We start from the raw sequence: 55,631 nt of genomic DNA, 5'->3' as shown, positions 1-55,631 counted from the left end.
TGCGCCTGGGCGAGCTGCTCGGGCTCGATCTCGCGCCCTACGATCCCGACGGCCCGGTCCCGCTCGACGCCGTGCCCACGGTGGCCGAGTACCGCGGCGCGGTCAGCCGCTTCGTCCGGCTCCGCACGATCGTCGAGCGCGAGCGGCCCACGATCCGGGCACTGGCCGAGCGCGCCGAACGCAGTATGAACAACGTCCACTGGACGGTCGCCGGCACCGGCACGCAGATTGCCGACCAGCTCGAACACTGGTGGCGGGCGGGCGCTGCGGACGGGTTCAACCTCCTGGTCCCACTGCACCCGGCCGGCCTCACGGCCTTCACCGAACAGGTCGTGCCCGAGCTGCGGCGCCGCGGCCTGGTCCGCGACCGCTACACCACCTCGACCCTGCGCGGGCATCTCGGACTCCGGGTCCCGCAGCCGGTCCCGGCCTGAGGAGAGATCCATGTACCTCGAAGTCGTCCCCGTCGGGACGGAGACCCTCCCCGACCTCGTCGCCTACGCCCGCGTCGCCGAGGACGCCGGCCTCGACGCAGTCGGTTTCCCGCTCGGCGGGGCCCTCGAGCCGACCACGGTGCTGTCCGCGCTCGCCGTCACCACGAGCCGGGTCGGGCTGGTCGCGGACGTCAGCCCGGCCTATGCGGCGCCCTACAACGTGGCCCGCTACCTCGCCGCGCTCGACCACCTCTCGCGCGGCCGGGCCGGGTGGCGGCTCGTCGCCACCGACCCCGCGGCACTCGCGGACCTGCACGGGGTGGAGCCGCCCGCGGCCGAGCGCCGGGCGCGGCGCGCCGCGGAGTACGCCGAGCTGCTCCCGCGCCTGTGGGACAGCTGGGACGACGATGCGATCCCGGCCGACAAGGAGCGCGGAGTCTACGTGGACGAGGCGAAGATCCGGGAGACCCGCTGGGAGGGAACGGAGTTCCGTGTCCACGGCCCGCTCAGCACCCCGCGGTCTCCTCAGGGCCATCCCGTCCTGTCCGTCGAGGTCGCCGACGCCCCTTCGCGGGCGCTCGCGGCGGAGCACGCGGAGATCGTGACGATCGGGGCCGACCTGAGCCGTGCTGCGGACATCCTCGCGGGGCTCGGTGGGCGCGCGTCGCTCGCGCTCCTCGCGCTGCCCACGGGCATCCGCCCGACAGCCGCGCTGGCCGTCGAGGCCGAGCGGGCGGGGTTCGGCGGGTTCCGCCTCGAGCTCGACCGGCCCGCGTTTGACCGGCTCGTCGGAGAGACCCTGCCGGTCCTCGGCGACCGCTCCGTTCCCGCCGGGCGCACGTTCCGGGAGCGGCTGGGCCTGCCCCGGCCCGCCGACCGATCGCACGAGGGGGTCGCCGCGTGATGCACCTCAACCTCAACCTGCGCGAGGTGGGCTTCCACCGCGCCGGGTGGCGGCACCCGTCGTCCACACCAGACCGGATCCTCGACGCGGACTACTTCGCCGACATCGCGCAGACCGCGGAGCGCGGGCTGTTCGACGCGGTCTTCCTCGCCGACAGCCCGGTGGTGTTCGGCAACCGGGAACCGCTCGTCCAGTCCCTCGAGCCGCTCACCCAGCTCAGCGCGCTCGCCGCCCGGACCTCGCACATCGGGCTGATCGGGACGGTGACCACCACCTACCACGAGCCCTACGAGGTCGCGGAGCGCTTCGCCTCGCTGGACCAGCTCTCCGGCGGCCGGGCCGGGATCAACGTCGTGACCTCCGCCGGAGACGCCATCGCCCGCAACTTCGGCCACGACTCCCACCCGCAGCCCGAGCAGCGCTACGAACGGGCCTCGGAGTTCGTCGACACCCTCTACGCCCTGTGGGCGGGGGACCGGTTCACCAACAGTCGCTTCTCGGTGGACGCCCCGTCGCCCTGGCACCCGTCCCCGCAGGGCCGGCCCGTGATCGTGCAGGCCGGTGCCTCGCCGTCCGGGCGACACATGGCCGCCACCCACGCCGAAGCCGTCTACACTGGCTCGTCGACGATCCCGAACGGCATCGAGTTCCTCCGCGACGTCAAGGCCCGGGCGGTCGCGCTCGGCCGCTCGCCGGACTCGATCAAGATCCTCCCCGGGATCGTCCCCTACATCGGCGCCACCGAGGCCGAGGGCAAGGCCCTCGAAGCCGAGCTCGAGGAGCTCGCCCGCCGCGAGCAGGACCCGATTGCCCGGCTCGGCGTCGAGCTCGGGGCGGACCTCTCCGGGTTCGACCCGGACCGCCCGCTGCCGTTCGACGAGCTGCCCGAGCGCAAGGCCGGCACCAGCCGGACCATCCGGCTCCGCACCTGGACCGAGCAGGAGAACCTCTCCCTGCGCCAGCTCGCCGAGGTCCTCGTCCGCAGCCTCGGTGTCATCCACTGGACCGTCGCCGGCACCGGCGAGCAGATCGCCGACGAGCTGGAGGCCTGGTACCGCGCCGGTGCCGCCGACGGCTTCAACGTCCTCGTGCCGCTGCACCCCCGCGGCGTCCGCGACTTCGTCGACCAGGTCGTCCCGGTGCTCCAGCGCCGCGGCCTGTTCCGCACCGAGTACGAGGGCGCCACCCTGCGCGACCACCTCGGACTCGCGAACCCCGCCCTCGCCCGCACCGCCTGAAGGAGACCACCATGGCCCTCGACGCCCGCGCCACCCTGCTCAGCCCCGCCGAAGCCGCCGCCCTCGTCGACCGTGGCGAGGCCTACTTGATCGACATCCGCGGGGACGCCTCCCGCGACGAGCACGGGTCCGTCCCGGACGCCACCGTCGTCGACCGCACGAAGCTCGACCGCACTTTCGGCCACGAATCCGCCGAACGGCTGCCCGTCACCAGCGACCCGGAGATGCGGGTGATCGTCTTCTGCACCTCCGAGCGCGGCTCGGGCCCGATCGCCGAACGCATCGCCCGCCTCGGGTACCCGAACGTCTCCCACATCGACGGCGGGTTCACCGCTTGGAAGTCCGCCGCGCTCCCGACGGACCGGCGATGACCCTCGCGCGCACCCGGACCTTGGCAGACCTGAAGGCTGTCGCGCCGGCGGTGCTGGCCAGGATCGCTCAGGGGGCCGCGGAGCGCGAGGCCACCCGGACCATGCCCCACGCCCAGGTCCGGGAGTTCGCCGCCGCGGGCCTCGGGACCTGGCGGGTACCGGCCGCGGACGGCGGCCCGGACGCCGGCATGGTCGACGTGATCCGGTTCCTGATCGACCTGGCCGAGGCCGATCCCAATGTGACGCAGGGGGTCCGCTCACACCTCGCCTTCGTCGAGCGGCTCCGGCGGCTGCCCGACCCCGAGCTGCGGGACCGGTGGTTCCCTAGGGTGCTCGCCGGCGACCTCGTCGGTGCCGCGGGCGGCGAGCTCGGGGCCCCGCAGGGTGTGATGCGCAGCCGGATCTTCCGGCGCGACGGCATCTGGCGGGTCACCGGCGACAAGTTCTACTCGACCGGGACCCTGTTCTCGGAATGGGTGGCGGTCACAGCGCTCGACGAGAACGGCGAGCACGTCTCCGCCGTCGTCCCGACCGACCGTCCGGGCGTCGAGCTGGTCGACGACTGGGACGGGATCGGGCAACGGCTGACCGCGAGCGGATCGACGCTGTTCCGGGACGTAGAGATCCTCCCCGACGAGTTCCTGCCCTCGCACAAGACCGAGGGCACGAGACCACCGATCTCCCCGTTCTTCCAGCTGTTCCTCGCCTCGGTCCAGGTCGGCATCGCCCGCAACGCAGTCGCGGACGCCGTCGGCTACGCGCAGCGCAAGGCCCGGCCCATCAAGCACTCCGGGGTCGCGTCGTCGCTGGAGGATCCGTACGTGCGGCATGCGGTGGGGGACATGGCCGCCCGCACCTACGGCGCCGAAGCCGCGGTCCTCCGCGCGGCCGAGGCGATCGCCGCCACGGACGGCGTACCTGGCCACGAGGACCAGGACCTGGTCCGCACGGCGAGTCTGGAGGTGTCCCAGGCCCACCTGGTGGCCACCGAGGCCGCGCTCGCAGTGTCGCAGGCCTTGTTCGAAGTGGGCGGCGCCTCCACCGCCCAGCGCGTCCACAACCTCGACCGCCACTGGCGCAACTCCCGCACCGTCGCCAACCACAACCCGCGAGCCCACAAGGCCGCTGTGGTCGGAGCCTGGCTACTCTCGGGTGAAGAGCCCCCCACGACGGGGTTCTTCTGACCGACGTTCGATGACGAGCACGGTCATGCGGTCCGCGGACTCCGGTGCTGTCCGGTGCGCGGATGGCGGAGCGCCGGGCCGGTGAGACCCGGCGCCCACCGTGTCAGACGACCTCGTTGAGCTTCCCGGTGGCGACGTCGAAGACGAAGCCTCGCACCGAGTCCTTGTTCGGGACGAAGGGGTTGGCCTTGATCCGGGCGATGGACTGGCGGACGTCCTCGTCGAGGTCCGGGAAGGCCTCGGCCGACCACTGGGGCTTGATGCCGGTGTCGTCCTGATGGACTTCTTGAAGCCGTCGTCGGTGAAGGTGAGCATCCCGCAGTCCGTGTGGTGGATCAGGATGATCTCTTGCGTCCCGAGCAGGCGCTGGCTGATGGCGAGCGAGCGGATCTCGTCGTCCGTGACCACGCCGCCGGCGTTGCGGATGACGTGGGCTTCGGACGGGAAGGTCAGGGGCGAGTTGACACTCACGCTGCGCGTCGGTCTTGCGGCGTTCGGTCGCTGCGCGCCGGTCCCTCGATGAAGCTCGTGCCGATGACGAGGGCCCGCGGTCGCCATGATCGTCAGGGAGCGCCGTGACGTCGGTCGTGAATTCCGCGCCGGGTCCTCACGCTGGGCTGGATGGACCGGGCGATCACAGCGGACCGGTTGGGCCGCAACGGGGTTGGGGAGCACAGCGTCCGCGCGGACCTCATGGACGTAGTGTGTGAGCTCGCGAGAAAGCGTATTCGCGACGTGGCGCCGATTCTGGCCGCGCTCACTGCGACCGGCGCGGCCGCAGTGATGGTTGGCCGCCGTCGATGGTGGTCCCTGGTACTTGTCCGTTCATGCTCTTGACACGTGATCGGGCGCCGGGTTGAGTTCGGAGCGTCCATCCAGAGCGGCCGAGAGTCCCGGCTCGTCGACGCCGCAGCAACCCGCACAGGCGCAGGGTGCTTCCGCCGGGTTCGATGGGAGCGCCGCCTCGATGTCCCTGATCCCCACGCCGCGCACCCCTGTGCCCGCGCTGCCACCCGCGGTCGAGATCGTCGTGGTCGGCGGTGGGGTGATGGGAGCGGCCACCGCCTGGCAGCTGGCCCGGCGCGGGCACGAGGTGCTTCTCCTGGAGCAGTTCGGGCCGGGTCACGATCGCGGTGCCTCGCACGGTACGTCGCGCATCTACCGGCTGACCTATTCGGACCCCCGCTATGTCCGGCTGGCGGCGGAGGCCCTGGAGCTGTGGCGGGAGCTGGAACACGAGACCGGCGCCGGGTTGCTCACGTTCACCGGCGGTGTCGACCACGGGGATCCGGACTCCACTGGGCCGCTGGCGGCGAGCCTGGCCGCGCACGGCATCGCCTACGAGTGGCTGGACCCGCAGGAGGCGGCTGAGCGCTGGCCGGGGCGGGTGTTCGAGGGTCGGGTGCTCCACCAGCCGGACCGCTCCGGCAGGGTGCACGCCGACCAGGCCGTCGCGGCGTTCGGCGCCGCTGCGGTCGGGTGGGGCGCGGTGGTCCGCCACCGCGTCGCCGTCGAGGCCTTGGAGATCGGTGGGGACGACCGGGTCGACGTCCGGACCACCGCGGGGACGGTGCGGGCGCGCCGGGTCGTCGTGACCGCCGGCGCGTGGTCGGCCGGGCTCACGGCGGGGTTGATCCCGTTGCCTGCGTTGCGGGTGACGCAGGAGCGGCCGGTGCACGTCGTCCGCCGTCCGGGAGTTCCGTCGGGACCGACCTTCATCCATCACGTCACGGACGGCTGGCCGAGTTCGGTGTACGGGCTGGCGGCGCCGGACGGGCGGGTGAAGCTCGGTTTCCACGGTGTCGGAAGGCTCCGGGACCCGGATGCGGCCCCGCCTCCTGCCGACGCTCGCACCGCCCGGCTCCTGCTCGACTACATCGACCGCTATCTGCCCGGGCTCGACGGGTCCACCGCGGAGACGGTGGAGTGCACGTACACCTCGACCCCGGACGCGGAGTTCGCCCTCGTTGCGCAAGGGCCGCTGACCGTCGGGGCGGGGTTCTCCGGTCACGGCTTCAAGTTCGCCCCCGCGATCGGCCGGGTCCTGGCCGACATGGCCACCGACGCCACCGCGGTTTCCCCCGTGGGACCCCGGTGACTCGGCTCCTCATGCTCTGCTGCGAACCTCGGCCCACCGTCCCGGCCTGATCGCGCTCAGGGCTCGCCCGTGATGCCGAGCTCATGGGCGAGCGCACGCTCGGCCCAGTTCTCCGCACCTACGGACCTTGTCCGGACGTTTCCGCTGGTCGGGACATCGGTGAGCGGACACCCGGTGCGCTTGACACCGGATCGGGCGGCGAGGTTCAGTGGAGGGGGAATCCATCCAGAGCGGCCGAGAGTCCCGGCTCGAGGACGCCGCAGCAACCCGCAGATCACTGCCGGGTGCTCCTGCCGGGGACGATGGGAGAAGGCCGTGCGTGTCCCGTGCTCCACTGAGGGTCTCGTGTCCCGCACGCGGCGTCGGCACGTGGACTTCTGCCGCACCGGCGCCGCGCTCTGTCGGTGACGTCGTCCGAGACCGCGAGCACCTGACTCCGCGGTCTCACCGCCGTCCTGTTCCTGCGTGTCGTCGGAGTGCCGCCGTGCCTGTCCCGCCCTTCCCCGTCGTCGCCACCAGACGGACCGACCTCGCTGATCGTCTCCTCGCGTCCCTCGAACGGCTCGTCGAGCATCACGACGTCCGATCCACGGGGGACGGTGACGCCGATCGTGCACTCGAGGCAGCCGAAGCTGAGTACCGCAGGACCGCAGGCAGTCGTACCGGAGCTGGAGCGGCTCGTGTCCTTGATGGCATGTCGCTTACGTGACGGCACCGGGCCTCAAGGAGGACCTCCACGGCTACCTGCGGACGGCACGGGAGGCCGTCGTCTGGAAGCTGGAGGGTCTGTCCGGCTACGACGTCCGGCGACCGCTCGTCCCCACGGGCACCACTCTGCTCGGGATCGTCAAGCACCTCGCCACCGTGGAGTGGGGCCATTTCGGTGCGGCCTTCGGTCGTCCCGATCCGCCGTCCCTGCCCTGGACCGCGGAGAATTCCGAGCCCGACGCCGACATGTGGGCAACCGAGGACGAGAGCCGCTCCGACCTGATCGAGCTGTACCGGCGAGTGTGTGCGGCCTCCGACCTCGTGATCGTCGGCAATGACCTGGACGCCGTCGGCGAGGTGCCGTGGTGGCCGGCGCCGATGAGGACGGTCACGCTGCAGCACATGCTGATCCACACCATCGCCGAGGTGAACCGTCATGCCGGGCACGCCGACATCGTCCGGGAGCTCGTCGACGGGGCGGTGGGTTACCGGGACGGGCTGTCCCTGATCACCCGTGAGGGAGAGGCCGCGCGGCGTCGGCATCGGGAGCGGCTCGAGGCGATCGCCCGCACGAGTCCTCCGCCGTCCGTAGGCAAACCGATCGACGCTCTGTCCGTCGACTGTGCAGGATCGCCTGCATGGCCGACGAGCGCGACGCCGACATCCCCGACGTGATCGCATCCGAGCTCCGGCTCCTGGAGCACGAGGTCCGGGCCTCGCCCGCCGCGCTCCGGGAGCTCTTGGATCCGGAGTTCCACGAGTTCGGGGCCTCCGGCCGGGTATGGGACCTGGGTTCGATCCTCACGTTCATGGGGAGCCCCGACGACCACAAGGAGCCCCCGGAGATCGACCGGATCCGAGGTGTCCGACTGGCCGACGACGTCGTGCTCCTGACCTATCGCAGCCGACGACGGGATCTGACCGTGCTGCGAAGCTCGGTCTGGCGGCGTCGTGACGGTGGCTGGCGGGTGTTCTTCCACCAGGGCACCGTCCAGCCACTCCACCTATCCGAGTCCTGAGAACACGGGCCGTCTCGGTTGCTGAGGCCGCGGAGACTGTGGCGGTTGGGTGTCTCTCCACGCCCGGGGTGCCCTACGCCTGCCCGGCGAGGGCCCCGGCGGGGATGCGGAGCTGGACGAAGCGGGTCTGCTTGCGGAGCCGGAAGCCCAGGGACAGGTAGAGCCGGATCGCGGTGGTGTTGGAGGCGGCCGCGTGCATGAACGGGGTCTCGCCCCGGTCTCGGATGCCCGCGGCCACGGCGTGCACCAGGCGGGTCGCGAGGCCCTGCCCCCGGTGGGCTGCATCCGTGCAGACCGCGCTGATCTCGGTCCAGCCCGGCGGGTGCAGGCGCTCCCCGGCCATCGCGATCAGCTCGCCGTTCCGCCGGATTCCCAGGTAGGTCCCGAGCTCGACGGTGCGGGGCAGGAAGGGGCCCGGCCTGGTCCGGGCCACGAGGGCCAGCATCTCCGGGACGTCCGCGGCACCGAGCGGGACCGCCTCGGCGTCCGGGGCCGCGGCGATGCCGTCGTCCACGAGCTGGACTCCCGTGCCGTCCATGACGATGTCCCAGCCCGGCGGCGTCGCGCCGCGCAGGCCGGAGAGCGCGACCTCCGCACCGGGGCCGAAGAACTCGGCCAGATCGCGCCAGGTGCCGTCGTCCGGGGCGTCGGGCAGGCTGACGAACGGCGACATGTCCCGCGGGTAGCGCAGCACCTGCCCGTGCCGCTCGGCGAAGTGCGCGTGCGGCCCGAGGAGGGCGGCGCGGGCGGGGTTGTCCAAGACGTCCTCGGACATGGTCCTCATTCCTGGTGTGCCGGCACCGGGCGCCGAGACCGTCCCGGCGCCCGATGCCGTGTGGATCAGCTGTTGGTGATGGGCAGGCCGGGCGGGTTGACCTCGGCCTTGGCCACCGACTCGTTGCCCAGGCCCCAGGCGTCGATCCAGGCCTTGTACTGGCCGTTCTGGATCAGGTAGTTGATCGCCTCGGCCACCGGCTCCGCGAGGCCGCTGTCCTTCTTGGTGGTGGCGGCGATCAGGCCCTGCAGGCTCGCGCCGGCGCCGGAGAAGGTGCCCGCGTTGCGCAGCGGGCTCGGGGTCTTCGCGGTCTGGGCGACCTGGTAGGCGACCGCCGGGTTCGGGGTGAAGTAGGCGTCGATCTTCCCCGAGCTGACGGCGAGGTTCGCGCTGGCGTTGTCCGCGTAAGTCTTGACGTCGAGGACCTGCCCCTCGGCCTTCAGCTTGTTCTGCCACTCCAGGAGGATCTTCTCCTGGTTGGTGCCCGAGCCGACGGCGATCGTCTTGCCGGCGAGGACGTGGTAGTCGCCGGTGAAGTTCCAGGTGCTGGTGCCGAGCGCCTCGAAGCCGAGGTTGTCCTCGCGGTAGCTCGCGAAGTCGTACTTGAGCTTGCGCTGCTCGGTCACCGTGATGTTCGAGAAGCCGATGTCGTTCTTGGAGCTGTCCAGCCCGACGAAGAGGTTCTCCCACGTCGAGTTGTTGAACTTCGGCTGCAGCCCGAGCACCCCGGCGACGAGGCGGGCCAGGTCCGGCTCGGATCCGGTGAGCGTCTGCTGGTCGGTGCCGACATAGCCGATCGGCGGGGAACCGGCGGGCAGCAGGCCCAGTCCCACGGTCAGGGATCCGGAGTCCCGGACCGCCTGGGGCAGCTTGGCCCGGATCGAGTCGACGACCGGCACCGTGATGGGGGTCTCCTTGGCGATGCCGTTCGACACCGCCCCGACGGTGATGGTGGCCGGTCCGCCGTCGCCGCTGCCGCCCGCGGCGGTGGACGCGCCGCCACCGCAGGCCGCGAGCAGCGCGCCCGAGGTGAGGAGGGCGATGCCGGCGGCGGCGGCCCTGGCGATCCGGTAGCGGGATCTGGACATGGTTCTCTCCTGGTGGGATGGGTGGTGCGAGAAGCTCGGGGTCCTCAGAGGACCTTGCTGAGGAAGTCCTTGGTGCGGGGGTGGGTCGGGTGGTCGAGGACCTCCGCGGGGGTGCCCTGTTCCACGATCCGGCCGGCGTCGAGGAACACGACGAGGTCGGCGACCTCGCGGGCGAACCCGATCTCGTGGGTGACGACGACGAGCGTCGTCCCGGTGCTGGCGAGGTCCTTGATGACGGACAGCACCTCGCCGACGAGCTCGGGGTCCAGTGCGGAGGTGGGCTCGTCGAAGAGGATCACGCCGGGTTCGAGCGCGAGGGCCCGCGCGATGGCGACCCGCTGCTGCTGGCCTCCGGAGAGCTGGCGAGGATAGGCGTCCGCCTTGTCCTCGAGGCCCACGCTGGCCAGCAGCTCGAGACCGCGTTCCCGTGCCGCGGCGCGGGAGAGCCGGCCGGCCGCGACGGGCCCGACGGCGACGTTGTCCAGCACGGTGAGGTGCGGGAACAGGTTGAAGTTCTGGAAGACGAAGCCGATCCGGGTGCGCTGGGCGAGGATCGCCTTCTCGCTGAGCTCCTTGAGCCGGTCGCCCTGGTGCCGCACGCCGATCGGCTCGCCGGCCACGCTGACGTAGCCGTGGTCGAGCGTCTCGAGGTGGTTGATCGCGCGCAGCAGCGTCGACTTCCCCGAGCCGGACGGGCCGAGGATCACCGCCACCTGGCCGGGAGCGATGGTGAGGTCGATGCCGGCGAGCACATGGTTCGCGCCGTAGGACTTGTGCGCCCCGTGGATCTGCACGGCTGCGGGTTTGGCGCTGTCCCCGCCCACGGCGGTCACCCCGGTTCCCTGTTCGGTTTCCTGCTCGGCGGCCTCGCGGTCGGTCCCCAGGCTCATCGGAACGCTCCTTCCCGGAAGCGCGCCGGGAGATCCCGGACGGCGCCGCGCAGCTTCTGCAGGGGTGTCGGCGGCAGGGTGCGCAGGGCGCCGCGCGAGTAGTGCCGCTCGACGTAGAACTGCACAACCGAGACGATGCTGGTGAGGATGACGTACCAGACCGTCGCCACGAGCAGCAGCGGCACGATGTCCCCGGAATAGGTGCTGCCGAGGTTCTGCGCCGTGCCAAAGAGATCCAGCAGGGAGACGTAGAAGACCAGCGACGTGCTCTTGATCAGCCCGATGACCAGGTTGACGTAGGAGGGCACGATGGCGCGCAGTGCCTGCGGGAAGACGATCCGCCGGAACTGGTACCCCCGCGGGATCCCGAGCGCCGACGCGGCCTCGTGCTGCCCCTGGTCGACCGACAGGATCCCGGACCGGACGACCTCCGCGGAGTACGCCGACTCGTTGAGGGTCAGCCCGACGATCGCGATCACCATGTCCGTTCCGAGCGTGGTCACCCCGAAGGTGAGGAATGCCGGTCCGAACGGGATGCCGAGGCTCAGCGACTTGTACAGCGCGGAGAAGTTGTAGAGGAACAGCAGCACCACGATCAGCGGGACCGAGCGGAACAGCCAGATGTACGCCCAGCTCACCGCCTGCAGCACCGGGTTGCGCGACAGCCGCATCAGGGCGAGGACGATCCCGCCGAGCAGGCCGAGCACGGCGCTCCAGGCGGCCACTTCGAGCGTGACCAGCAGCCCCTGCAGGATGACCGGCCGGAAGAACCAGTACTGGAACCGGTCCCACTGGTAGAAGGGGTTCGTGACCAGCCCGTGCACGACCTGGGCGAGCACCACCAGCACGACGACGGTGATGATCCATCTGCCGGGCCGGCGCAGCGGGATCACGCGTTGTGCGGCACCGGGCCCGGGGCCCGCCGCAGGCGCGGCGGAGGTGGGCGGCTGGGGGCCCTGCTGCGTGGTCGTCGGCGTTCTCCCTGTGGGGGACACGGTGCGGCTCCAGCGGTGGGTTCGGGCACACGGAACGACCCCGGATCGGGGGACGATCGAGGGCGGACCGGGCCGATCGGCGGGGAAGGACGACGAGGGCCGGGAAAGGTGTTCTCGGTGGGCGCGGCTCAGAGCCGACAGAGGGCGCTGTTGACGCGCTGCAGGTCGATGTGCCGACGGCTCGATGCGAGGGGACGGCCGTACCGGCGCCAGTCCACCATCGATCGAGCCGTGTGCATCGCCTGTCACCGTTCCGCCCCGAAGGGCCTCGCGCCTTACCGGTTCCGCGACGGGCGCAGCTCCGGTCGGGTCGTCACCTGGGGCACCCCACCGCGGCGCGAGGGTTGCCGGTCAGCAAGCCAGGGCTTGTCGCTGACACTCATGACCTGTCGCGACGGACGCTACGTCGCACGATCGTGAAATGTCAACGAAATGTGACCGGCAGGGAATGCGGCAGCCGGTGTCCGGACAATTGGGTGCGATTCCCGGAAATGCGCCTCGTATTCGTGTGCGTGCGTGGGGGCCTGGGCGGGTGAGAAATTCCCCACCGCCGATCGGCGGCGCCGATCAGCCCCCCGTGGTGAGCGAGCCCGCCAGCTCCCAGGTCCGGCGCCGGTCCTCGGGACCGTGGAGGTCGGTCTGGGTCAGCACGATCTCGTCCACCCCGGCGTCGCGGTAGCGGCGCAGCCCCGCCGCCACGGCAGCCGCATCTCCGATCAGGGCGAGATCCGCGGCGCGGGAGGCGCCCTCCTCGGCGACGACCTTCGCGTAGGAGGGCACGTTGTCGTAGAACCCCATCTGGTCCGCGGCGGCGCCGCGCACGGCGTCGGGATCCTCGGTGACGACGGCGGCGACCAGGGCCACGACCCGCGGCGCCGGCCGGCCCGCGGCCCGGGCGGCGCCGGCGAGCGCCGGGATGATCCGGTTCTCCAACGTCCGGGGCCCGGCGAGGAAGGGGAGGATGCCGTCGGCGAGCTCGCCGCTGGCCCGCAGCGCTTGAGGACCCATGGCCGCGACCAGCACCGGCACCGGCGCGGCGCCGGGCAGCGGGCCACCGCGTTCGGGCGTGACGGCCGTGACCAGCTCACCGCGGAAGTCCGTGCGTCCGGTCGCGACGGCGGGCCCGATCGCGGCGAGGAACTCGCGCAGCCGGGCGACCGGACGTTCGAACGCCACCCCGAACGGCTCCTCGATCAGGAACTTGGCGCCGATCGCGAGGCCGAGGCGGAACCGGCCCTCGGTGGCGGCCTGCGCGGTCACCGCGTTCGCACCGAGCACCAGCGGGTGCCGGCCGAAGACGGGGACGGCGCTGGTGCCCACGGCGAGCCCGGGGACCTCGCGGCCGACCAGGGCCGCGAGGGTCACCGCGTCGTAGTCGAACCGCTGGCCGAACCACGCCGAGCGCAGTCCCGCCGCGGCGGCGTCGCGTGCCTGGTCGACGACGGCGTCGACGTAGTTGGCGGTCCGGGCCGGATCCGTGCTCGCCGCGAGGGCGACTCCGATGTCCATCGTCGTTCAGCCCGTCGCCGCGGGCAGCGCGCCCTGGTCACGGCCCGGGTTGCGGGGCAGGGCGGGCAGGCCGAGGTTGTCCCGCAACGTGGTCCCGGTGTAGTCCTCGCGCAGCGATCCGCGCTCCTGCAGGAGCGGTACGACCTTGTCGACGAACTCGTCGAGGCCCGTCGGGACCAGGTGCGAGCCGATGATCAGGCCGTCGGAGCCGTCGTTCTGCACGAAGGAGTCGATCTGCTCGGCGACCTGTGCCGGGGTGCCGACCAACGGCCCGCGCTCGAACTGGTCCACGACGAGCTCGCGCAGAGTCAGCTTCTTCGCCTCGGCGATCTCGCGCCACGCGGCGACCGTGGCGAACCGGTCCTGGTGCACGAGTGCGCGGCCCTGGATGAACGGCGGGGCGTCCGGGTCCGGGTCGATGTCGGGCAGCGGGCCCTCGGGATCGTAGGCGGAGAGGTCGCGGTTCCAGATCTGCTCGAGCAGGATCAGCGCCGTCTTGCCGTTGACCTGCTGGTTGCGGACCTCGCGGTACAGCTCCTGCGCCTCAGCCTCGGTGTCGCCGAGCACGAAGCTGGCGGACGGGAGGATCTTGATGTCGTCCGGGTGGCGGCCGAACTTCACCGCTCGGGACTTCACGTCCTTATAGAACTCGGCGGCCTCGGGCAGCGACCCGTACGGCGAGAAGATCGCGTCCGAGCGGGACGCGGCGAAGTCGCGGCCCTCCGGGGACACACCGGCCTGCAGGATCACCGGCCGCCCCTGGGGGCTGCGCGGCACGGTGAAGCGGCCGTGGATGTCGAGCTGGTTGCCCTGCACGCGGAACGCTCCCGCGTCCGGCCGGGTCAGGAACCGACCCGTGGCCGGGTCCGCGGCGATGTCCGCGTCGTCCCAGGAGTCCCAGAGCGTGCGGAGGGCGTCGATCACCTCGGCGGCGCGCTCGTAGCGCTCGGAGCGCTGCAGGAACCCACCCCGGCGGAAGTTCCGGCCGGTGAAGGCGTCGAACGAGGTCACGACGTTCCATGCCGCGCGGCCACCGGAGAGGTGGTCGAGGCTCGCGAGCTGGCGGGCCAGCTCGTAGGGCTCGTTGAAGGTGGCGTTGATCGTTCCGGCGAGCCCGAGGTGGGTGGTGACGGCGGCGAGCGAAGCGAGGACGGGCAGGGTGTCCGGCCGCCCGACGATGTCCTGGTCGAACACCTTGCCGGCGCGCTCGCGCAGCGCGAGGCCCTCGGCGAGGAAGAAGAAGTCGAACTTGCCCCGTTCCGCGGTGCGGGCGGTGTGCTCGAAGGACGAGAAGTCGATCTGGCTGCCGGCCTCGGGGTGCCACCAGGCGGTGTGGTGGTTCACCCCGCCGAGGTAGGCGCCGAGGATGACCTGCTTCTTGCGCGTCATGACGGGTGCCCTCTCAGACGGCCGCGTAGCGGTTCGGGACGGTGGTGGGCAGGCCCAGGCGTTCGCGCAGGGTGGCGCCCGCGGACTCCCGGTGGAGGCCGCGCCTCGTGAGCTCGGGGACGAGGTCGTCGACGATCGCGGTGAGGTCGTCCGTCGCGACGGCCGGGCGCAGCCGCACCCCGTGGTAGCCCAGCTCGGCCCAGGACCCGATCAGGTCGGCGGCCTCGGCGGCGGAGCCCGCGAACACCGTGGTGTCCGATGTGTACGCCTCGCCCGCGACCCCCTCCAGCCGGCTGCGCCGCTCCTGCCCGGTCTCGCCGCCCGCGTCGAGGAAGACGACGAGATCGGCGTAGACCTGAAGCGGCTCACCGGTTCTGCCCACGTCGGACGACGCCTGCGCGATGTCGGTGAGGATCTCCGCGGCGGTCCCGGCGAACCCGGGGGTGACGAACACGAGATCGGCGCCCCGCGCCGCCAGCAGGTACGGCTCGCGCCGGTGTGCCAGCGCGGTCACGAGGGGCTGGCCCTGGGGTGGCCGCGGCACGATCGACGGGCCGCGGACGCTGAAGAAGCGGCCCTCGAAGTCGACGGTGTGCACCTTGTCGCGGTCGATGAACCGCCTGGTCTCGACGTCGCGGATCTCGGCGTCGTCCTCCCAGCTGTCCCAGAGCCGCCGGACGACGTCGACCACGTCCGCGGCCTCGTCGAACAGGTCGGCGAAGGCGGCGGGCAGGCCGTCGGTGAGGTCCGCGGCGGCGACCGGCGCGATCTGCCGGCGCCCGAAGTGTTCGGCCTCCAGGGCCCGGCCGGACACCTTGACCTGCCAGCCGGCCCGGCCGAGCGAGGTGTGGTCCAGGGTCGCGACCGCCTTCGACACGTGGAAGGGCTCGGTGTGGGTCACCGTCACCGTCGGGACCAGGCCGATGCGGTGGGTCAGCGGGGCGAGCAGCGAGGCGACGAGGAGCGCGTCGAGCCGGCCGCGGACCTCGTCGAGCCGCTCGTCGGCGTGGAACGGGTCGTGGGACTGCAGGGCCAGGCTGTCCTCGACGGTCAGCAGGTCGAGCCCGCCTTGCTCGGCGGTGCGGGCCAGGTCGGCCCAGTAGCGCGGGGTGAACAGCTCCCGCGGGTGGGAGCCCGGCTCGCGCCAGGCGGCGGGGTGCCAGCCGGCACCGTCGAGCGCGACGGCGAGGTGCAAATTCTCGGGCATGCTCGGCCCCCTCAGGACGCGACGCGCTCGGACCAGGCCGGCCGGCGCGCGGTGAACGTGGCGAAGTCGGTGGTGGCGGTGAACGCCGGCAGCTCGTGGAGATCGCGGGCGTACGCACGGACGGCCGGGTGCCCCTCGAGCCCGGGGGCGTGGCGGGCCAGGTGTACCCAGAGCCGCACGTCCGCCTCGGTGAGCTGCTCGCCCACCAGGAACCGCCGGCCGGTGAGCCGGGCCTCCAGCCGGTCGAGCAGCTCGGTGGGGAGTCCCTGGCCGAGGGTGGGCACGAGGTCCCCGTCGAGCTCCTCGATCTCGGCGCGGAGCTCCTCGGGGTAGGTGTCGGTGCCGTTGTCCCACTGGCGGAACCGGGTCGCGAGGTCGATCCCGATCGTCGGGTAGTCGTTGCTGACGACCCGGCCGGTCTCGCGGTCCCACAGGGTCGGCACCGAGATGTGGCCGTCGAAACCGGGCTCGGTGGCCTCGTACGCCTCGCGGAGCAGGGTGAAGCCGTTGACGGGATCAGGGCCGTGGGTCTCGCGGAAGGCCCAGCCTCGTCCGTCCCGAGAGTCATCCACATAGGACACCGAGACGACGTCCTCCAGGCCGTGTAGCGCATGCTCCAGCGTGACCCGCTGCGACCAGGGGCAGAACCAGCCGGCGTAGAGGTGGTAGCGGCCGGGCTCGGCGCGGAAGCCGCTCGAGCCGTCCTCGGTGATCCGGCCGGTGAAGCGGTAGAGCGGGCGGTCGTCGCCGGGACGGCGGACGATGCGGTACTCGCCGTGGACCGTGGGATCGGCGGGCGAGGCGTAGCGGGGTGCGGTCATGGGTGTCCCTCTGTGACGTGCGGAGGCGCTCGCGGGTTCGGGCAGAGCTCACCCGGGAAGAGGGCGGGGAGCCGGCGTCAGGGTCGACAGAAGCCGGGAGGGGAGCCGAGCCCGTCCAGCCAGCGTCGCGCGACGAGCACGCGTGCCGGACCGGGCATCTCTCACTCCTCCTGGGGCGAACCTCCACCCACACAACCAGACCGGCACCGGACCGGCCAGCGTGAACCACAGCACAGCGAGCGCGGGAATAGGGGAGTCGTTGGTTGCCCGGCGCTCCGGAGCGGGCCGACTCGTATGCGTTCGCTCCGAGGGGTCGGCGGGACCGGGAACCTCAGAGTGACAGCGCCTCGAGCAGGGCGGCGGGCCGGTCGAGCGGCACGATGTGGCCGCAGTCCGGCACGACGAGACCGGTGAGGTCCTCGCACAACGGCCGGAGCTGCTGTTCGAGGGCCCGGCCGACGGGAGCGGCACCGATGGCGGTGGTCGGCACCGTCAGCCGGGTCCGGCTCGCCGCCTCGGCGAGCTGGGATCCGGTGCGGGGCAGGGCACGGTAGAACCCCAGGGTGCGGCCCAGCGCGCCGGGCCGGGCGTAGGCGCGGCCGAAGGCCTCCCGGACGTCGGGGCGAACACCCCGCCCCCGGGTCCCTTGGTCGTAGAACCAGCCGACGTACTCGGCCTCGTGGCCGGCCAGCACGGTCTCGGCGAGGCCGGGGACGGCATGGAAGCCGAACCACCACGGGGGACCACCCGCGAGGAAGTCCTCGGCGCCGGGGAGCGTGCCGAGCGTGCCCTCGACCAGCACGAGCCTGCGCACGAGGTCCGGGCGACGAAGGGCGAGCAGGAAGGCGACCGGCACGCCCGCGTCGAGCGCGACCACGGTGGCGGACTCGCCGCCGAGCAGGCCCTCGATGTCGGTGGCGAGGGTCCCGGCGTCGAGGCCCTCGCCCGACGCCTCGCTGTCCCCGAAGCCGCGCAGGTCCGGGGCCAGGACGCGATGGCCACCGGACAGCGGGCCGATGATCTCCGACCACACCCGCCAGGTGTGCGGGAAGCCGTGCAGGAGAACGACCGGCGGCCCGGCGCCCGCGGTGGCGACGTTCAGCTCGATCCCGTTCGTCCGCGTCCTTACCTGCTCGGTCACTGTTCCTCCCCTGGTCACGAATAGTGACCGGTGGGACGCTAGGCGGATGTCGGAGCTCGCGGAAGACGGCACCTCGACGTCAGGTGGTGAGGCCGGGGTAACCCGTGGCGGCCGCCGGGGCGACCTGTTCGATCCCACCTGCGCGACCCGGAAGCTGCTGGACCGCATCGGGACCAAGTGGACGTCGATGGTGGTCAAGGTCCTGGCCGCAGCCGGCGAGCTGCGGTTCACGGAGCTGCGCGGCCGGATCCCGGGCGTCTCGCAGAAGATGCTGTCCACGACGTTGCAGAACCTCGTGGCCGACGGTCTCGTCGCGCGCCGGGTCGAACACACCGTCCCGCCGCGGGTGTTCTACCGGCTCACCCCGCTCGGGGACTCGCTGGAGGTGCCGCTGGCGGCGCTGCGGGAGTGGGCCGAACGGCACATGCCGGAGGTCGACGCCGCCCGGGCGGACGTGAGGCGTGCGGCGGAGTCTTGACGGCGGGCCGCCCGCGCGACGTAGAGTCGGGGCACGGCCTTCGGGCCACCATCCAGAGCGGCCGAGAGACCTGGCTCAGTGACGCCGCAGCAACCCGCCGCCTCGCGGTGCGGGTGCTCATGCCGGGAGCGATGGGGGCGGGGATGAGGGTCGGCGCAGGGTCCGCGGCAGGGTGCTCCGTGGAGGGATTCGTCGGAGCACAGCGGCGCCATGTCGACCTGCTGCGCGTCGCCAGTGCCTGCTGTCCGGGCTGAGTCCCCGACCGCCTTTCCCCTTTCCTCGCGCGGCCCGCGTGCGCCCTCCTGTGCCCGGGCCCCTCTCCCGGAGGTCCCGCCGTGCCCGCAGTCCGTCCGCCGCTGTCCGTCCTCGATCTCTCCCCGGTGCCCGCCGGCGGGACGGCCGGGGACGGGCTGCGCAACTCGATCGATCTCGCGCAGGTCGCGGAGCGCGCCGGCTACCACCGGTACTGGGTGGCCGAGCACCACCTCAATCCCGGTGTGGCGTCGTCGTCCACGCCGGTGCTGGTGGCGTTGATCGCCGCGGCGACGGGTCGGATCCGGGTCGGATCCGGTGCGGTGCAGCTGCCGAACACGGCCCCGCTGTCGGTCGCCGAACAGTTCGGGACGGTGGGTGCGGTGTACCCGGGGCGGATCGACGTCGGGCTGGGCCGGTTCGACCTGCACAAGCTGCTCACGTTGATCCGTCAGGGACAGGCCGCCCCCGGAGCGGCGGCGCCGCCCCCGGCACCGCCCGCCCGCGTGGTCGACGGGTTGCTGATCCCGCCACCCGCCCGGTTCGTCGGGGATCTGTCGCTGTTCGGGACGTTCGGGGAGCTGCTGGGCTTCAGCGCGGACGACCTCCCGCCGGACTACCGCGCCCAGGTCCGGGACATCCTGTCCTACTTCGACGGCACCTCGACCCGTCCGGACGGGCGGCCGCTCGAGGTCACCCCGGCCCGGGGCGCCGACGTCGAGGTCCTGGTCCTGGGGGCCAGTGCCGGGGCGAGTGCGCAGGTGGCGGGGGAGCTGGGGCTGCCCTTCGCGGCGAACTACCACACCTCGCCGAGCGCGACGCTCGACGCGGTGGCGGCCTACCGGGCGGCGTTCAGGCCCGGCCGGGTCGCCGAGCCGCACGTGCTGGTGTCCGCGGACGTCGTCGTCGCGGACGACGACGAGCGGGCCCGGGAGCTCGCCGCCCCGTACGCACAGTGGGTCCTCGACATCCGCAGCGGCCGCGGCGCCCACCCGTACGTCACGCCGGAAGACGCTCTGGCCCGCGAGTGGACCGACCGGGAGCGGTCGGCGGTGCAGGACAGGGTCGACACCCAGTTCGTGGGCTCACCCACCACCGTCACCGAGCAGCTGAAGACCCTCGCCCGCGTCGCCGGCGCCGACGAGCTGGTCGTCACCACGATCACCACCGACCACACCGACCGGGTCCGCAGCTACGAGCTGTTGGCCAAGGCGTGGGGCGTCTGATGGCGCGCGACGGGATCTTCCTCGCCTACAACCTGCGGACCTACGGCAACCTGCCGTCGGCCTGGCTCTCCCCGCGGCTCACGCGGTTCGCCCTCTACGACCCGGCCTACTGGGCCGAGTTCGCACAGCTGGCCGAGGCCGGCCTGCTCGACGCGGTGTTCACCGGCGACGCCTCGCAGATCACCGACCCGACCAGCTCAGTGGCCGACGGGCTGGACCGCTTCACGGCCTGGACGGCGGCGATCGAGGCCACCGAGCACCTCGGGTTCCTGCTCACCGCGTCGACCACCTACAACGACCCGTTCCGGCTCGCGGAGCGGTTGCTCTCGCTCGACGTCCTCGTCGGCGGCCGGCTCGGGTGGAACGTGGTGACCTCGCACTCCGGTGCGGCCGCCGCCAACTTCGGGTTGCCCTCGCACCCGCCGCGCGACACCCGCTACGCCCGGGCCGAGGAGTTCGTGGGGATCGTCACGGACCTGTGGTCCGGTGCGGTGGTCGACCACGAGAGCGAGCAGTTCGTGGTGCACGGCCGGCTGGCGGTGCCGCCGTCGCGGCAGGGACGACCCCCGATCGTGCGGGCCAGCACGTCCGACGCCGGGCGGAGCCTGGCCGGCCGGTACGCCAACGGCGTGTTCGCGGCGGACCTGACGCGCTCCGGCGCGGTCGCGCACCGGGCCGCCTTCCGCGGCGACGCCCGGAGCTTCGGCCGCCCGCCGGAGCACCTGAACTACCTGTCCGGCCTGCGGCTCGTGCTCGGCAGCACCCAGGCCGAGGCGGAGGCGAAGATCGCCGACGTCTACGGCCAGTCCCCGGACCACACCGCCGAACAGGTCGCCTGGCTGAGCGGCCTGATCGACTTCGACGTGTCCACACTGGACCCGCAGGAGCCGCTGCCGCTGGAGCTGCTGGCCGAGCACCGCCTTGCCGAGCTGCCCGCGACCGAGACGGTGAGCCTCGGGTTCCGCGCGTCGGTCCACGGGTTCCTGCGCGAGAACGCCGGACTGCCGTTGGCGCAGCTGCTCGTCCGCAGCCGGTTCGTCGGATCCGGGCACTCGACCTTCGTGGGGACGCCCGAACAGCTGGCCGACCGCCTGGAGGACTGGTACAAGGCGGGCGCCGCGGACGGCTTCGTGCTCGCGCCGGACCTGACCCTGGAGACCCTGCAGGTGCTGGTCGACGAGCTGGTGCCGGCGTTGCAGCGCAAGGGGATCTACAAGCGCGAGTACACCTCGGACACCTTCGCGGGGCACCTCGGGCTGCCGCCGTTCGGGCGACCGGGGGACCTGCGGTTCGACGCGGACCCGGCCCGGCGGACCGCGGCCCGGGCGACCGTCCTCGCCCGGCGGGCCGACCCGCGGGCCGAGGATCCCGCCGCGCCGGCCCCCGCGGGGGTGGCGGCGCGGTTCACGGCGGCCGGGCCGATGAACCTCGTGGCGCTCACCGGGGAGGCCCTGTCCGAGGCCGTCGCCGACCCGAACCGGCTCCCCGCGGGCCCGGACGGGTACGTCCTGGGCCTCGACCGCGTGCTCGGGCCCGCGCCGGCGGCGGCGCTCGATCCCACCACGGCCGCCGCGGTGCTCGGCCTGCGCCGCCCGGACCTGGCATTCCTGCCTGTGGTGGCCGTCGAGCGCGAACACCCGTGGAACCTCGCGCGGACCGTGGCCAGCCTGGAGCACTGGCTGCGCGGGCGCACCGGCGTGGTCCTCGCCGGCCGGGACCGGCTGTCCGCCGCGGGCCGGCCGGGCGCCGAGGCGTGGGATCCCGGCCCCTTCGCCGCGCCCACCCCGGCGGGCCCGGCCACCACGGCGGAGGCCGCGCGGGTCCTGCGCGCCCTCTGGGCGTCGTACCCGCACTCCGCGCTGGTCGTCGACCGGGAGCGCCGCGTCTACGCCACCGGCGAGGGGATCGCGCCGATCGACCACGTCGGCGCCTACCGGGTGGCCGGTCCGGGCGCGGTGGCGTCCGGCGTCCACGGCCGGCCGGTCGTCGGGCAGGTGGTCGAGGACCCGGCCGAGCTGCTCGACGCGCAGGAGGCCGTCGACGTCGCCCTCGTGCCGGCCTCCCGGTTGCCCACCCTGCTCGGCCTGCTCGACCGCTTGCCCCCGCACCTCGCGTTCCTGGTGGTCGGCGGGCCGGCCCCGGCGCGGCACCGGTTCCTCGGGTCGGTCGCGACCCGGACCCGACTCACGGAGGAGACCGCGTGAAGTTCCTCGTCCTGATCGGCGGGCCGGCGCGAGAGGTCAGGTCCCGCAGTAGGTGACGTGTGCGGCCCCCGCCGGGCCCGGGAGGGTGAGGCGCTCGAGGCCGCGGCGCCCGGTGAAGGGCTCGCGGACCGCCGCCAGCAGGGCGCGGAACGGGGCGAGATCGCCCTGCTCGGCGGCGCCGAGGGCGGCGTCAGTGACGTGGTTGCGCGGGATGTAGAGGGGGTTGACGCGGTCCATGCCGGCTGCGACCGCCGCCCGGTCGGCGGGGAGCCGGGCCTCCCGGCGGGCCGCCCACGCGTCGAACGCCCGGCGGTCGAGGAAGAGGTCCCGGGCCGTCCCGGCGGCGAGGGCCCGGAAGAAGGTCGTGAAGTCGACTCCCTGGGCGTGCAGGAGTTCCATCAGGTCCGCGGCGAGCACGGGGTCCGGTGTGGACAGTCCGAGTTTGGCCGCCATGCCGGCGTTCCAGTGCCGCTCGTAGGTCCGCGGGTAGTCGGCGAGCACATCGTCCGCGGCCTCGCCGAGACCCAGGCTCTCGCCGAGCCGGGCGAGGTTCCACCGCAGGATCGCGGGCTGGCTGCCGTAGGCGTAGCGCCCCTTCGTGTCCAGCGAGCTGAAGACGGTGGCCGGGTCGACGGCGTCCATGAACGCGCAGGGCCCGAAGTCGATCGTCTCGCCCGAGAGCGTCGTGTTGTCCGTGCTCATCACCCCGTGCACGAACCCGACGAGCATCCAGCGGGCCACGAGCGAGGCCTGCGCGTCGACCACGTGGGAGAAGAGCTCGAGGGCGTCGGACGCGTCCGGGTGGTGCCGGGCGATCGCATGCGCGACGAGTGCCTGCAGCACAGCGGGATCGTCCAACCCGGCCGCGTACTGGACCGTGCCCACGCGCAGGTGGCTCCCGGCGACCCGGGCCAGCACGGCACCCGGGAGCGGGCGGTCCCGGGTGATCTCCACCCCCGTGGCGACGACGGCGAGCGCGCGGGTCGTCGGGATCCCGAGGGCGTGCATGGTCTCGCCCATCAGGTACTCGCGCAGCATCGGCCCGACGGCCGCCATGCCGTCGTAGCCCCGGGAGTACGGGGTGGGCCCGGTGCCCTTGAGGTGCAGGTCGCGGCGCCGCCCGCGGGTGTCGACCACCTCGCCGAGCAGCAGCGCCCGCCCGTCGCCCAGGCGCGGCTTGTAGACGCCCCACTGGTGGCCGGCATAGACCAGCGCGGTCGTGGTCATGCCGTCCGGCAGGCCGGTGCCCGTCAGCAGCGCCACCCCGGCGGGCTCGCGGAGCAGGTCGGGGTCGGCGCCCAGCTCGGCGGCGAGCTCCTCGTTGAGGACGAGCAGCCGCGGATCGGGGGCCGGCACCGCCTGCCAGGGCAGCGACAGGGCCGGCACGTCCCGGGCGTAGGTGGCGTCGAGGTCGAACGGGGCGCGGGAGGTCGTCACGAGGTGGGTCCTGCCGTCGGGAGGGGGCCGAACACGGTGACCGGCGGCGGATCGCCTCGGTAGGCCTCGATCTCGACCAGGCAGCTGTGCGCGCTCGGGCCCTGGGCGAGCGCGGAGGTGCCCCGGTCCGGGGTGAGGGTGTTGGCGTTGCCGTGCACGTCGAGGCCGCCGGGTCCGGACGGGTCGTACCAGGCACCCGTCGACAGGCGGACGACGCCCGGGCGGATCCGGTCCGACACGACGGCCCCGGCCAGGCACTCGCCGCGGGCGTTGTGCAGCCGCACCACCGCGCCGTCGACGATCCCGCGGGCCGCCGCGTCCGCGGGGTTGATCAGAACCGGCTCCCGGCCCGCGACCTTGCCGGCCCGCGAGTGGGAGCCGTTGTCGAACTGGGAGTGCAGCCGGCGGTCGGGCTGTCCGGAGATCAGGTGCAACGGGTAGGTGACCGCCCCGGGCGCGCCGAGCCATTCCACGGGTTCCAGCCAGGTCGGGTGGCCCGGGCAGTCCGGCAGGCCGAATCCCGCGATCCGCTCGGAGAAGATCTCGATCTTTCCGGACGGCGTGTGGAGCCGGTTGGCATCGGCGTGGTCGCGCAGCGCGGTGTACGGCGCGAGGGCGGGCGGTGGCTGGGGGAGGGCGACCGTGCCGATCTCGCGCAGCTCCGCCAGCGTCGGGAGCTCCGCGCCCAGCTCGGTGGCGTGCGCGCGCGTCTGTGCGTAGAGGTGCTCGATCCACTCCGCCTCGGTGCGTCCCTCGGTGAACTCGTCCGCGATGCCGAGCTCCGCCGCGAGCCCGGCCAGGATCGCGTGGTCGGTGCGGACCTCGGGCGGCGGTTCGGCCGCCCGCACCATCGCCGAGACGAACGGGTCCGCCGAGCCGGCCGCGAAGTCGTCGCGTTCGAGCCAGGTGGCCGCGGGGAACACGATGTCGGCGTGGCGGGCGAGCGCGTTGGCGAAGTGCTCGTGCACGATCACGGTCTCGGGCCGCTGCCAGGCCCGGACCAGCCGGTTCAGGTCCTGGTGATGGTGGAACGGGTTGCCGCCCACCCAGTACACGAGCCGGACGTCCGGATAGGTGAGCTGCGCGCCGTCGTACCGGAAGGGTTCGCCGGGGTGCAGGAGCATGTCCGCGATCCGGGCGACCGGGATGAACGCGTCGACCCCACGCCGCCCCTGGGGCAGCGCGGCCGGCCGGAACCGCGAGGGCTCCAGGCCGAGCTGGTGCAGCGCGCCCAGTGCCGCACCGAAGCCGCCGCCGGGGAGGCCGAGCGAGCCGCTGATCGCGGCGAGCGTCAGCGCCATCCACGGGGCCTGCTCGCCGTGGTCCGCGCGCTGCAGGGAGTAGGACGTGGTGATCACCGTGCGGCGCCCGCGCATCCGGCGGGCGAGGGCGGCGATGTCCGCGGCCGGCAGCCCGCTGATCGGGCCGGCCCACGCGGGCGTCTTGGGGACGCCGTCGGTGCGGCCGAGCAGGTAGGCCTCGAAGGTCTCCCAGCCGACCGTGCAGCGCCGCAGGAAGTCCTGGTCGTGCGCGCCCGCGGTGACGAGCTCGTGGGCGAGCGCGAGCATGATCGCGACGTCGGTGCCGGGCCGGGCGGGGAGCCGGGTGGCCTCCAGCGCGTCGTCGACGTCGTCGTGGAGCGGGGAGATCGACACGAACTCGGCGCCCTGGGCACGGGCCCACCGCTGGTCCGCCAGGTTCGTGTGCCGGCCGATCCCGCCGCCGTTGACCTGCGCGTTCCGGGCGGGGAGGCCGCCGAAGGCCAGTACCAGCGACCGCTGCTCGCCGATCTCGCGCCAGGTCGGGTTCGACGCCAATGCCGCCCCGTAGCCGCCGCCCACCCGGCGCAGGATCACCTGCATCGCCGCGGACGAGTACGACTCGACCGAGCGCGTGTAGCCGCCGAGCAGGTTGAGGAAACGGTGGATCTGCGACTGCGGATGGTGGAAGCGGCCTGCCGAGCCCCAGCCGTACGAACCGCCGAAGATCGCGGGGTTGCCGTGCTCGGCGATCGTGTCGCGCAGCGCCGACGCGGCCAGCGAGAGGGCGGTGTCCCAGTCGACCCGGACGTAGGGGTCGCGGCCGCGCGCCCCTCCGGCGGGCCCCGGCCCGCGCTCGAGATAACCGCGCCGCACGTACGGCGCGGTCAGCCGGGCCGGTGAGTCCAGAGTGGACGGGACCCCGAGGCCGATCGACGAGGGCTCGGGATCGGCCGGGTCGGGGCGCAGGCCCAGGATCCGCCGCCCGTCCGTCTCGGCGACGTACGTGCCGAAGTGGCTGGCGGTGGGGACCTCACGGCGGGTGGGGGACAGGGACTCGGGCATGGCGCGGTCGTCCTCGGGGCAGTGCCGGTGTGCGGGCGCGGATGCTCAGCGGCCCCGACACGCCGCGCTGGCGGTGCGCTTGAGGTCGACGTGGCGGCGCCCGACGAGATCACGCCCGATCACGTCCACCCCCGGCCGGCCACGGCCCCGCGCGGGCCACCTCCCGTCGATCGTGTGACGCGCCCCGCGGCCGGTCAAGCGGAACGCGACGGGTGTGGCGCCGCTCTCAGCGGGGCGTCGAGCGTCGGGACCGCGTCGAGGAGACTCTTCGTGTACGGGTGCTGCGGCCGCTCGAAGACGTCCTCGACGTCGCCCTGCTCGACGACCCGGCCGTGCTGCATCACCAGGACCTCGTCGCTCACGTGCCGGACGACACCGAGGTCGTGGGAGATGAAGACGTAGGCGATGCCGAGGGTGGCCTGCAGGTCCGCGAGGAGGTCGAGGATCTGCGCCTGCACCGACACGTCCAGGGCGGACACCGGCTCGTCGCACAGCACGACCCTCGGTTCGAGGGCCAGCGCACGGGCGATCGCGACGCGCTGGCGCTGCCCGCCGGAGAGCTGCCGGGGGTGGCGTTCGGCGAGGGCGGGATCGAGCCCCACCCGGCCGAGCAGCTCCGCCACCCGGCGCCGCCGCTCCGGGCGCGGGACGCCGGCGACCTGCAGGGGCTCGGCGACCGTGCGGCCGACCGTGTAGCGCGGGTCGAACGACGCCGCCGGATCCTGGTGGACAACCGGGAAGCGCTGGTGCAGTCTGCGCAGCTCGGCGGGGGAGTGGTCCGCCCAGGCCCGGCCGTCCACGCTGACCGTTCCCCCGTCCGGCCTGCCGTACCCGAACAGCAGGTGCCCGGTCGTCGTCTTGCCGGAGCCGGACTCGCCCACCACCCCGACGGTCCGCCCGGCCCGCACAGCGAGCGACACCCCGTCGACGGCGGTGAGTGAACCCCCGTCCGGCGTCGCGTAGACCTTTCGCAGGTCGTGGGCCTCGAGGACGACCTCCCCGCCGGACAGGACCGGCCGGGTCGGGGCCGGTGCCGCGTCGAGGCTCAGCCGGCTGCCGCGCGGGTGCGCCGACGGCACAGCCGCGATCAGCCGCCGGGTGTAGGCGTGCCGCGGGTCGCCCAGGACCTCCCGGCCCGGGCCGCTCTCCACCACCTCGCCGTCCTTCATCACCAGCACCCGGTCCGCGATCCGGGACACGACGGCGAGATCGTGGCTGATCAGGAGCAGGGCCATGCCCGCGTCCTTGCGCGCGGCCAGCAGGTCGAGCACCTGCGCCTGGACGGTGACGTCGAGGGCGGTCGTGGGCTCGTCGGCGACCAGGACGGCGGGATCGGCGGCAATGGCCGTCGCGATCAGGGCCCGCTGGCGCAGCCCGCCGGAGAGCTGGTGCGGGTACTGCTGCGCGCGGATCTCGGGATCGGGGACGCCGACGGCGGCGAGGAGCTCGTGAACCCGTTGTGGCCGTTGTGCCGGAGTCACGGTGCGGTGGGTCCGCAGGGCGTCGGTGATCTCGGCCGCCACTTTCCGGACCGGATCGAGCGAGCCGAGCGCGTCCTGCAGGACCAGGCCGACCTGCCCGCCGCGCACCTGACGCCAGCGGCGTTCGGTGAAGGCGCGGGCGTCCTCCCCGGCGATGTCGAGCCGACCGGCGTGAACGGTGCCGCCGATCCCGGCCAGCCCGAGCAGGCTGCGCGCGGTGACGCTCTTGCCCGATCCGGACTCGCCCACGATCGCGACGCACTCGCTGGCGGCCAGGGTGAACGACACGCCGTGGACCACCTCGCGGGCCGCGCGCCCGTGCCCGAACGTGACGCGCAGGTCGGTGACATCCAGCAAGGGGACCTCGAGTACCGGGGTCACGAGGCTCTCCGCCCGTCGAAGCGCAGCTGCAGATGGTGGCCGACCACGGTGATCGCCAGCACCGTCGCGGTGATCGCGATCCCGGGGAACACCGCGGACCACCAGGCGCGGGAGAAGTAGGCGGTGCTGACCGAGAGCATCAGGCCCCACTCCGCCGCGGGCTCCTGCGCACCGAGGCCGAGGTAGCTGAGCGAGGCCGCGGCGGCGATGGTCGAGCCGATGCCGAGGGTGGCCAGCACGGTCACCGGTCCCATCGCGTTGGGGACGACGTGCCGCAGGACGACCTGGGTCCGGGTCCAGCCGAGCCCGTGCGCGGCACGCACGAACTCGGCGTCGCGGAGCCGGATGACCTCACCGCGCACCAGCCGCGCATAGCCGGGCGTGGTGACGAGCGCGAGCCCGGCCACGGCTGGCCCGGTCCCCGATCCGAGGACGGCGACCGCCAGGAGCACCAGTAGCAGGCCCGGCACGGCGAGCACGATGTCGAGCAGCCGCGTGACGATCGCACTGCCGACCCGCCCACCCTTCGCGCCCAGGACGCCGAGGACCGTTCCCGCCAACAGCGCCAGCGCGGAGGAGAAGATCCCGATCAGCACCGACGGGCGCGCGCCCGCGACGATGCGCGCGAAGACGTCCCGCCCGTTCTGGTCCGTTCCCAGCCAGTGCCCGGCACCCGGTGGCTGCAGGATCTGGAGGGGATCGGCGGCGGTGGGGTCGATCGAGGTGAGCGCGCGGGGCGCGATCACGGCGACCGCCAGCAGCACCAGGAAGGCGACGCCGGTGAGCAGGGCCGGGCGGACCGGCCGGCGGGGAGCCCCGACCGGCACCGTAGGGGCGGTCACGTGCTCGCCCGCAGCCGGGGATCGAGGACGCCGTACAGCGCGTCGACCCCGATCCCGACGACGACGTAGGCCACCGCCGAGACCAGTACCAGCCCGGACACCAGGGGAAAGTCCTTCCCCTCGATCGCGGTCACGGTGAGCCGTCCGAGGCCCTGGCGGGCGAACACCGTCTCGGTGACGATCGCGCCGCCGATGAACGCCGCGACCAGCCAGCCGGCCAGCGTGACGACCGGCAGCAGCGCGTGGCGGACGGCATGCCGGGCGAGCACCGCCGTGCGGGTCAGCCCGCGTGCCCGTGCACTCGTCACGAAGGGTTCCTCCAGGGTCTTCTCCAGGGCGTGCCTCATGACCTGGCTGAGCATCGCGGCGGGTGCGACGGCGAGTGCCACGGCCGGCAGGACCAGGCCGCGCGGGCTGTCACTGCCGATCGCGGGGAACCAGCGCAGTGAGAAGGAGAACGCGACCAGCAGCAGGATGCCGAGCCAGAAGGGCGGCACCGCCACGCTGACCCGCTCCGCCCCGACCGCCGAGCCGCGCCACCAGCGGGAGCGGTGCGCCGTCGCGGCCGCCACCAGGACGGCCCCGCCGAAGGCGAGCCCGAGCCCCACCGCCACGAGTAGCAGAGTGGAGCCGAACTGCTCGCCGATCGCCTCGGCGACCTGCGTGCCCTGGCCGTAGGAATGGCCGAGGTCACCGCGGACCAGCCGGCCCAGGTACGACAGGTACTGGATCCACAGTGGCTGGTCGAGTCCGTACTCGGCCACGATCTGTGCGCGCACCTCCGGCGTCACCACGGACTGCCCGACGATGGCGTCCACCGTGGAGCCGGGCGTGAGGTGCAGCGCCAGGAACGTCAGCGTGACCGCGCCCCAGACGACGGCCAGGCCGCCGAGCAGCCGCCGGACCGCCGTCACTTGCCCTTCCAGGCGTCGTAGAAGGTCGGGTAGCCGTCCGGCGCGAAGCCGATCCCGTGCACGTCCGCCCGCGTGCCGACAGCGACCGTGGTGACGTACGCGGGGAACACGGCGGCCTGGTCGGCCACAGCCTGCTGCGCCTTGGCGTACGCCGCCACCTGCGCGGCCGGGTCCTTCGCGGCGAGCGCCGTGCTCAGGGCCTGGTCGAGCTGCGGGTCGGCGAGCCGCGAGGCGTTCGTGGCGAACTTGCCGCCGGTGGAGATGTTGTTGCTGCCGAACAGCGTGCCCAGGACGCTGGGCGAGGAGCCCGACCAGCTGAAGTCGAACAGGTCGTACTGGTTGTTCACGAAGGCTGCCAGGTAGGCGGGGTACTCGACGTTCTGCGTCTGCACGTCGATGCCGAGCTGCTTGGCGGCGGCCTGGACCTGGACGGCGAGCGTGGCGTTGGCGGCGGAGGCGCGGCTGGCGAGGAAGGGATGGACCAGGGTCAGCCGGGTGCCGTCCTTGGTACGGAAGCCCTCGGCGTCGCGGGTCGTCCAGCCCGCCTGGTCGAGCAGCCGGTTGGCCGCGTCGCGGTCGTAGGCGTAGGCGGCCGAGGACTGCTTGTCGTAGGCGAACGTGGTGGGGGACAACGGGCCCGAGGCCGCGTCGTAGACCCCGAAGAACAGCTGCTTCACCAGGGTGTTCCAGTCGATGCCGGCACGGAACGCCTTGCGCACGTTGACATCCGCGAACGGGCCGCGGCTGACGTTCGGGAAGTAGCTGTAGACCCCGCCGGGCGCGGTGAACTTCTCGAGGGCGAGCTGGGAGTTCGCGGAGATGTCCGCGACGTTGACCGGGGGGATGTCCGAGGCCACGTCGATCTGGCCGCTCGAGAGCGCGCCGACCCGTGAGGTGTCCTCGGGAACGACCGAGACGGTGATCCCGTCGAGATAGGCGGGCCCGGTGTGGGCGCTCGTGCCAGGACCCCACTGGTACGCGGGATTCTTGGTGTACGACAAGCCCTTCGCCGGGGTGTAGGCGCCGGCGGTGAAGGGCCCGCTGCCGACGATCTGCGTGCAGACCTCCGCGGGCGTGCGGGTCAGCGAGCCGGGGGCCTGGATGCCCAGCGCGGGCGTCGAGAGGTTGGTGAGGAGCGTGGAGTCGGGCCGCTTCAGGTCGATCTCGACGTGGCTCGCGTCGATCACCCTCGTGCCGGCGTATGCGGCGAGCAGGCTCGCCGCTGCCTGGGACTTGGTGGCCGGGGCGACGATGCGGTCCAGGTTGGTCTTCACCGCGGCCGCGTCGAGCTTCTCGCCGTTGGTGAACGCGACGTCCGGGCGGAGCGTGAAGGTGTACGCCGTGCCGTCGGGCGACACGGTCCACTCGGTGGCGAGCCACGGCTTCACGGTGCTGTCCGGGCCGAGGGCCACGAGCGAGTCGACGACCGGCCGGGCCAGCAGGCTGGTCAGCGAGGCCGGGCTCTGCTGCGGGTCGAGCGGGCAGGTGGCGTCCCGGTTCACCGCGAAGGCGAGAGTGCCGCCGGGGACCGGTGTGGCCCCGGCGTCGGTGCCGCCCGTGCCGGGGGCCGATCCGCAGGCGGCGAGGAGCAGGGCGCTGGACGCGGCGACCGCGGCGAACAGGCGGCGGGGCATGGGCGGGGCCTTTCTGCTTCAGGGGTGCGCCGAGTGGCGCTGCGGGGAGTGAACAGAGCAGGTCAGCGCCGCGCCAGCGCGGTGTGGCGGGCCTCCAGCCGGACTCCAGCCGGTCGGCGGCCGCGGCTGTGCGGCTCCAGGGGTGCGCGAGTCAGGCTCCAGCGCCGTGCGATCCGGTGAGGAGGACCGCCTTGCCCGCGATCCGGCGCTCGTTGAGCCCCTGCAGGACGGCGGGGGCGTCCTCCCAGCCGGTGGTGACGACGACGTTCGGATCCAACCGGCCGGCCGCGGCCCGGATGACGAGCCCCTCCAGGTCGCGTGCGGTGTGCTGGCGGGTGATCTCGTCGAACAGCCCGAGCCCGCGCAGCGTGACCCCGGGACGGTCCCGTGCCCAGGTGGGCGGGAGCTGCAGCGGTGCCCGGGAGGAGTTGCCGAAGGCGACGACGACCCCGCCGGGCCGCACGCGGTCGAACGCGGCGGTGAGGGCCTCTCCGCCCACCGAGTCGAGCAGGACGTCGACCGGTCCGGTGTCGGCGCCGTAGGCCGCGACGACATCGGCCCCGGCGTGGGCGAGGTCCTGGTGCTGTGAAGGGTCGCCGACCAGTGCGATTGTCCGCGCCCCGGCCACGGCGGCGAGCTGGACGGCGATCCGTCCCACGCCGCCGCCGGCTCCGGTGATCGCGACGGTCCGGCCGGTGGGGGGACCGGCGGCGCGCAGCGCGTAGCGGGCGGTGAGCCCGGCGACCGGGAGGGCCGCCGCGGTGCTGCCGAGGACTTCCGGGACGGCCGCCAACCGATCCGTCGCCAGGACCGCGAGCTCCGCCCAGCCCTCGCCGCCGGACAGCCCGACGACCGGTGTCCCGGCCGGCGGACCCGATCCGTCGTCGGCGGGGCGGACCACGTGGCCGTAGACGTCCCAGCCCAGCGGCGCGCCGGCTGGGGAGACGGCGATGCGGGCGAGCTCGCCGCGGTTCACCCCGACCGCCTCGACCGCGACGAGGACCTCGGTGGCACCGGGTACGGGATCGGGGCGGTCGCCGAGCGCGATCCCGTACGGACCGGTTCCGGTGGTGAGCAGGGCTTTCATGTGTTCTCCCTAGGCGAGGCACTCCAGCGGGCCGCCCCGCAGCGCGACCATGTCGGCCGTCGCGGGGGCGGAGGGTAGGTGGACGGCGAGCGGCGAGCCGGATGCGTCGATCTCCCGGTAGGCGCGGTGCAGGTTGGCGACGAGCCGTTCGGCGTCGAGCAGATCGGCGAACTCGCCGTACCCGGCGCGGCGGGCAACCTCGAGCGGGCCGAGGCCCTGCTCATGTCCCTCCCGGGCGAGCGCGAGGACCCGTTGCAGGTAGGCCTCGGCGACGTCGAGTGCCTCCGGGCCGGTGACGGTGCCGTGCCCGCCGACGATCACGAGCGGATCGAGGTCGCGGATCAGGTCGAGGGTGTCCAGGGTGCCGCGGACCGACCCCATGAGGACGAACGGCGTGACCCCGCCCAGCACGACGTCCCCGGCGATGAGGACACGCCGTTCGGGCAGCCAGACCAGGGTGTCGCCCGTGGTGTGGGCCGGTCCCGGATGGATCAGTTCGACCGGCTGCCCGGCGTGGAGCGTGAGGGCCGACGAGTAGGTCAGGGTGGGCGGCGCGACGCGCAGATCGCCCCAGTCCGTGTCCGGCCAGAGCTCGGTCATCGCGAGCCCGCGGGTGACGACGCCGGCCCGGGCACGGTGGTGGGAGACGATCGTCGCGGTGTCGGCGAACGCGCTGTTGCCGAAGGTGTGGTCGCCATGGTCGTGGGTGGCGACCAGCGCCGACACCGGGCGGCGGTCGACCCGGGCGATCGCCGCGACGAGGTCGCGGGTGCGCGCCTCGGTGGCCGCGGTGTCCACCAGGACCAGTGCGTCCGGCCCGCGGACGAGCGCCGCGTTGCTCAGCCCCCAGCCGCCCGGCGGCTGGAGATGCGCGAACACGCCGTCCGCAACCTCGGTCAGGGCGCTCAGGCCGGCCCACCCTCGAGCACGGTCTCGCACAGGTGCGGGTCACCCGCCGACACCTCCGAGATCCGGCGCGCGCCCCGGAACGCCGGATGGCGGGTCGCGGCCCGGAAGGACTCGACGTCACGCCACTCGGCCACGTTGACGTAGACGGCCGGGTCCTCGGTGGACCGCAGCAGCCGGAACCCGATCAGCCCCGCCTGCCGCGAGAAATGTGCAGCCACGTCCCGGTAGATCGCCTCGAGCTCGCTCGCGTCCCCCGTCAGCCGCAGGGTGTTGACGAACACCACCATCGCGCCTCCTCACCTCGCACCCAGGCTGGGCGTGGCGGCTGGAGTGCCGATGGAGTCCAGCTACACGGGCGCGTGGGCGCGGAGGAAGAGGGACACGGCGTCGTCGACCAGTTCCTCAAGGGGAGCGCGGGCGGGATCGTCGGCCCCTGAGGTGGACAGCTCCTCGGCCTCGCCGCTGAGGAGCGCGAGGAGTTGGCGGGCCGCGCGGGCCGGGTCGCCCGAGACGAGCACCGCGCCTCTGGACGAGGAGCAGGCGAGGAAGTTCGTGAGGTTGGTCAGCGCGGGATCGCGGACCGAGCGGCGCCATGCCGAGCGCAGCTGCGGGAAGTGCTCGCCCTCGGCGACCACGAGCCGGCGCAGCGCGGCGATCCGTGGGCGGGTGGTGACCGACAGCCATCCGACGCCGAAAGCCGCCAGGTCCTCCTCGAGCTTCCCGAATCGGCGCAGGGTCGAGTCGACGAGATCGCTCACCTCGGTGGCGACTGGCTCCAACGCGTCCGCGACTGCCTCGAGGAACAGTCGCTCCTTGTCCCCGACGTGGTTGTAGACGGTCTGCTTGGAGATCCCCGCCTCCGCGGCGACAGCGTCGATCGTCGTGCGCGCGTAGCCCTCTCGCAGGAAGAGGACGACCGCGGCGTCGAGCATCACCCGGCGCTTGCCCAGGAGCCCACGCGCGGCGGGGGCTCGGTCGGTGGTGACGGCCATCCAGCGAGCCTACGGGACGTGGGCGTGAAAGGCGATGGACGGTCGAGTTGACTCATCGGAACCCCAATGCCTAACTTGTTGGACTCACTCGTCCAACTAGGGAGACTTCGATGGCCAACGGAGAGGCGGAGGCGACGCAGTCGCTTTCGCGGAAGCGATTCTGGCTGGTGACCGGCCTGTTGTCGCTGGGCCAGCTGATGGTGGTGCTCGACGTCTCGATCGTGAACGTCGCGCTGCCGTCGATCCGCACCGATCTCGGCTTCAGCGAAGCGGGCCTGGCATGGGTCGTCAACGGCTACGCGCTGGCGTACGCCGGGTTCCTGCTGCTGGGCGGCCGGGCCGCGGACCTGTTCGGGCGCAGGCGGATCTTCGTGCTCGGGCTCGCGGTGTTCACCCTCGCGAGCCTCGCCGGGGCGGTCGCGCCCAACGGTCTGGTCCTCGTGATCGCGCGGGTGGCGCAGGGGATCGGCGGCGCGATCCTCTCGCCCGCGACCCTCACGATCCTCACGACGACCTTCACCACGCCGGCCCAGCGGGGCAAGGCGCTCGGGGTGTGGAGCGCGGTCGCGGGCGGGGGCGCGGCGATCGGCACCGTGCTCGGCGGTGTACTGACGGGGCTGCTCAGCTGGCGGTGGATCCTGTTGGTCAACCTGCCACTCGGAGTGCTCGGGATCGTCGGCGCATATCTGCTGCTGGTCGAGAGCCGGGGCGGCTCGCCGGCCGATATCCAGGGCGGCGGGCAGCGCCGCTCGCTGGACCTCGGGGGTGCCGCGCTGGTCACGACCGGTCTGGTGGCGCTGGTCTACGGCACGATCAACAGCGGCGAGCAGGGCTGGGGTGCCGTGACGACCCTGGTGCCGTTCGTCGGGGGGCTCGTGCTGCTGGCCTGGTTCGTGGTCCACGAGCACCGGATCGCGGCGGCGCCGCTGCTCCCGCTCGGGCTGCTGCGGCTCGGGTCGGTGGCGGTCGGGAACGCTTCGATGTTCCTGCTGGCCACCGGTGTAGTGGCGCACTTCTTCTTCCTCACCCTCTACCTCCAGAACGTCCTGGGCTGGTCTCCGCTGGCGGCCGGCCTCGCGTTCTTGCCGGGCGCTGCCGCGATGACCGTCGGTGCGTACGCCGGGCCGGCGCTGCTCAAGCTGATCCCGCTGCGGGTGCTGCTGGTGACCGGCCCACTGCTCAGCACCGCCGGCCTCGCGTGGCTCTCGCTGCTGCCGCTGCAGGCCACCTATGCGGTGCACCTGCTGGTGCCCATGGTCCTGGTCACCCTCGGCGCGGGGATCGCCATGATGCCGCTCGCGCTGGCGGCCACCGGCGGCGTCCCGCGATCGGAGGCCGGCGTGGCGTCCGGGCTGATCAACACCACCCGCCAGGTCGGCGGGGCCGTGGGTCTGGGGGTGCTCGCTGCCGTGGCCGCGTCCGTCACCGGGGGCTCCGCCGATCCGGCACTGCAGGTGTCGGGCCAGCGGGCGGCGTTCGTCGTCGCCGCGGCGTTCACCCTGGCCGCAGCGCTGATCCCGCTGGTGGGCCTGCGTACCCGCCCCGCCCCGGCAGCCGCCGAGCAGCGGCCGGCGGAGCAGCCGACCGACCGGCTGGCGGACACCGAGGTGGGCTGACCCGGACTCCAGTCGCCCTCCACCGGCTCCGCCTAACGTCGGCGGGGAGAACGAGAGAACCAGGAGGCACCGCGGATGACCAGCACCATCAGCACGGCCGGTACGGATACCCCGTCCGGGACCCTCGCGGGGCCGGAAGCGGTCCTGCGGATCGCGTCCGGGTACCGCACCGCCCGGGTCCTGTTCACCGCGGTCGAGCTCGGTGTGTTCGCCCGGCTCGCGGACGGCGCCCTCGATCCGCACCTGCTCGTCGAGCAGTTGGAGATCGAGCCGATCGGCGGCCGGGACCTGGTGCTGGCCCTGCTCGGGCTCGGCCTGCTGGAACGCGACGAGCGGGGTCACGTCCGCAACACCGCCGCGGCGGCCAGGTTCCTGGTCCCCGGCGGGGACGCTCACATCGGCGGGTTCCTCACCTTTCTCGACCGGGTCCTGCACCCCGCCTGGGACGGCCTCACCGAGCGCCTGCGCGGCGGCGGGGCCGGGGGGCAGGCGGTCGACCCGTTCGGCGAGCTCTACGGCGAGACGGGCGGGCGCGACGGCTTCCTCGCCGCGATGGACGTGCTCAACGCGCCCATCGGCGAGCAGCTCGCCGGCCTGGACTGGAGCGGGATCAGTACCGTGGTGGACGTCGGCGGCGCCCGCGGCAATGTGGCCGCCGCCCTCGTCGACGCGCACCCGCACCTCACGGCCACCGTGTTCGACCTCCCCGGCATCGAACCGGCGTTCACCGCGCACGTCGAGGCCCGGGGAGTGGCGGACCGGGTGCACTTCCGGGCGGGGGACTTCTTCACCGACCCCCTGCCACAGGCCGACGCGGTGGTGTTCGGGCACGTCCTGCACAACTGGCCGGAGCGGGAGCGCGTCGGCCTTCTGCGGGCCGCGGCCGCGGCGGTCCCGGCCGGCGGGCGGGTCCTCGTGTACGACCCGATCCTCGACGCCACCGCCCCGGCCCTGAACACCGTGCTCGCCAGCCTCAACATGCTGGTCTGGTCGGCGGGCGGCAGCGAGTACACCGTGGCGCAGCTGGTCCGCTGGCTCGCCGGGGCCGGTCTGTCCTACGTGGAGCACCGCCTGCTCGGCGCGGGATCCACCGTGGTCACCGCCCGGAAGCGCGGGTGAGCCGTGCCCGTCGCCGCCGATCGCGACCTCCGCACGGCCGCCACGCGGCTGGGGGAGTGGCTCGACCGGTCCGTCCCGGAGCTGGCCGGCCGGGAGGTCCTGGGGCTCAGGGTGCCGGCGGCCTCCGGCTTCTCCCACGAGACGCTGGTCGCGGAGCTGACCGGTGCCACGATCGTCGTCCGGATCGCCCGGCCCGAGCACCGGATCTGTCCGGACGCGGACCTCGGCACGGAGAGCGCGGTGCTCTGCGCGCTCGGCTCGGGTGGGCTTCCGGTGCCGCGTGTGTACGGCCGCGAACCTGATCCGGAGGTGCTCGGCGGCCCGTTCCTCGTCCAGCAGCACCTCGCGGGGGACGTGCCCGCCGACCTGCCCTCCTACCACCGGGAGGGCTGGCTGCACGGCCTCCGGCCGGGGCAGCGCGAGGCTCTCTGGTGGGGCGCCGTCGACGCGCTGGCGGTGCTGCACCGCACCGCGACCCCCGTGATCGCTGCCCTCGCGCCGGTGGACGACCTCGACGACCTGGAACGGCACCTGGACTTCTACCGCTGTGCGGACGAGCCGGTGGTCCACGGCGCGCTGGACTGGGCCCGGGCCTACCCGCCGCCCGCGGCGCCCACACGGCTGTTGTGGGGCGACGCCCGCCTGGGCAACATCGTGTTCCGTGGGACCGCGGTCGGGGGCCTGCTCGACTGGGAACTCACCGGGACCGGTTCTGCGGAGACCGACCTCGCGTGGTTCGTCCACCTCGACCGGCACCTCTCCGAGGGGATCGGCGCTCCCCGCCTCGACGGGTTCCCGTCCACCACCGCCACGGTGCGGCACTACGAGCGCCGCTCGGGCCGGCCGGTGACCGGCTTCTCCCGCCATCTCGTGCGGGCGGCGCTGCGGTTCGCCGCGACGGCGTGCCGGGTGACATCGCTCCTGGTCGAGGCCCGGGTGGTCGAAGATCCGCTCGGCTTCCCGTTGCGCCGCAACGCCCTCGTCCTGCTGCACCGCACCCTCGCCGAGGCCGGCGAGGCGCCCGACGACGACTGGAGGGACCTCCTGTGACCGATCCCGGACCGGCCCGCGGAGCACACGAAGCACGCGGAGAGCCGCTGCGGATCTCCGTGCTGGACCAGTCACCCGTGGGCACCGGCCAGACCGCGGCCGAGGCGCTCCGCAACACCGTCGACCTCGCGCGACGGGCCGACCGGCTCGGCTTCCACCGCTACTGGGTGGCCGAGCACCACGGGATGGTCTCGCACGCCATCTCGGCCCCCGAGGTGCTCGTCGGCGCGATCGCGGCGCAGACCGAACGGATCCGGGTGGGGACCGGGGGCGTCCTGCTGGCCCACTACAGCCCGCTGAAGGTGGCGGAGTCGTTCCGGCTGCTGCACGCCCTGTTCCCCGGCCGCATCGACCTCGGCATCGGCCGATCGCTCGCGGGAGGCGGCCCGATCTCGGCCGCCCTCGACCCCGGACATGCGCTGCCGGACGCCGGGACGCTCCCCGCCAAGCTCGCCGAGCTGCTGGCCTTCCTGCACGACGCCGTCCCGGCCGGCCACCCGTTCGCCGGGTTCGAGGTGACCCCACAGGTGGACGACGCGCCCCCGGTCTGGATTCTGGGATCCAGCAGCTCCAGCGCCGCCGAGGCCGGGCGGGCCGGGATCGACTACGCCTTCGCGCATTTCATCAATCCGGCCGCCACTCGCGCCGCCGCGCAGGCCTATCACGCCGGCGGCGGGGGCGGGGAGCTGATCCTCGGCATCGGCGTCTACTGCGGCGAGACCGAGACCGAGGCACAGCGCGTCTACGCGAGCCAGCGGTTGTTCCGCGCCCGGCTGACACAGAACATCATCGCGCCCGTGCCGTCGACCGAGGAGGCGCTGGCCGAGCTGGCGTCGGGCCCGGACCCGCTGGGGCAGGAGCGGTTCGAGTGGCCTCGCTACGTCGTCGGGACGCCCGCGCAGGTCCGCGATCAGGTCACCGCGATCGCCTCGGCGGTGGGCGTCCGCGAGGTGGTCGCGCTCGCGACCGTGCACGACCACAAGAACCGGGTGCGCTCCTACGAGCTGCTCGCCGAGGCGTTCGGGACGGCGTCGCGATGAGGTTCGGCATCAACCTGTTCCCGACCGTCGGGCCCGCGGACAAGCCGGCGGACCGCTACTTCGCCGACGCGCTGCGCCTCGCCGAGCTCGCCGAACGCTCGGGGCTCGACCACGTCAAGACCGTGGAGCACCACGCCACCCCGTACGGGGGCTACAGCCCGGACCCGGTGACCCTGCTCGCCGCCGTCGCCGCCCGGACCTCGCGGATCCGGCTCGTCACCGGCGCGGTGATCCCCGCGTTCACCCATCCCGTCGCGCTCGCCGGCCGGTTGGCCATGCTGGACAACATCTCCGGCGGACGGCTGTCGGTGGGCTTCGCCCGGGCCTTCCTGCCGGACGAGTTCGCCGCTTTCGGGATCCCGCTCGACGAGAGCCGGGCCCGGTTCGACGAGTCGGTGGCGGCGATCGAGCGGCTCTGGACGGACGAGGACGTCCGCCACGAGGGCCGGTTCCACACCTTCGGCCCGCTCACCGTGCTGCCCCGACCCCTGCAACGGCCACACCCGCCGGTGCTGGTCGCGAGCGCGCGCAGCCCGGAGTCCTGCGTCGCCGCCGGCCGGGCCGGCCGTGGCCTACTGCTCGTGCCGTCGATCAACTCCGTCGAGCGCGTGCAGGAGGTGCTGGCGCTCTACCGCGAGGAGTGGCGCCGCGCCGGGCACCCGGGGGAGGGGGAGGTCCAGCTCAGCTACAGCTGCTACCTCGCCGACGACGACGCCGAAGCCCTCGAGCAGGGCCGCCGGTACGCCGAGCGCACCAACGCCGTCCTGGCCGATGCGGTGGAGCCGTGGGTGCACACCCGCAGCGATCAGTACCCGGGCTACGAGGGCGTGGTCGAGAAGGCACGCAACGCCGACTTCGGGCGCCAGCTCGCCTCGCACCGCGTCCTCGTCGGGGACCCGGCCCGGGTCCTCGACACCGTCCACCAGATCCGTGAGTGGTTCGGCGAGGTCACCGTCAGCGCCCAGGTGATCTCCGGCAACCCGCCGCTCGCGGAGTCCGAGCGCACCGTGACCCTGCTCGCCGAGCAGGTCGCCCCGCACGTCACGAGCCAGACCATCCACATCTGACACCCGACATCCAGGAGCGCGCCATGGCACTGTTCGCCGTCCTCACCACCCAGGCCCCCAAGGGCATCTCCGCCGACGAGTTCAAGCGCCGCTTGCCGGAGGGCTTCTCGCACCATGTCTCGTTGGTGGACAAGGGGATCGTGAAGCACAGCTGGATCCGCGTCGGCGAGTCCGGCGGCCTGAACATCTACGACGTGTCCTCGCACGAGGAGCTCGTCTCGGCTCTTTACGACAACCCGCTGAGCCCGCACATCGAGTTCACCGTCTTCCCGATCGTCGACGCCGGATCGTTCGACGTCGAGGCGTTCGCGGAGTCCGCCGGCTGACCCCCGGCACGAAACGGGGAGCGGGCCGCGGCCCGCTCCCCGTTTCCTGCTGTGCGGCTCAGCTCGTGATCGCCTCGACGAAGCGCGCCGGCTCGTCCACCCACGGGTAGTGGCCCGCGCCGGGGATGGTCCGGTGCACGGCGTCCGGATAGACCGCGGCGACGTGGTCCCCGATCGCGACCCCGCTCAGTGCGTCCCGGCTTCCGGTGAGGACGAGCACCGGCAGGGTCAGGGTGCGCAGGCGGTCCACCAGCACAGGGTTCGCCGGCGGGCCTGCACCCCAGAAGCCCTGCCAGGCGGTCAGCGCGAACTCCGCCTGCTGGCGGGCGACGTGTTCCTTCGCCGGCGCTTCCCAGTGCCCGTAGGCCGCGGGGGCGTAGTCCAGCAGCGCTGCGGCGACCTGCTCCGCCGGAGCGTCCGGGCCGAGCGAGAACAGTGCCGTCAGGGCGGCCTTCGCCTGGTCGAACCAGGGCTCCTCCGCCCGCCCGGCGAGGACCTCCCCGATGTCCGTGGGCGGCACCCCGAACAGGTCGCCGCCGGGCGTGACCAGGGTCAGACTGGTGAACGCCCCGGGATCGGCCGCGGCGGCGGCCTGCGCCACCACCGTGCCGGCGGAGTGTCCGAGCACGTCGACCCGCTCCAGGCCGAGATGGCGACGCAGGGTGTGGACGTCCTGCGCGAGCGCGGGATAGGCCGCCGCCTCGCGCTCGGCCGGGTCCGGGGCGTCGGACCCGCCGGTACCGCGGGCGTCGTACAGGACCAGGGTGCGGTGCTCGGCGAGCCCGCCGAGGTCGCCCAGGTAGCTCGAGGCCCTCGGTCCGCCGGGAACGACGAGCAGCGGCGGGCCGGACCCGATCGTGCGGTAACGCAGTCGGAGGCCGTCGTGGCTGGTGAAGGTGGTCATGAATCGACGCTAGGAGCAGCGGCTGGGGCCCCGCTGGTGCGTCGGTCGCGCCTCCGGCCGGGCTCCAGCCGGCCTCTGCCCCGGGGGTGCATGCTGCCGGAGAACCGTTGCGGGACAGGGAGGACAGACGATGACGGTGCTGGTGACAGGGGCGACCGGGGTGGTCGGACGCGCGGTGGTGAACGCCCTGCGGGAGGCGGGCCGCGAGGTCCGGGCGCTGAGCCGCGATCCCGGGCGGGCAGCCGTGGTGCTCGGGCCGGGGACGGCGATCGTGAAGGGGGACCTCGGGGACCGGGACTCGCTGCGGGCGGCCGTCCGGGGCGTCGACGGCGTCTTCCTGGTCTCGGCGGCGGAGCACAAGCCGGCTCACGACCGGAACCTCGGCACGGCGGCAGCGGCGGCTGGGGTGGACCATGTGGTCGCTCTGTCGTCGTTCGCGGCGAGCGAGGGGGACGGGAGCGTGCTCGGTCGCTGGCACCTCGAGGGGGAACGGGTGGTGGCGGAGTCCGGCGTCGGCTGGACGGTCCTGCGCCCCAACGGTTTCATGAGCAACGCCCTGGGCTGGGCCGCCGGTGTGCGCGCCGGCCTGGTCCGGGCCCCGCTGCCGGATGCCGTGTCGGTGCCGATCGACCCGCGGGACATCGCAGCGGCCGCGGTAGCCGCCTTCGCCGCACCGCCGGCGGGGGAGGTCCACGTGCTCACCGGCCCGGAGCGGCTGACCACGATGGAGCAGGTCGGGCGGATCGCGGCGGTGATCGGCCGAGAGGTCCGCTTCGAGGAGGTCCCGCTGGCCGAGGCCCGAGCCGCGCTTGCCCGCCGCTATCCCGCAGAGGTCGCCGACGCCGTGCTGGCCGCGCGGGTGTCGGCGGGCGCGGAACGGGGCGTACCGACCGGCACCGTGCGCGCCCTCACAGGCCGCCCTCCGGTGACCTTCACACAGTGGGTGCGCGACCACACGGAGGCGTTCGGCGGGATCGTGAGCGCGGCCAACGCGTGACCGGCCCGGTGGGACCGGCACACCGGTCCCACCGGGCGGGGATTCCTCAGGTCCGGAATTCCTCCCACCACTCCCACCGCTGCTCCGGGGGAGGCCAGGCCGGCAACGACGGTTCGCCGTCGGCCCCCTCTCCGGTCTCGGGCCGCACCTGCTGCGTGGCAGCCATCAGCTCGCCGAAGTAGGCCAACCAGAGCACGACGGCTCAGCTCGCGCGGCGGATCGGCGCGTCCGCGAGGTCCAGGGCCATCGGGGCGGCGCTGCGCCGCGGCGGGTCCAGCACCGGGTCCGTGGTGAGCACCGCGTGGTGCAGCCGGTTCATCCGCGGCGACGGCTCCACACCGAGCTGCTCGGTGAGCACCGCGCGCAGCCGCTGGAAGGCGGCGAGCGCGTCGGCCTGCCGGCCGCACCGGTAGAAGGCCACCATGAACTGCGCCGCCAGGTTCTCGTGCCCGGTGTGCCGGGCGGTGAGCATGCGCAGCTCGCCCAGCAGCTCGTGATGGCGGCCCAGCCGAAGGTCCGCCTCGATCCGCTGCTCCAGCACGCCGAGGCGGCTCTCGGTGACCCCGACCAGCGTGGTGCGCAGCACGGGTCCGAGAGCCAGGCCCTCCAGCGCCTCACCCCGCCAGATCCTCAGCGCCGCGGCGAACCGGGCCGCCGCCAGCTCGTCCGCGCCGCCCGCCGCGGCCGCCCGGGCCGCCCGGACCTCGGTCTCGTAGCGCTCGAGGTCGAGCTCACCCGGCCGAGTGCGGAACACGTAGCCTTGGTCGCGGGTATGGATGCGGGTGGAGCCGTCCGGCTCGGGCGGCAGGCTCTTCCGCAGCTTCATCACGTAGGTCTGCAGGGTCTGCACCGCGCTGGCGGGCGGCGCTCCGTCCCAGAGCTCCTCGACGCACTCGCCGACGGTCACGACGTGGTTCGCATTGGCCACCAGCAGCGCCAGCAGCTGGCGCTGCTTCGGCGCCTGGGGCATGCGCACACCACGCGGGTCACTGACGACGAGCGGGCCGAGTATCCCGAGCTCCATGACGGTCTCCTCCGAGGAATCGCAGGTCCTCAGGGTGGATGACCCCCCTTTCCGAACCCTTTCCGATCCCGTACGACGGTCAGCTCGCCCGGCAGGGTTCCAGCAGGTGTCCGTCCGGCGGCGTCTCCGGGCGGGCACCCGTGCGCTCCACCAGCGCCGCTGCGGCCTCCGCCTCGGCGAGGGCCGCGGTGGGTTCGCCCGCCTCCCGGTGCAGCCGAGCGAGCAGCCGGCGCCCGGTCAGCTCCTGGAGCCCGAAGCCGCGACGCCCGGCGGTGTTCGTCGCCCGGCGCGCCGTCCGCAGCGCGGTGTCGACGGGGCCGGGGAGCCCGGCGACGCCGAGCAGCGCGTCGAGCTCGGCCTGCTCCTGACCGAGCTCCCGCGCGACGACGAGCGAGCGGCCCCACAGGTCGCGCGCCACCCCGAACCGTCCGGCACGGGCGCAGGTCACGGCGGAGAGGTTGAGGCACAACGGGATCAGTACCGGATAAAGGTCCCTGGCGAGCCGCTGCGCGTGGTCGATGTGGTCGGTGGCGCGGGGGTCGTCACCCATTGCGGCGGCCACGCCGTAGTGCGCGGTGGCGGCCTGGGCGCGTCCGGTCATGGGGTGGCCGAGCGCCCGGTCGAACAGCGTGGTCGCCTCACCGGGACGGCCGAGGTCGACGAGCACGAGACCCTTCTTGATCATGAGCTCGGGCTCGGCGTGCGCGGCGTTCTCCGCGCTGACCAGACGCAGCCCCGCGGTGAACGAGCGCAGCGCGGCCCGCAGGTCGCCCATCGAGTGCTGCAGCACACCGACGTCCCGCAGGGTCTGGGCGCGCAGCGTCGCCACCCCCAGCTCGGTGGCGATCGCGCAGGCACGGTGCAGGCCGGGAAGCGCATCGGCGAGCCGGCCGTAGGACCGGTGCAGGTGCAGGATCCCGGCCGAGGACAGCGCCGCGGCCTCGAAGTCGCGGGCCCCCGCGTCGTGGAACTGGCCGATGGCGGTGTCGAACTGCCGGGCGGCCCCCGCGACGTCGCCGCCGAACCGGGTGAGGAGCGCGAGGTGATAGCGCATCACGGCCGCGGGGCCGGTGGCGCCGGCCGCGTCCGCTGCCCGGAGCGCGGCATCGGCGGCAACCTGCCACGTCTCGCGGTGACCGTGCTGCAGGAAGTAGCCGCGCAGTGCGTCCGTGAGCAGCCAGGCGTGCTCGGCCATCCCGGCGCCGACCGCGCCGGTGATCAGGGCCAGCAACTGCTCCCGTTCGCGGTCCAGCCAGTCCAGGGCCGCATCCTCCGTGGGAGGGGGCTCGACCTCCAGCGCGGTGACCAGGTCGCAGAGCTCCAGCCGGACGACCGCGGGAAACCACCGCAGGGCGATGGCGAAGACCGTCCCGAGGTAGTGGTCGTAGAGCCTGCGCACCGCGGCCGGGTCGGAGCCCCCGGCCAGGTACTGGTCGGCCGCGGCACCGTGGACCGGGCCGCTCATCCGGAACCGGCCCCCGGGGCGCGCCAGCACGAGTCCGGCGTTCGCCAGGGCGGCGAGCACCGGCCGGACCTCGGCGACCCCGGTTCCGGCGAGCCGAGCGGCAGCGGTCTCGGTGAGCTCGGGGAGCGGGCAGGCGCCGAGGAGGCGCACCAACCGGCGGGCAGGCCGATCCAGCCGCTCCACTGCGATCCGGTGCGCTGCCCTGATCGACTCCGCGGCCGCCGGACCGGCCGGGGCCGCGCCCGTGCCGGGCCGGTCGAGCTCGCGGACGTAGGCCTCCACGGTGAGCTCGGGGCGCGTGGCGAGATCGGCCCCCGCGGCGCGCAGTGCCCGGGGCATGCCCGCGCACCACCGCCACAGCTCGGCCGCGGCCTGCGGTTCGGCGGTGATCCGATCGGAGCCTGCCTGTTCCTCGAGCAGCCGGACGGCCGGCCCGGCGGTCAGCGGCCGGACCTCGACGACCCGGGCGCCGTGCAGCGCCATCAGCTCGGTCGGGTCCGCGCGGGTGGCGACCAGCACCGCGCTCCCGCTGGTGCCCGGCAGCAGCGGCCAGATCTGCGAGGCGTCCGCGGCGTCGTCGATCATGATGAGGACACGCCGGCCGGCGAGCCGGGCCCTCAGCAGCCCGGCCCGCGCGTCCAGCGAGGCGGGGACCGCGTCGACCGGCACGCCGGAGGCCCCGAGCAGTTCACCTGCGGCCTCGGTCAGCGGCCGTGTCCCGCCCTGTTCGTCGTGCAGCCGGACGTACCACTGCCCGTCCGGGAAGTCCGCGCGCAGTGCGTGGGCGGCGTGAAGCCCGAGCGCCGTCTTGCCCACGCCGGGCAACCCGGCCAGGGCGACCACGCGGCAGCGGCCGTCGCTGTCGAGCGCCGCGCGGATCCGCCGGATCTCCACTTCGCGCCCGGCCAGTGCCGCGGGCGCCGGGGGGAGCCGGCACTGCGACTGCCAGGCGTCCGGGACCGGGGTGGGATCAGGGATCCCGATCAGGATCTCCCGGTGCAGCCGGCTCAGCTCGTCCCCGGGCTCGATGCCCAGCTCCTCGGCCAGAACGGCCCGGACCTCGGCGAACGCGGCCAGCGCCTCGGCCCGCCGGCCGCTGCGGTGCAGCGCGGTCATCAGCCGGGACCAGAACCCCTCGCGCAGGGGATGCTCCCGGCACAGCTCACGCAGCTCGCCGACCAGGTGCTCGTGGCGGCCGGCCGCGAGTTCGAGATCGAACCGGCGGTCCCGCAGCCGCAGCCTCCGGTCCGCCAGGGCGGGAACCACGGCCGCGCGCAGGTCGTCTGCCGCGACGCCGCCGAGTGGCTCGCCGCGCCACTCGCCCAGGGCTGCCCGGACCGCGTCGATCTCGGTGTCGAGGTCACCGGCGGCGCGGGCGGCGTCCGCCCGCTGCTCCTCGGCGCGGACGCGGTCGAGGTCCAGCACGCCGGGGTGCAGCCGCAGCCGGTAGCCGGCGGGCCCGGAGACGACCTGGGCTCGGTCGCCGAGCGGTGCGAGGATCCCGCGCAGGCGGGCGACGTGCACGTGGACGGCGGCCCGGGGGTCGCTCGGTCGCCGCCCGGCCCAGAGGTGCTCGGCGAGCTCGTCCGGCGGCACCCCGCGCGATCCGCCCGTGAGCAGGGCCGCGAGCAGCGTGCGTTGCTTCGGGGCGACGGCGAGTGCGGTGCCGGCTCGGCGGATCTCCACCGGACCGAGCAGGCGGATGTCGAGGTCCGGGACGGGGGACGGGTACGGCGGAAGCACGGTGACGGGTCTCCGGGAGCCTGGCCGGGGCGGATGGACCCGTCACCGGCGCCGAGGGGGAACGCGTCAGCGTGGACAGGAACCGGAGCGGATGTACCCGTGGTCGATGTAGCGACGGGAGACGAGCAGCTGTCCACCGCCCATCGGATCCCCCCGGATTCCAGCGCCCGCCGGCAAGAACGCCGCGGGACCGTTTCAGGAGGTTACCGATCGCCACCGAGGGTCACAACGAGGCGTGACCCATGCCTCGTCCGGGTGAGGCGCCGGTCACCAGACGAGGCCGCCGTTGACCTCGAGGACGTGGCCTCCGACGTAGGCGCTCCCGGGCCCGGCCAGGAAGACCGCCGCCGCGGCCACCTCCTCCGCCGTGCCCAGCCGGCCGGCGGACAGCTTCGGCGCATACCGCTGCCAGACGACCTCGTTCGCGGCGAGCTCCCTGCCCATCCCGGCGTCGATGAAGCCCGGGGCCAGGCAGTTGACGAGGATCCCCCGCGGAGCCAGCTCCGCCGCGGCGACCCGGGTGTACGCCTCGATGGCGGCCTTCGCCGCCGAGTAGGAGGCGGCCCCCGGCGTGATCCGGGTAGCCAGTGCCGAGGAGAGCGTCAGGATGCGCCCGCCGCCTGCGGCGGTCAGATGCGGGACCGCGGCGCGCACCACCAACGCCGTCCCGATCACGTTGGTGGACAACACCTCCTGCCAGTCCTGCGGTGACGCCGAGTCGACCGGGCCGGGCCTGCTGATCCCGGCGACCACCACGACGACGTCCAGCCTCCCGAGCACGGTGGCCGCCGCGTCGATGCCGAGGCGGACCGACTCCGGGTCGCGGACGTCCAGCGACCCGAACCCGAGCCTGTGGTGCGCCAGGTCGGTCGGAGGGGCGTCGCGGGACGTGGCGACGACCGCGGCCCCCGCGTCGAGCAGCCCCTCGGTGATCGCCCTCCCGATCCCGCGGACCCCACCGACCACGAGAGCGGTTCGGCCCTCCAGAACCCCTGCGCCGACGGTCATCGTGTGCCTCCTCGTCTGCCGCAACGCCCCTCCGGAGGCCCACCGTCCGCTCCGGTGCTGGAGCGGACGTCGACGGTGGATGGAGCGGGACGGGTCGAGCCGGGCTCCAGCGGCGCGCGGATCCCTCTCCAGCCGGCCGGGCGATCGTCGGAGCAGTCGTCGGGAGGAGCAGGGAATGGCGAGCGGCCGAGTGGTGGTGACGGGACTGGGCGTGATCGCGCCCGGGGGGATCGGTGCGGCGGCGTTCTGGAAGCTCCTGACCTCGGGGGCGACGGCGACCCGCGCGATCAGCCTGTTCGACGCGACGGGGTACCGGTCGCGGATCGCGGCGGAGTGCGACTTCGATCCCGCCTCGCACGGCTTCGGCCCGCGGCAGGTCCGTCGGCTGGACCGCGCGGCGCAGTTCGCCCTCGCCGCGACCCGGGAAGCGCTGCGCGACAGCGGTCTGGAGCTCGGGAGCCTCGATCCCGGACGCGTGGGCGTCCAGCTCGGGACAGCCGTCGGTTGCACCACCGGACTCGATGCCGAGTACGCGGTCGTGAGCGACTCCGGCCGGGAGTGGACGGTCGACCACACCTTTGCCGTCTCCTACCTGCACGACTACTTCGTGCCGAGCTCCATCGCCGCCGAGGTGGCCTGGGACACCGGCGCCGAGGGTCCCGTCGGGATCGTCTCGGCGGGGTGCACATCGGGGCTCGACGCCGTCGGGCACGCCGCCGCCCTGGTCCGCGAGGGAAGCGCCGATGTCGTGCTGGCCGGGGCGACGGACGCACCGATCTCGCCGATCACGGTGGCCTGCTTCGACGCGATCAAGGCCACCTCGCCACGCAACGACGACCCGGCCCACGCCTCCCGGCCCTTCGACCTGAGCCGCAACGGGTTCGTGCTCGGCGAGGGAGCCGCGACCCTTGTCCTGGAGGACCGCGACCATGCCCTGCGCCGCGGCGCCCCGATCTACGCCGAGCTGGCCGCGCACGCGACCCGCAGCAACGCCTACCACATGACGGGTCTGCGACCGGACGGCCGCGAGATGTCCGAGGCCATCGACGTCGCGCTCGCCGACGCCCGGGTGGATCCCACCGAGATCGCCTATGTCAACGCGCACGGCTCCGGGACCCGGCAGAACGACCGGCACGAGACCGCGGCGGTGAAGCGCAGCCTCGGCGAGCACGCCTTCCGCACCCCGATGAGCTCGATCAAGTCGATGGTCGGTCATTCGCTCGGCGCGATCGGGGCCATCGAGCTGGCGGCCTGTGCTCTCGCGATCCGCCACGGCGTGGTGCCACCCACGGCCAACCTGCACGAGCGCGATCCCGAGTGCGACCTGGACTACGTGCCGCTCGAGGCTCGCGAACGGCGGTTGCCTGCCGTCCTGTCCGTCGGTAGCGGCTTCGGCGGCTTCCAGTCGGCGGTCGTGCTGACCGCGCCGGAGCGTGCGGCATGACGGCGGCGGTGGTCACGGGGCTGGGTGTGGTGGCACCGACCGGGCTCGGGGCCGATCGACACTGGGAGTCCACACTGGCCGGTCGGTCGGGCATCGGCCCGGTGGCCCGCTTCGACGCGAGCTCCTACCCGGCTCGCCTGGCCGGTGAGGTGCACGGCTTCGACGCGGCCGAGCACGTGCCGAGCCGGCTGTTGCCGCAGACCGACCACCTGACCCGGATGGCCCTCGCCGCGTCGGACTGGGCGTTCGCGGACGCCCGGATCAGCCCGGAACGCCTGGGGGACTTCGCTGCCGGCGTGGTGACGGCCAACAGCGCGGGCGGCTTCGAGTTCGGTCAGCGCGAGCTGCAGAAGCTGTGGAGCCTGGGCAGCACGCACGTCAGCGCCTACCAGTCCTTCGCCTGGTTCTACGCGGTGAACACCGGCCAGATCTCGATCCGGCACGGGCTGCGTGGACCCAGCGGCGTCCTCGTGACCGAACAGGCCGGCGGGCTGGACTCGCTGGCCCAGGCGCGGCGGCTGCTGCGCCGAGGCTCGGAACTGGTTGTCGCCGGGGCCGTGGACGCACCCGTGTGCCCGTGGGGCTGGACGGCGCTGCTCGCCGGCGGCCGGCTCAGCCACCGCGACGATCCGGCACTCGCCTTCCGCCCCTTCGACTCCGACGCCTCGGGGGCCGTCGCAGGGGAGGGCGGAGCCCTGCTTGTCGTCGAACGGGCCGACACCGCCGCGGCTCGGGGCGCTCCCGTGTACGGCACCATCGCGGGCACGGCGTCCACCTTCGACCCGCGACCCGGGAGCGGCCGCGAACCGGGACTTCGCCGGGCTGTCGAGATGGCGCTCACCGACGCCGGGATCGGACCCGCGGAGGTCGACGTCGTCTTCGCCGACGCCGCAGGCGTCCCGGAGGAGGACGCGGCCGAGGCCGCCGCGCTGCGCGCCGTGTTCGGGCCGAACGGGGTGCCGGTCACCGCGCCCAAGACGCTGACCGGCCGGCTCGCCTCGGGTGGCTCGGCCCTCGACGCCGCGACCGCACTGCTTGCATTGCGCAACAACGTGATCCCTGCGACGACCGCGGTCGTCGACGTGCCGGATGAGTACGGCCTCGACCTCGTCCGCGACGGCCCCCGACAGGCCGAGCTGCGCACCGCAGTGGTGCTGGCCCGCGGAGTCCGTGGGTTCAACGCCGCACTCGTCCTCACCACCGAAGGAGAACGACCATGACCGCACCCTCCCGCACGCTCCGGCTCGCCGACCTGATCGACGCACTGCGCACCGCGGCCGGCGCAGACGAGGGCGTCGACCTCGACGGCGAAGTCCTCGACGTGCCTTTCCCCGACCTCGGCTACGACTCGCTCGCGCTGCTCGAGACGGCTGCGGAGGTGCAGCGCCGCTTCGGGATCGTCCTCGCGGACGAGCTGGTCGCCGAGGCCGGCACCCCGCGGCGGTTCCTCGACCTCGCGAACAACCCCACCTGATCCGGAGGAGACATGTCCGCACCCACCGCACTGGTCACGGGATCGACGAGCGGTATCGGCCTGGCCACGACCCGGCTGCTCGCCGAGCGCGGCTACCGCGTCTTCGGCTGCGCCCGGGACGAGGCCCGCCTCGAAGCCGTCCTCAAGGAGCTCCGCGGCGAGGGCTTCGACGCCGACGGCGCGCGCGCCGACGTGTCGGTGCCCGGCGACGTGCGGGCCCTGGTCGCTGCGGCCGTCGCCCGCTACGGCCCGATCGACGTGCTGGTCAACAACGCGGGCCGCACCGGCGGCGGCGTCACTGCCGAGATCCCGGACGACCTCTGGCTCGATGTGATCAACACGAACCTGAACAGCGTGTTCTATGTGACCCGGGAGGTGCTGACGGCGGGCGGCATGCTCGAGCGCGGCACCGGACGCGTCATCAACATCGCCTCCACGGCGGGCAAGCAGGGCGTCGTGCTCGGCGCGCCCTACTCGGCGTCGAAACACGGGGTCGTCGGGTTCACCAAGGCGCTGGGCAACGAGCTCGCCCCGCGGGGGATCACCGTCAACGCGGTCTGCCCCGGCTACGTCGAGACGCCCATGGCCGAACGTGTGCGGGCCGGCTACTCCGAGGCGTGGGGCATCACCACCGACGAGGTGCTGGGGCGCTTCAGCTCCAAGATCCCGCTCGGCCGCTACTCCACCCCCGCGGAGGTGGCTGGGCTCGTCGGCTACCTCGTCACGGACACCGCCGCGTCGATCACGGCCCAGGCCCTGAACGTCTGCGGTGGCCTCGGCAACTTCTGACCGGCAACTTCTGACCCGGCCCCCTCGAAGGAGCGCCCATGAGCACGCCCGCGATCGCCCTCACCCACCACACCGAGCACGTCCTGGACATCGATGCCCCGCCCGAGCGGGTGTACCCACTGGTCGCCGACGTGCGGAACTGGCCGCGGATCTTCCCTCCGACACTGCACGTCGAGCTCCTGGAGCCACCCGCGCCGGACGGGGCCGGACGCGCGCAGGAGCGTCTGCGGCTCTGGGCCACCGCCAACGGCGAGATCAAGACGTGGACCTCGCGGCGGGAGCTCGACGCCGGCGCGCTCCGGGTCCGGTTCCGCCAGGACGTCTCGCAGGCGCCGGTCGCAGGGATGGCGGGGGAGTGGATCGTCACCGGACGCGAGGGTGGTGGCAGCACGGTGACCCTCACCCACGACTTCGCGGCGGTGGGCGACGACCCCGATGCGGTGCGATGGATCGAGGAAGCGGTGGAGCGCAACAGCACCAGCGAGCTCGGCGCGCTGCGCAGCGCGGCCGAGCACGGAGCCGACTCACTCTCCGCGGACTTCACCGACAGCGTCCTCGTCGAGGGGCTCGAGGACCCGGCCGAGGTCTTCGCCTTCGTCGACCGAGCGGACGCATGGCCGGAGCGGCTGCCGCACGTGGCCAGGGTGGAGCTGATCGAGACGACGCCCGGCCTACAGTGGCTCGGTCTGGAGACCCGCGCACCCGACGGTTCGACCCATCACACCCGCTCCGCGCGCGTCGTGCTGGGTCCGGACCGGATCGTCTACAAGCAGACCGAGCTGCCCGCGCTGCTGAGCCTGCACCTCGGCGAATGGACCTTCCGCGCCGTCGGGGGCGGGGTGCTCGCCTCGTCCCGGCACGTGATCACCGTGCGGCCGGAACGCGTCACGGAGATCCTCGGGCCGGACGCCGGGCCGGCCGACGCCCTCGCCTATGTGCGCACCGCTCTGAGCAAGAACTCCCTGACCACCCTCGGGCACGCACGGGAGCTGCTGGGGAAGGGGGCGCGGTGACTGCCCTGCACGCCGACATCAGCGAGTTCTACGCGCGACAGATGCGCCTGCTCGACGAGGGCCAGGCAGACCGGTGGGCGGACACGTTCACCGACGACGCCGTGTTCGGCCAGGACGGCAAGCCCCCGCGCGAGGGGCGGGAGGCGATCGCCGCCGGTCTCCGGGGTGCGGTCGCCCGGCAGTCGGCCTCGGGGATCACGCGCCGGCACTGGCTGGGCATGCTGGCCGCCGATCCCCAGCCCGACGGCGACGTGCTGACCCGCTACTACGCACTCGTCGTGGAGACTCCGGCGGGCGGGGGCGCGAGCCTGCACCTCAGCACGGACTGCACCGACCGGCTGGTTCGCCTGGGTGGCGGCTGGAAGGTGGCCCATCGCCACGTCACCCACGACGGCCGGTAGCGGCGCTCGGCAGCCGCCACACCGACACGTGGCTCTCGCTCTCGGAGGTGAACGGGCTGCGGTCCCAGTCCGCCACCCGCTCCGCGAGCTCCAGCCCGGCGAGGCGGGCCATGAGGTCGCACTCGGAGGGCCAGATGTAGCGGAAGCGGCCGGCGGAGTGGGTGAGCGTGCCATCGGGGCGGCGCCGGTAGTGGTGGGAGACCGAGCTCTGGGTGACCAGGTCGTAGGTGTCGATGCCGAGGTGCTCGTCGCCGACGGCGAACGGCACCGCGAGCTGACCGGGCGGCAACCGGCGCAACGGGGGCACCCAGAGCTCGATCACGAACCGCCCGCCCGGAGCGAGGTGGCGCGCGGCGTTGCGGAAGCACTCCACCTGCTCGTCCTGGGTCCGCAGGTTCGCGATGCTGTTCCACACCAGATAGACGAGCGAGTACCGGCCGGGTGCGCGGGAGGTCGCCATGTCCCCGACGAGGACGGGCACCGAAGGCCCACCGGCCTTGCGGCGCAACCGCTCCACCATCGGTGCGGAGAGCTCGATGCCGGAGACGGGGATGCCGCGGGCGGCAAGCGGGAGCGCCACCCGCCCGGTACCCACCGCGAACTCCAGCGCCGGCCCGGGACCCGCGAGCGCCGCCAGGAAATCGACGGCGGGATCGAGGACCCCGGGCGCGAACATCTCGGCGGAGTCGGCGTCGTAGCGCTCGGCGGTCGGGTCGTCCCACACGTCACTGGAGGTCATCGTGGCCAGCCTGCGGCGCCGGTCGTCCGTTGTCGATCGAGTTCGGGCCCGGATACCCTGGGCCGCCATGCATCCCGTGCACCGGATCTACGAGTGGTGGCTCGGCCGCGCGCTGAGCGGTGGGCCGCGCCCCCGGCACGTCGGCCTGGTGATGGACGGCAACCGCCGGTGGGCCCGGGCGCAGGGTCTCGTCGATCCCAACCTCGGTCACCGCGCCGGTGCGGAGCACGTCGAGGCGGTGCTCGGGTGGTGCCGGGAGTGGGGGATCGGGCAGGTCACGGTCTACGTCGCTTCCGTCGACAACCTGCGCAAGCGCGACGCGGCCGAGGTCGGGCACCTGCTGCACGTGGTCGAGACCGTGGTCGCCGGGCGGCTGGCCCGGCCGGACGGGGTGTGGCGGGTGCACCTGGCGGGCCGGCTCGACCTGCTCCCGGACTCGACCCGCCACGCACTCAAGCTGGCCGAGGACCGGACGAGCCACCTGGCGTCCGGCTCCGAGGTGACGATCGCCATCGGTTATGACGGTCGGATCGAGGTGGTCGACGCCCTACGGTCCCTGCTCCACGACGAGGCCGCGCGCGGCGGCGATCTCCGGGAGCTGGCGGGGCGGATCACCGAGGAGGAGATCGCCGCCCACCTGTACACAGCCGGGCGTCCCGAAGCCGACCTCGTGATCCGCACCAGCGGGGAGCAGCGGCTCTCGGGATTCCTGTTGTGGCAGTCGGCGCGTGCCCGTCTGCACTTCTGCGACGCGAACTGGCCGGGCTTCCGGAAGGTCGACTTCCTCCGGGCACTGCGCGCCTTCGCACGACGCGGCTGAGCCGCCGTCAGCGCGGTGCGAGCAGGAGACGGGCGGGTGGGGGGAGGGGTGCGGGTTCCGGCTCGGTGCGGAAGGAGCTGATCATGAACGCGGTGAGCCGGCGGGAGGCGGCGGCGCCCGCGGCGGGGGACTCGGCGCGAATCCCGGAGTTCGCCATCAGTGCCAGGACGATGTCCTCCAGCACGAAGTCGTCGCGCAGGTCGCCGGGGTCCTTGGCCCGCCGCACCAGTTCGAGCGTCAGGCGCAGGGTGCGGTCGCGGCCCTCGGCGAACCAGGTGGTCGTCTTGGGAACCCGGGAGGTGAAGGCCCGCGAGAACCCGCGGTCGAGCGCGTGGACCTCCATCAGCCGCTCGACGACCCGGCAGAAGCCGTCCCAGGGATCGGCTGCGGCTAGCCCCTCCTCGACGATCGTCGAGCAGGTGGCCATCGACTCAGCGAACGCGGCGGCGAGCAGGTCCTTCTTGGACGGGAAGTGCCGGTAGACGGTCGCCGGGCCGAGCCCCGCCCACCGGGCGATCTTCCGGATCGGCACGTCGAGGCCCTCGCCGGCAAAGGCCGCGCGCGCCACCGTGAGGATCCGCTCGCGGTTGTCCCGGGCGTCCGATCGCCTCACTTCGCTGCACACGTCTCTCGCTCTTCACCCGCTACGGGCCACCTGAGGTCGTGCATGTCGCCGAGGTCGAGGAGCCGCACGCCGGGCCCGGCGAGATCCGCATCGCCACGCGCGCCTCCGGGCTGTCGCCGGGGGAGACGCTGATCCGCTCCGGCCGGCTCCGGGACCTCGTGCCCGTGTCGTTCCCCTACCTGACGGGATTCGACGCCGCCGGCGTCGTGGACGAGGTCGGTGACGGTGTGGAGGGGATCGTGCCGGGGGCCGAGGTGTTCGGCATGAGCACCATGACGCGGCGCGCCGCGAACGCCGATCACGTGGTGCTGGCCGTCTGGGCGCCGAAGCCGCCGTCGTGGAGCTGGGAGGAGGCGGGTGGAGCCGCGGGTGCCGTCGAGACGGCCACCCGGGTGCTCGACCGGCTCGCGGTGCCGACCGGAGGGACCGTGCTGGTCCAGGGCGCCGCGGGCGGGACCGGTTCGGTGGTCGTCCAGGTCGCGGTCGCGCGTGACCTCCAGGTCGTCGGGACCGCCGGGGAGCACAACCACCATTTCCTGCGCTCCCTCGGCGCGATCCCGACCACCTACGGCCCCGGCCTGGCCGATCGGGTCCGGGCGCTGGTTCCCGACGCGGTGGATGCGGTGGCGGACTGCGCCGGCGGGGCACTACCGGAGCTCGTCGTCATCGCGGGGGACCCGGCCCGCGTCGTCACGATCGCCGACTTCGACGCGGCCGCCCACGGCGTCCACATGTCCCACGGTGCGCCGGCGGACGAGACGGGCGCGGCACTCGGCGCGGGCGCCGATCCCTTCGCGGAGCACGGGCTCGCGGACGCCGTCGCCCTCGCGGCCGCAGGCAGGTTGCGAATTCCCATCGCGGGGACCTTCCCGCTCGCCGCGGCCGCGGCCGCGCACGCCCTCAGCGAGACCCGCCACGCCCGCGGGAAGATCGTCTACACGCACTAGCGGCGCGGGTCACATTCGTCGGCGAGACATTGACGCAGGACCGGACGAATCGCTTAGAGTTCCTGCGCCCGACCGGGCACCATCGAGA

At 73.5% G+C, this 55,631-nt stretch carries 53 protein-coding genes, 1 pseudogene and 5 riboswitches (2 of these 59 cut by a window edge); of the genes and pseudogenes, 26 read left to right on the top strand and 28 right to left on the bottom strand.

The window, feature by feature from the left end; translation table 11 throughout:
- The 5 genes in view from ABD324_RS17755 to ABD324_RS17735 are tightly spaced (at most 11 nt apart) and all read left to right on the top strand, a layout consistent with a single transcriptional unit that may run on beyond the window.
- Window positions 1-434: the 3' portion of an LLM class flavin-dependent oxidoreductase gene (locus tag ABD324_RS17755; RefSeq protein ID WP_344418015.1), read on the top strand. 760 nt of this gene lie to the left of the window's left edge; 434 of the gene's 1,194 nt are visible here — the last part of the coding sequence; the start codon falls outside the window, past its left edge; the stop codon is at window positions 432-434.
- Between the two features lie 10 nt (window positions 435-444).
- Window positions 445-1,338, top strand: coding sequence for an LLM class flavin-dependent oxidoreductase (locus tag ABD324_RS17750; protein ID WP_344418013.1), 894 nt, complete (start codon window positions 445-447; stop codon window positions 1,336-1,338).
- Window positions 1,338-2,576, top strand: a complete 1,239-nt coding sequence (locus tag ABD324_RS17745) for an LLM class flavin-dependent oxidoreductase (RefSeq protein WP_344418287.1) — start codon at window positions 1,338-1,340, stop codon at window positions 2,574-2,576. The genes ABD324_RS17750 and ABD324_RS17745 overlap by 1 nt, the downstream gene beginning before the upstream one ends.
- An 11-nt stretch (window positions 2,577-2,587) precedes the next feature.
- A complete protein-coding gene (locus tag ABD324_RS17740; protein WP_344418011.1) occupies window positions 2,588-2,947 on the top strand; it encodes a rhodanese-like domain-containing protein in 360 nt (119 codons plus the stop codon).
- Window positions 2,944-4,131 carry an acyl-CoA dehydrogenase family protein gene (locus tag ABD324_RS17735; protein ID WP_344418009.1) on the top strand — a complete coding sequence of 396 codons (1,188 nt, stop codon included), beginning with the start codon at window positions 2,944-2,946 and terminating at the stop codon, window positions 4,129-4,131. The genes ABD324_RS17740 and ABD324_RS17735 overlap by 4 nt, the downstream gene beginning before the upstream one ends.
- Window positions 4,132-4,234: 103 nt before the next feature.
- Here ABD324_RS17735 and ABD324_RS17730 read toward each other — a convergent pair.
- Window positions 4,235-4,689 (bottom strand): annotated as a pseudogene (locus ABD324_RS17730) (beta-class carbonic anhydrase).
- A gap of 310 nt (window positions 4,690-4,999) precedes the next feature.
- Window positions 5,000-5,088, top strand: a riboswitch (SAM riboswitch).
- 10 nt (window positions 5,089-5,098) lie between these two features.
- On the opposite strand from ABD324_RS17730, the gene ABD324_RS17725 reads away from it, so the two are divergent.
- The 3 genes from ABD324_RS17725 to ABD324_RS17715 all read left to right on the top strand — a co-directional run bounded on the left by ABD324_RS17725 (window position 5,099) and on the right by ABD324_RS17715 (window position 7,956).
- Complete coding sequence (locus ABD324_RS17725) at window positions 5,099-6,229, top strand: FAD-dependent oxidoreductase (RefSeq protein WP_344418008.1); 1,131 nt, start codon at window positions 5,099-5,101, stop codon at window positions 6,227-6,229.
- A 218-nt stretch (window positions 6,230-6,447) separates the two neighbouring features.
- Window positions 6,448-6,538, top strand: a riboswitch (SAM riboswitch).
- A 396-nt stretch (window positions 6,539-6,934) separates the two neighbouring features.
- Entirely contained in the window at window positions 6,935-7,612 is a 678-nt protein-coding gene (locus tag ABD324_RS17720) for a DinB family protein (RefSeq protein ID WP_344418006.1), read from the top strand.
- Window positions 7,576-7,956, top strand: a complete 381-nt coding sequence (locus ABD324_RS17715; protein WP_344418004.1) for a nuclear transport factor 2 family protein — start codon at window positions 7,576-7,578, stop codon at window positions 7,954-7,956. The genes ABD324_RS17720 and ABD324_RS17715 overlap by 37 nt, the downstream gene beginning before the upstream one ends.
- A gap of 73 nt (window positions 7,957-8,029) precedes the next feature.
- Here ABD324_RS17715 and ABD324_RS17710 read toward each other — a convergent pair whose 3' ends face one another.
- The 10 genes from ABD324_RS17710 to ABD324_RS17670 form a co-directional block, all read right to left on the bottom strand.
- The gene (locus tag ABD324_RS17710; RefSeq protein WP_344418001.1) at window positions 8,030-8,731 is read right to left on the bottom strand and encodes a GNAT family N-acetyltransferase; all 702 of its coding nucleotides are present in this window, start codon (window positions 8,729-8,731) and stop codon (window positions 8,030-8,032) included.
- 65 nt (window positions 8,732-8,796) lie between these two features.
- On the bottom strand, window positions 8,797-9,819 hold the full coding sequence (locus ABD324_RS17705) for a transporter substrate-binding domain-containing protein (protein ID WP_344417999.1): 1,023 nt from the start codon (window positions 9,817-9,819) through the stop codon (window positions 8,797-8,799).
- A 44-nt stretch (window positions 9,820-9,863) separates the two neighbouring features.
- On the bottom strand, window positions 9,864-10,709 hold the full coding sequence (locus ABD324_RS17700; RefSeq protein ID WP_344417997.1) for an amino acid ABC transporter ATP-binding protein: 846 nt from the start codon (window positions 10,707-10,709) through the stop codon (window positions 9,864-9,866).
- Window positions 10,706-11,704 (bottom strand): amino acid ABC transporter permease, encoded by a 999-nt coding sequence (locus ABD324_RS17695; RefSeq protein ID WP_344417995.1) that lies wholly within the window; start codon window positions 11,702-11,704, stop codon window positions 10,706-10,708. The genes ABD324_RS17700 and ABD324_RS17695 overlap by 4 nt, the downstream gene beginning before the upstream one ends.
- A 128-nt stretch (window positions 11,705-11,832) precedes the next feature.
- A complete protein-coding gene (locus ABD324_RS37290; RefSeq protein WP_425565866.1) occupies window positions 11,833-11,925 on the bottom strand; it encodes a putative leader peptide in 93 nt (30 codons plus the stop codon).
- A gap of 44 nt (window positions 11,926-11,969) precedes the next feature.
- Window positions 11,970-12,091, bottom strand: a riboswitch (SAM riboswitch).
- A 180-nt stretch (window positions 12,092-12,271) separates the two neighbouring features.
- Window positions 12,272-13,213, bottom strand: a complete 942-nt coding sequence (locus tag ABD324_RS17690; RefSeq protein WP_344417993.1) for a TIGR03564 family F420-dependent LLM class oxidoreductase — start codon at window positions 13,211-13,213, stop codon at window positions 12,272-12,274.
- Window positions 13,214-13,219: 6 nt separating this feature from the next.
- Window positions 13,220-14,602 carry an NtaA/DmoA family FMN-dependent monooxygenase gene (locus tag ABD324_RS17685; RefSeq protein WP_344417990.1) on the bottom strand — a complete coding sequence of 461 codons (1,383 nt, stop codon included), beginning with the start codon at window positions 14,600-14,602 and terminating at the stop codon, window positions 13,220-13,222.
- A gap of 13 nt (window positions 14,603-14,615) precedes the next feature.
- Window positions 14,616-15,809 carry an LLM class flavin-dependent oxidoreductase gene (locus ABD324_RS17680; protein WP_344417988.1) on the bottom strand — a complete coding sequence of 398 codons (1,194 nt, stop codon included), beginning with the start codon at window positions 15,807-15,809 and terminating at the stop codon, window positions 14,616-14,618.
- A gap of 11 nt (window positions 15,810-15,820) precedes the next feature.
- The gene (locus ABD324_RS17675; protein WP_344417986.1) at window positions 15,821-16,630 is read right to left on the bottom strand and encodes a glutathione S-transferase C-terminal domain-containing protein; all 810 of its coding nucleotides are present in this window, start codon (window positions 16,628-16,630) and stop codon (window positions 15,821-15,823) included.
- A 331-nt stretch (window positions 16,631-16,961) separates the two neighbouring features.
- Window positions 16,962-17,771, bottom strand: coding sequence for an alpha/beta fold hydrolase (locus ABD324_RS17670; protein ID WP_344417984.1), 810 nt, complete (start codon window positions 17,769-17,771; stop codon window positions 16,962-16,964).
- Window positions 17,772-17,895: 124 nt separating this feature from the next.
- Between ABD324_RS17670 and ABD324_RS17665 the strand changes: the two genes are divergently transcribed.
- The 3 genes from ABD324_RS17665 to ABD324_RS17655 all read left to right on the top strand — a co-directional run bounded on the left by ABD324_RS17665 (window position 17,896) and on the right by ABD324_RS17655 (window position 21,931).
- Window positions 17,896-18,249: a winged helix-turn-helix transcriptional regulator gene (locus ABD324_RS17665; RefSeq protein ID WP_425565865.1), complete on the top strand. Its 354-nt coding sequence runs from the start codon at window positions 17,896-17,898 to the stop codon at window positions 18,247-18,249.
- Window positions 18,250-18,294: 45 nt separating this feature from the next.
- A riboswitch (SAM riboswitch) is annotated at window positions 18,295-18,387 on the top strand.
- Between the two features lie 197 nt (window positions 18,388-18,584).
- A complete protein-coding gene (locus ABD324_RS17660) occupies window positions 18,585-19,727 on the top strand; it encodes an LLM class flavin-dependent oxidoreductase (RefSeq protein WP_344417980.1) in 1,143 nt (380 codons plus the stop codon).
- Window positions 19,727-21,931, top strand: a complete 2,205-nt coding sequence (locus ABD324_RS17655) for an LLM class flavin-dependent oxidoreductase (protein ID WP_344417978.1) — start codon at window positions 19,727-19,729, stop codon at window positions 21,929-21,931. Before ABD324_RS17660 ends, ABD324_RS17655 begins: the two co-directional genes overlap by 1 nt.
- A gap of 36 nt (window positions 21,932-21,967) precedes the next feature.
- Here ABD324_RS17655 and ABD324_RS17650 read toward each other — a convergent pair whose 3' ends face one another.
- The 10 genes from ABD324_RS17650 to ABD324_RS17605 all read right to left on the bottom strand — a co-directional run bounded on the left by ABD324_RS17650 (window position 21,968) and on the right by ABD324_RS17605 (window position 33,932).
- Entirely contained in the window at window positions 21,968-23,368 is a 1,401-nt protein-coding gene (locus tag ABD324_RS17650) for a protein adenylyltransferase SelO (protein WP_344417976.1), read from the bottom strand.
- The gene (locus ABD324_RS17645; RefSeq protein ID WP_344417974.1) at window positions 23,365-25,692 is read right to left on the bottom strand and encodes a molybdopterin-dependent oxidoreductase; all 2,328 of its coding nucleotides are present in this window, start codon (window positions 25,690-25,692) and stop codon (window positions 23,365-23,367) included. Before ABD324_RS17645 ends, ABD324_RS17650 begins: the two co-directional genes overlap by 4 nt.
- A 194-nt stretch (window positions 25,693-25,886) precedes the next feature.
- On the bottom strand, window positions 25,887-27,554 hold the full coding sequence (locus ABD324_RS17640; RefSeq protein WP_344417972.1) for a dipeptide ABC transporter ATP-binding protein: 1,668 nt from the start codon (window positions 27,552-27,554) through the stop codon (window positions 25,887-25,889).
- Window positions 27,551-28,396, bottom strand: a complete 846-nt coding sequence (locus ABD324_RS17635) for an ABC transporter permease (protein WP_344417970.1) — start codon at window positions 28,394-28,396, stop codon at window positions 27,551-27,553. Before ABD324_RS17635 ends, ABD324_RS17640 begins: the two co-directional genes overlap by 4 nt.
- The gene (locus ABD324_RS17630) at window positions 28,393-29,310 is read right to left on the bottom strand and encodes an ABC transporter permease (protein ID WP_344417968.1); all 918 of its coding nucleotides are present in this window, start codon (window positions 29,308-29,310) and stop codon (window positions 28,393-28,395) included. The genes ABD324_RS17635 and ABD324_RS17630 overlap by 4 nt, the downstream gene beginning before the upstream one ends.
- Window positions 29,307-30,944 carry an ABC transporter substrate-binding protein gene (locus ABD324_RS17625; protein ID WP_344417966.1) on the bottom strand — a complete coding sequence of 546 codons (1,638 nt, stop codon included), beginning with the start codon at window positions 30,942-30,944 and terminating at the stop codon, window positions 29,307-29,309. Before ABD324_RS17625 ends, ABD324_RS17630 begins: the two co-directional genes overlap by 4 nt.
- A 151-nt stretch (window positions 30,945-31,095) precedes the next feature.
- A complete protein-coding gene (locus tag ABD324_RS17620) occupies window positions 31,096-32,031 on the bottom strand; it encodes a zinc-binding dehydrogenase (RefSeq protein ID WP_344417964.1) in 936 nt (311 codons plus the stop codon).
- 9 nt (window positions 32,032-32,040) lie between these two features.
- Window positions 32,041-32,910, bottom strand: coding sequence for an MBL fold metallo-hydrolase (locus ABD324_RS17615; protein WP_344417962.1), 870 nt, complete (start codon window positions 32,908-32,910; stop codon window positions 32,041-32,043).
- Between the two features lie 26 nt (window positions 32,911-32,936).
- Window positions 32,937-33,227, bottom strand: a complete 291-nt coding sequence (locus ABD324_RS17610) for an antibiotic biosynthesis monooxygenase family protein (protein WP_344417960.1) — start codon at window positions 33,225-33,227, stop codon at window positions 32,937-32,939.
- A gap of 60 nt (window positions 33,228-33,287) precedes the next feature.
- Window positions 33,288-33,932, bottom strand: a complete 645-nt coding sequence (locus ABD324_RS17605) for a TetR/AcrR family transcriptional regulator (RefSeq protein WP_344417958.1) — start codon at window positions 33,930-33,932, stop codon at window positions 33,288-33,290.
- A 110-nt stretch (window positions 33,933-34,042) separates the two neighbouring features.
- On the opposite strand from ABD324_RS17605, the gene ABD324_RS17600 reads away from it, so the two are divergent.
- From ABD324_RS17600 to ABD324_RS17575, 6 genes are all read left to right on the top strand, one after another.
- Complete coding sequence (locus ABD324_RS17600) at window positions 34,043-35,548, top strand: MFS transporter (RefSeq protein WP_344417956.1); 1,506 nt, start codon at window positions 34,043-34,045, stop codon at window positions 35,546-35,548.
- Window positions 35,549-35,623: 75 nt separating this feature from the next.
- On the top strand, window positions 35,624-36,667 hold the full coding sequence (locus ABD324_RS17595; protein ID WP_344417954.1) for a methyltransferase: 1,044 nt from the start codon (window positions 35,624-35,626) through the stop codon (window positions 36,665-36,667).
- Window positions 36,668-36,670: 3 nt separating this feature from the next.
- Complete coding sequence (locus tag ABD324_RS17590; RefSeq protein ID WP_344417952.1) at window positions 36,671-37,717, top strand: phosphotransferase family protein; 1,047 nt, start codon at window positions 36,671-36,673, stop codon at window positions 37,715-37,717.
- Window positions 37,714-38,757 (top strand): MsnO8 family LLM class oxidoreductase, encoded by a 1,044-nt coding sequence (locus tag ABD324_RS17585; RefSeq protein ID WP_344417950.1) that lies wholly within the window; start codon window positions 37,714-37,716, stop codon window positions 38,755-38,757. The genes ABD324_RS17590 and ABD324_RS17585 overlap by 4 nt, the downstream gene beginning before the upstream one ends.
- Entirely contained in the window at window positions 38,754-39,824 is a 1,071-nt protein-coding gene (locus tag ABD324_RS17580; RefSeq protein ID WP_344417948.1) for an LLM class flavin-dependent oxidoreductase, read from the top strand. The genes ABD324_RS17585 and ABD324_RS17580 overlap by 4 nt, the downstream gene beginning before the upstream one ends.
- 23 nt (window positions 39,825-39,847) lie before the next feature.
- Entirely contained in the window at window positions 39,848-40,150 is a 303-nt protein-coding gene (locus tag ABD324_RS17575) for a muconolactone Delta-isomerase family protein (protein WP_344417946.1), read from the top strand.
- 58 nt (window positions 40,151-40,208) lie between these two features.
- Here the strand turns inward: ABD324_RS17575 and ABD324_RS17570 are convergent, their stop codons facing one another.
- On the bottom strand, window positions 40,209-41,054 hold the full coding sequence (locus tag ABD324_RS17570) for an alpha/beta fold hydrolase (protein ID WP_344417944.1): 846 nt from the start codon (window positions 41,052-41,054) through the stop codon (window positions 40,209-40,211).
- Window positions 41,055-41,184: 130 nt separating this feature from the next.
- Here ABD324_RS17570 and ABD324_RS17565 point away from each other — a divergent pair, with 130 nt between their 5' ends.
- A complete protein-coding gene (locus ABD324_RS17565; protein WP_344417942.1) occupies window positions 41,185-42,051 on the top strand; it encodes an SDR family oxidoreductase in 867 nt (288 codons plus the stop codon).
- A 46-nt stretch (window positions 42,052-42,097) separates the two neighbouring features.
- Here the strand turns inward: ABD324_RS17565 and ABD324_RS17560 are convergent, their stop codons facing one another.
- From ABD324_RS17560 to ABD324_RS17545, 4 genes are all read right to left on the bottom strand, one after another.
- Window positions 42,098-42,247, bottom strand: a complete 150-nt coding sequence (locus ABD324_RS17560) for a hypothetical protein (protein WP_344417940.1) — start codon at window positions 42,245-42,247, stop codon at window positions 42,098-42,100.
- A gap of 6 nt (window positions 42,248-42,253) precedes the next feature.
- Window positions 42,254-43,075, bottom strand: a complete 822-nt coding sequence (locus ABD324_RS17555; RefSeq protein ID WP_344417938.1) for an AfsR/SARP family transcriptional regulator — start codon at window positions 43,073-43,075, stop codon at window positions 42,254-42,256.
- Window positions 43,076-43,154: 79 nt separating this feature from the next.
- Entirely contained in the window at window positions 43,155-46,283 is a 3,129-nt protein-coding gene (locus ABD324_RS17550; protein WP_344417936.1) for an AfsR/SARP family transcriptional regulator, read from the bottom strand.
- Window positions 46,284-46,550: 267 nt separating this feature from the next.
- Window positions 46,551-47,291 carry an SDR family NAD(P)-dependent oxidoreductase gene (locus ABD324_RS17545; protein ID WP_344417934.1) on the bottom strand — a complete coding sequence of 247 codons (741 nt, stop codon included), beginning with the start codon at window positions 47,289-47,291 and terminating at the stop codon, window positions 46,551-46,553.
- A gap of 175 nt (window positions 47,292-47,466) precedes the next feature.
- Here ABD324_RS17545 and ABD324_RS17540 point away from each other — a divergent pair, with 175 nt between their 5' ends.
- The 6 genes from ABD324_RS17540 to ABD324_RS17515 are packed head-to-tail and all read left to right on the top strand — an operon-like array spanning window position 47,467 to window position 52,412.
- A complete protein-coding gene (locus ABD324_RS17540) occupies window positions 47,467-48,735 on the top strand; it encodes a beta-ketoacyl-[acyl-carrier-protein] synthase family protein (RefSeq protein WP_344417932.1) in 1,269 nt (422 codons plus the stop codon).
- Complete coding sequence (locus tag ABD324_RS17535) at window positions 48,732-49,955, top strand: ketosynthase chain-length factor (protein WP_344417930.1); 1,224 nt, start codon at window positions 48,732-48,734, stop codon at window positions 49,953-49,955. Before ABD324_RS17540 ends, ABD324_RS17535 begins: the two co-directional genes overlap by 4 nt.
- The gene (locus tag ABD324_RS17530) at window positions 49,952-50,209 is read left to right on the top strand and encodes an acyl carrier protein (RefSeq protein WP_344417928.1); all 258 of its coding nucleotides are present in this window, start codon (window positions 49,952-49,954) and stop codon (window positions 50,207-50,209) included. The genes ABD324_RS17535 and ABD324_RS17530 overlap by 4 nt, the downstream gene beginning before the upstream one ends.
- A gap of 12 nt (window positions 50,210-50,221) precedes the next feature.
- Window positions 50,222-50,998, top strand: coding sequence for an SDR family NAD(P)-dependent oxidoreductase (locus ABD324_RS17525; RefSeq protein WP_344417926.1), 777 nt, complete (start codon window positions 50,222-50,224; stop codon window positions 50,996-50,998).
- A 38-nt stretch (window positions 50,999-51,036) separates the two neighbouring features.
- Complete coding sequence (locus ABD324_RS17520) at window positions 51,037-52,011, top strand: aromatase/cyclase (protein WP_344417924.1); 975 nt, start codon at window positions 51,037-51,039, stop codon at window positions 52,009-52,011.
- Window positions 52,008-52,412, top strand: coding sequence for a nuclear transport factor 2 family protein (locus ABD324_RS17515; RefSeq protein WP_344417922.1), 405 nt, complete (start codon window positions 52,008-52,010; stop codon window positions 52,410-52,412). Before ABD324_RS17520 ends, ABD324_RS17515 begins: the two co-directional genes overlap by 4 nt.
- Here ABD324_RS17515 and ABD324_RS17510 read toward each other — a convergent pair.
- Window positions 52,393-53,151 carry a class I SAM-dependent DNA methyltransferase gene (locus ABD324_RS17510; RefSeq protein WP_344417920.1) on the bottom strand — a complete coding sequence of 253 codons (759 nt, stop codon included), beginning with the start codon at window positions 53,149-53,151 and terminating at the stop codon, window positions 52,393-52,395. The genes ABD324_RS17515 and ABD324_RS17510 overlap by 20 nt on opposite strands.
- A gap of 67 nt (window positions 53,152-53,218) precedes the next feature.
- Between ABD324_RS17510 and uppS the strand changes: the two genes are divergently transcribed.
- Window positions 53,219-53,971 carry a polyprenyl diphosphate synthase gene (gene uppS / locus ABD324_RS17505; RefSeq protein WP_344417918.1) on the top strand — a complete coding sequence of 251 codons (753 nt, stop codon included), beginning with the start codon at window positions 53,219-53,221 and terminating at the stop codon, window positions 53,969-53,971.
- 7 nt (window positions 53,972-53,978) lie between these two features.
- Here uppS and ABD324_RS17500 read toward each other — a convergent pair whose 3' ends face one another.
- The gene (locus ABD324_RS17500; RefSeq protein ID WP_344417916.1) at window positions 53,979-54,584 is read right to left on the bottom strand and encodes a TetR/AcrR family transcriptional regulator; all 606 of its coding nucleotides are present in this window, start codon (window positions 54,582-54,584) and stop codon (window positions 53,979-53,981) included.
- Here ABD324_RS17500 and ABD324_RS17495 point away from each other — a divergent pair.
- The gene (locus ABD324_RS17495; RefSeq protein ID WP_344418285.1) at window positions 54,575-55,543 is read left to right on the top strand and encodes an NADP-dependent oxidoreductase; all 969 of its coding nucleotides are present in this window, start codon (window positions 54,575-54,577) and stop codon (window positions 55,541-55,543) included. The genes ABD324_RS17500 and ABD324_RS17495 overlap by 10 nt on opposite strands.
- Window positions 55,544-55,619: 76 nt before the next feature.
- A riboswitch (SAM riboswitch) is annotated at window positions 55,620-55,631 on the top strand (it continues 81 nt past the right edge of the window).

The sequence above is a fragment of the Pseudonocardia ailaonensis genome, assembly GCF_039531635.1.
In the GTDB taxonomy this organism is placed as follows: Bacteria; Actinomycetota; Actinomycetes; order Mycobacteriales; family Pseudonocardiaceae; genus Pseudonocardia; species Pseudonocardia ailaonensis.
Note: the sequence above shows the minus strand (reverse complement) of the source record. Positions and strands in the feature narration are given on the sequence as shown.

Coding starts and splice junctions, on each gene's coding strand:
- ABD324_RS17750 (WP_344418013.1), top strand. CDS start 445: ATGTACCTCGAAGTCGTCCCCGTCGGGACGGAGACCCTCCCCGACCTC.
- ABD324_RS17745 (WP_344418287.1), top strand. CDS start 1,338: ATGCACCTCAACCTCAACCTGCGCGAGGTGGGCTTCCACCGCGCCGGG.
- ABD324_RS17740 (WP_344418011.1), top strand. CDS start 2,588: ATGGCCCTCGACGCCCGCGCCACCCTGCTCAGCCCCGCCGAAGCCGCC.
- ABD324_RS17735 (WP_344418009.1), top strand. CDS start 2,944: ATGACCCTCGCGCGCACCCGGACCTTGGCAGACCTGAAGGCTGTCGCG.
- ABD324_RS17725 (WP_344418008.1), top strand. CDS start 5,099: ATGTCCCTGATCCCCACGCCGCGCACCCCTGTGCCCGCGCTGCCACCC.
- ABD324_RS17715 (WP_344418004.1), top strand. CDS start 7,576: ATGGCCGACGAGCGCGACGCCGACATCCCCGACGTGATCGCATCCGAG.
- ABD324_RS17710 (WP_344418001.1), bottom strand. CDS start 8,731: ATGTCCGAGGACGTCTTGGACAACCCCGCCCGCGCCGCCCTCCTCGGG.
- ABD324_RS17705 (WP_344417999.1), bottom strand. CDS start 9,819: ATGTCCAGATCCCGCTACCGGATCGCCAGGGCCGCCGCCGCCGGCATC.
- ABD324_RS17700 (WP_344417997.1), bottom strand. CDS start 10,709: ATGAGCCTGGGGACCGACCGCGAGGCCGCCGAGCAGGAAACCGAACAG.
- ABD324_RS37290 (WP_425565866.1), bottom strand. CDS start 11,925: ATGGTGGACTGGCGCCGGTACGGCCGTCCCCTCGCATCGAGCCGTCGG.
- ABD324_RS17690 (WP_344417993.1), bottom strand. CDS start 13,213: ATGGACATCGGAGTCGCCCTCGCGGCGAGCACGGATCCGGCCCGGACC.
- ABD324_RS17685 (WP_344417990.1), bottom strand. CDS start 14,602: ATGACGCGCAAGAAGCAGGTCATCCTCGGCGCCTACCTCGGCGGGGTG.
- ABD324_RS17680 (WP_344417988.1), bottom strand. CDS start 15,809: ATGCCCGAGAATTTGCACCTCGCCGTCGCGCTCGACGGTGCCGGCTGG.
- ABD324_RS17675 (WP_344417986.1), bottom strand. CDS start 16,630: ATGACCGCACCCCGCTACGCCTCGCCCGCCGATCCCACGGTCCACGGC.
- ABD324_RS17655 (WP_344417978.1), top strand. CDS start 19,727: ATGGCGCGCGACGGGATCTTCCTCGCCTACAACCTGCGGACCTACGGC.
- ABD324_RS17645 (WP_344417974.1), bottom strand. CDS start 25,692: ATGCCCGAGTCCCTGTCCCCCACCCGCCGTGAGGTCCCCACCGCCAGC.
- ABD324_RS17625 (WP_344417966.1), bottom strand. CDS start 30,944: ATGCCCCGCCGCCTGTTCGCCGCGGTCGCCGCGTCCAGCGCCCTGCTC.
- ABD324_RS17620 (WP_344417964.1), bottom strand. CDS start 32,031: ATGAAAGCCCTGCTCACCACCGGAACCGGTCCGTACGGGATCGCGCTC.
- ABD324_RS17610 (WP_344417960.1), bottom strand. CDS start 33,227: ATGGTGGTGTTCGTCAACACCCTGCGGCTGACGGGGGACGCGAGCGAG.
- ABD324_RS17605 (WP_344417958.1), bottom strand. CDS start 33,932: ATGGCCGTCACCACCGACCGAGCCCCCGCCGCGCGTGGGCTCCTGGGC.
- ABD324_RS17600 (WP_344417956.1), top strand. CDS start 34,043: ATGGCCAACGGAGAGGCGGAGGCGACGCAGTCGCTTTCGCGGAAGCGA.
- ABD324_RS17595 (WP_344417954.1), top strand. CDS start 35,624: ATGACCAGCACCATCAGCACGGCCGGTACGGATACCCCGTCCGGGACC.
- ABD324_RS17580 (WP_344417948.1), top strand. CDS start 38,754: ATGAGGTTCGGCATCAACCTGTTCCCGACCGTCGGGCCCGCGGACAAG.
- ABD324_RS17575 (WP_344417946.1), top strand. CDS start 39,848: ATGGCACTGTTCGCCGTCCTCACCACCCAGGCCCCCAAGGGCATCTCC.
- ABD324_RS17570 (WP_344417944.1), bottom strand. CDS start 41,054: ATGACCACCTTCACCAGCCACGACGGCCTCCGACTGCGTTACCGCACG.
- ABD324_RS17565 (WP_344417942.1), top strand. CDS start 41,185: ATGACGGTGCTGGTGACAGGGGCGACCGGGGTGGTCGGACGCGCGGTG.
- ABD324_RS17555 (WP_344417938.1), bottom strand. CDS start 43,075: ATGGAGCTCGGGATACTCGGCCCGCTCGTCGTCAGTGACCCGCGTGGT.
- ABD324_RS17545 (WP_344417934.1), bottom strand. CDS start 47,291: ATGACCGTCGGCGCAGGGGTTCTGGAGGGCCGAACCGCTCTCGTGGTC.
- ABD324_RS17540 (WP_344417932.1), top strand. CDS start 47,467: ATGGCGAGCGGCCGAGTGGTGGTGACGGGACTGGGCGTGATCGCGCCC.
- ABD324_RS17535 (WP_344417930.1), top strand. CDS start 48,732: ATGACGGCGGCGGTGGTCACGGGGCTGGGTGTGGTGGCACCGACCGGG.
- ABD324_RS17530 (WP_344417928.1), top strand. CDS start 49,952: ATGACCGCACCCTCCCGCACGCTCCGGCTCGCCGACCTGATCGACGCA.
- ABD324_RS17525 (WP_344417926.1), top strand. CDS start 50,222: ATGTCCGCACCCACCGCACTGGTCACGGGATCGACGAGCGGTATCGGC.
- ABD324_RS17520 (WP_344417924.1), top strand. CDS start 51,037: ATGAGCACGCCCGCGATCGCCCTCACCCACCACACCGAGCACGTCCTG.
- ABD324_RS17510 (WP_344417920.1), bottom strand. CDS start 53,151: ATGACCTCCAGTGACGTGTGGGACGACCCGACCGCCGAGCGCTACGAC.
- uppS (WP_344417918.1), top strand. CDS start 53,219: ATGCATCCCGTGCACCGGATCTACGAGTGGTGGCTCGGCCGCGCGCTG.